This window comes from Microcoleus asticus IPMA8, from assembly GCF_013179805.1.
Classification (GTDB): Bacteria; Cyanobacteriota; Cyanobacteriia; order Cyanobacteriales; family Microcoleaceae; genus Microcoleus; species Microcoleus asticus.
Window position 1 is genome coordinate 1 of sequence record NZ_SRRZ01000053.1, and the last position, 46181, is coordinate 46181.

Here is a 46181-nt window from a genome sequence, read left to right on the forward strand (position 1 = left end):
TCACACTCTTATGTGCGTAGTAGCGCGGCAGATGCCTTAGGCAAAATCGGTGACGAAAAGGCGATTCCGGGATTACTTAAACTCCTTGAAGATTCACACTCTTATGTGCGTAGTAGCGCGGCAGATGCCTTAGGCAAAATCGGTGACGAAAAGGCGATTCCGGGATTACTTAAACTCCTTGAAGGTCTAGACTATTATGTGCGTAGTAGCGCGGCAGATGCCTTAGGCAAAATCGGTGACGTGAAGGCGATTCCCGGATTGCTTAAACTCGTTGAAGATTCAGACTCTGGTGTGCGTTGGAGTGCTGCAGATGCCTTAGGCAACATCGCTAAGCACCACACAGAGAAAGTCGCCCTCCATCTCCCCGAGCTCCTTAACTTAATTCCCTCCACATCCGGCAAAGAAGTTCACCGCGCCATCCTCGCCATCCAAGCCGCCTGCAAATACTACAACTATGAGATTCGTCAGTTGTCCCTAACACCGGAATCAAGCAAGACCAACAATTCGGCTGGGCAAACGATTAATATTGAGAAAGTTGGGAATCTCAACACTGGAACCGTCAATGTTAAAGGCGACCAAGTTGGCACACAGCAAAATATTCACCCCAAAAATTGATACAACAAAGGTAAGCGCTATCCCAACCGGAGGCTCATAGCATGATTCAAAACCCAGCATATCAGCAGATGGTGCTAGACACCTTTTGCACCGCCCTAGAGGATGCCAGCCCCGCCGTCAGGGCAAAAGCAGCAGAAGCAGTGGGAAAAATAGGAGATGTCGCGATCGCACCCATCTTAGTTAAAACCCTCAAAGACACCTCTCCTGAAGTCCGCCGCAGCGCCATCCAAGCCCTCGGACAACTCAAGGATGAAGCCTCCATTCCTCACCTGCTAGCAGCGGGGCAAGATTCAGATAACTTTGTGCGTCAAAGTGTGGCTGAAGCATTAGGCAATATCAGTTCCGATGCCGCAATTGAGGCCTTACTCAAACTTGTTGAAGATGCAAACTACGATGTGCGTAAAAGCGCGGCAGATGCCTTAGGCAAAATTGGTTCCGAGGTGGCAATTTCAGCCTTACTAAAACTCGTTGAAGATTCAAACTCTGCTGTGCGTTGGAGTGCGGCAGATGCGTTAGGCAAAATTGGTTCCGAGGCGGCAATTCCAGTTTTACTCAAACTCGTTGAAGATCCAGATGCCGAAATTCGTCAAGCAAGCGCGATCGCCCTGGGAAAACTGGGTAACGAAAATATAATTCCAGTCTTGATCCGGTTGCTAGAAGACTCAAACGCGCAAGTTAGGGAAAGTGCCGTCGATGCCTTGGGTAGCGTTGCCCAGTAACGGGTTGCTTAAAGACAACTGTGGCAATTACCCCAGAAAACCAACAGGTGATCTTCCAATTCTTTTGCAAACTCTTGCGAGATTCAGATCAGCCCAGCAGAATCCGTGCCCAAGCTGCCGTATCATTAGGAAAATTGGGCATAGAGTCAGCTATTCCTGAACTTTGCCAAGCCGCATCAGCAGATCCCGATATTCAAGTCCGCCTAAGCGCAATGGATGCCCTTGTTCTCATCGCCAAACCCGAATTAATAGCAATTATGACAGAACCATCAAAAAATCAACCCACTTTCCATATCCATCAAGCCGGCCAAATCAATACTGGCGATGTGAACGTTGAGCGTGATATGGTAGGGTTTCAATACAACTACACTTTTCCAGAACCCAAACAAACCGAAGCTGTCGGTCAAGTTTCAGAAGTGATTCAAGATATTCGCCAACAAAATCCCCAAGCTTCAGACGCAGAAATTTCAGACATCATCGATGGTGAGTTGGCCACCATGCACCAGAACGATCCGCAAAAATGGCGACGTTGGGTAGATATTTTGAGCATAGTATTTGCAGGCGGCGTAGAAGCCATCAAAATCGTGGCTCCAGCGTTAGGAATTCCGATCGAAATTGCTAAGCAACTCTATGAAATATACGATCGCAACCGCAAACAACTCCCCGGTAACTAAAATATCTTATACCAACCAAAGAAACCGGGTTTTTTACCGAATCTGTGGGCTGCAACCTGTGTATTTTCGTAAAAAAACCCGGTTTCTGAACCCCCTTGCTAAGTCCTATTTCATACATTCAACCATCTGCTGTTCGAGCTTAGCCAACAATGTATCAACATCTGTTGCGGCTTCCTCAAAACAAACAGGAGGTTCAGGCTTAGGTTCAAAAAGAATCAACTTGATTTGACCTTCGCCGATCGCCAAAATCGCCACTTCCTTCTCAGGCTTGTGAGCGTTCAACACACCTACAACTTCCTGAATATGACTTCTCACTTGACGGTTCAACTCCTCAACCGCCTCTTTCTTACAATACACAAAACGCGCAGTTTCTGCAATATCAATTGCCAAAATCTCCTCGCTTTCCTCTCCCCTTTCCAGAAATAGTCCCCAAGCCAAAGCGGCCAATTCATGTTGATTAGCTTTCACGAATTTATCTAATTTGCGGCTCCAGCTATTTTCGTTGGGTTTGGACTCAGGGCTATCAAATAGAAACATTTTCTCTTCTTGTTTGTATAAACTAATATTTTACAGTCAGCAGTCATTTGTCAGTTGGCAGTTGTCATTAGTTAGAATTTAAATTACCAATTATATCATGTCTGGTTGATTCGCGAAAGGATAATTTTCGATCTCGTAAGGGCGGGTTTTACCAACAATCTACGTGTCAAACTAATTATCTCATAAACCCGCCCCACCGATATAGTTATGATGCGACCAGACATGATATTAGCAATTACTAATTACCAATTCCCAATTACCCAAAACCGCTGCGTTTCTATCTTATACCAGATTGCACGCGCCAGAGCGCCGCATAAACTCCGTCCTGTTCGATCAGTTGTTCGTGCTGCCCCGATTCTACCACCAGCCCCTCTTCCATGACACAAATGCAATCGGCATTGCGGACAGTAGAAAGACGGTGGGCGATCGCAATTGTAGTGCGATTTTTGGTAATTCGTTCGAGCGATCGCTGAATTGCCGCCTCCGTCTCGTTATCCACCGCTGAAGTAGCTTCGTCAAGGATCAAAATCGGCGGATTCTTCAAGACAGCCCGTGCAATTGCTATTCGCTGCCGCTGCCCCCCCGACAATTTTTGACCGCGTTCCCCTACAATAGTGTTGTAACCGTCGGGCAATTGCGAAATAAACTCGTGAGCCTCCGCAATTTTAGCAGCATTTACTATCTCTCGATTGCTTGCCTCAAAACTGCCGTAAGCAATATTTTCGGCTACCGTACCGTGAAACAAAAACACATCTTGACTCACCAATCCGATCGCTCTGCGCAAATCTTTTAAATTCAGGTTATTTAATTCTATACCGTCGAGATAAATATTGCCGTACTGTACCTCGTACAGCCTCAAGATGAGTTTCACCAGCGTACTTTTTCCCGAACCAGTAGCGCCAACAATCGCAGTAGTTTTTCCTGCCGGTAGAGTCAGGGAAAAATACTGCAAAATCGGCTTTCTTTGATTGTAAGAAAAAGTAACATTTTTAAATTCCAACTCACCCTTAATCGAACTAACAGGCCGCCGAATATCACCCGTGTGAATTGCGATCGGAGTATCCAACAAATTCATCACCCGATTAGTAGAAGCCATTGCGCGCTGGTATTGATCCAGAGTATCTCCCAGGCGAGTCAGCGGCCACAGCAACCGCTGGGTCAAAAACACCAAAACGCTGTAAGTTCCCACAGACAACCGGCCCGCCACAACCTCCAAACCGCCCAGAAATAGCGTTGCAATAAACCCCAAGAAAATCACCACCCGAATCAGCGGGATAAAAGCAGCCGAAAGTGCGATCGCCCGTCGGTTGCTTTGGCGGTAAGCTTGGCTTTGTGTTTCGATGCGCTGAATTTCATAATCTTCGGAAGTAAAACTTTTAATAGTAGTAATTCCCATCAAATTATTCGACAGTTGCCCGTTCAGAAAACTCACCTTTTCCCGAACATCAGCATAGAGAGGAGCGAGGCGATCTTGAAAGGCGATCGAACCCCAAATAATAAAAGGTATCGGCAGCATTGACAGCCCAGCAACACCAGGAGAGGCAGCAAAAAAAGCCGCGCCAATCACAACAACCGTTGTCATTACCTGAATCACCTCATTAGCGCCGTCGTCCAAAAAACGTTCCAGTTGATTGATATCATCATTGAGAATAGAAATCAAACCGCCCGTGCTGCGTTCTTCAAAATAAGCTAATTCTAATTCCTGCAAATGGCTGTAAGCTTCCAGACGCAAATCGTGTTCGATATCCTGAGCCAAATTGCGCCACAAATAATCATAGGCATATTCAAAAACAGATTCCAACGTCCAAACAATCGCGCTCAAAAGAGTGATAATTGCCAGTTGCCAAAAGACATCTTTGATGCCCCACTGAGCGAGGACAGAATCTTGCTGTTTCACCACCACATCAACGGCAATACCGATTAATGCTGGTGGCGCTAAATCGAAGAATTTATTCAGCAGCGAACAGATACTTGCCAGCCAAGCTTTCAGGCGGTAGCGACGCCCGTACTTCAGCAGCCGCTTTAGGGGATGGACAGGTTTTGATGGATTTGGTGATGCTTGAAAATCATTCATAGGGCATGGGGCATCAGAAATAGGGCAGAGAATTAAAAATTAGTAGGGTGATCCGCGCGCACCTTACCCTTGTTTAATTTTTAATTCTCAAAAACCCCGTTCCTAGGCTTTAAACGTTAACACTGGCTTCATTTTAGCGACTACACCAACTATTTGCGCCTCAACCTGAACGTCAATTACTGGTTGAATTGGCTTGTAAGCTGCCGGTGCTTCTTCGATTCTGCGTTCTTCGCGCAAAGTAATGCAATCTACGCCGGTTAATCCCAAAGCGGAGTCAGTTTTGTCAACACCTTCGCGGCTCATATCGAAGCGCGATCGCGCCCTTCCTGCACCGTGAGAAGCCGATCGCAAAAATCGATCGTTCCCCTTCCCAACCAGCAAATAAGACGGCGCGCCCATCGAACCCGGTACAATTACAGGCTGGCCCAAATGTGCGGGACAAGCGCCTTTGCGCGTTACCCAGCCGGCACCTTCAGCTAAAGTGATATTGTGAGGCACATCGTATACTAAGGGAGCTTCGACATCGCCGAAAACTTGCCGCAAACGCAACCGCAGAAATTCTGCTAGCAGCAAACGGTTGATAAAACCGTAGTTAGCGGCTGTTGCTTCCGCTTGCAGGTAGCTGCTTACAAGTTCGGGATTTGCTGCGACAGACAGCGGAAAAAGCCTGGATTCAGGATGTTTCAGAGTTTTCGGCCAGGCTTCGCAAGCTCGATCGCGCCACATTCCGCCGATGTATTTGCCGACATTCCGCGAACCCGAGTGAATCATGAAAGCGATTTGTCCCGATCGCACACCCCAAGTATAAGCCGTAGCTCGATCGATAACTTCCTCAACCACTTGAATTTCCACAAAGTGATTGCCGCCGCCGATAGTACCTAAGCCGCCATCCCTGACTAAGCCGTCATTTGGGACTAATTCTTCGGGAGCCCATTTGACACCGCCATTCATGGAACCGCCGAGGAAAGTGCGATCGCACTCTGACGCCAACTGCTCGAAATCCGAATTAGCCGCGCTGCCGGTGGGCTTGTCCCGCAAAGCATCCAGCCATCCGGGAATCCCGTGTTGGAACATCGCGCCAGCAGTTGTTGCAGTCATGCTGACATCGCGAGTACCGAAGAAATAATCGCCTTTGAGCAATTCTACAAATCGATCGCGCTGACTGAGGAATTGTTCGATCGACAAATCCCCAACGTGTAACCGCATCCCGCAGTTAATATCGGAACCGACAGCCGCCGGAATCACCATTCCTGCTGTTTCTACAATAGAGCCGATCGCCACCCCCGAATCCCCCGGATGGAAATCAGGAGTAGCGCAAGCGCGGCAAACGCAGCCGCCTTGAGGGTGACGAACATTCGCCAAACTTGCTAACTGTTTGAGCGCCTTTGCTTCCACCGGAAAACCCTCTGGGAGCAAAACTTCTGCTGTTTGAGCATCGGCATCTTGCCAATTTTCTTTCAGAGAACTATTGAGACAAATCGAGTAGACTTTATTGTCGTAACTAACATCAAGACCTTGCCGAGACAAAGCTCGCAAAAGCCTGTTCAAGTTTTTTGGCTGCTGCATAAATAGTCTGTTGCGGGTTGCATAGCAACCCCCAAGAGTTGAAGAGCTTTTTTAGGGAACAAAAGACTTGGGTTCAGCAGCCGCAATCTTTTTCAAGATAAGTTGAAAGGCAACTTGTCTGATGACTAAGTTTATGACATATCAAAAATGATATGTCAACCCTTTCATTGAATTTTTAATAAATATATATGATTTACCAAGCGGTGTCAGAAACTAGGTTTCTGCCTAGATAAATCGCATCCAAACCAAAGATTTTGCAAAGAAACCCGGTTTCCTTTGTCACCGCCTCATCGAGCATTCCAGCCTTCATTGCCAGGAAGTAGGGGCAATCCCGCGCCGTTGCCCATCCCCCCTTAAAGAAAATACCTAACCGTCGTCACCACCCGACTTTTTTTAGCCCGCAAAGCCGCTTTCAAAAAGAAAGCAGTTTGATTGTGCAGCAGTCCCTCCCACCAATTTCGCGTCACAAAAGCCGGAATGATCAGGGTTAAATATACTCCCGGTCGCTGCTCTTCAAACAAAGTCAAAAAGTGCGTCAAAGCCGAACCAACAGAACGGTAAGGCGAGTCCAGAATTTCCAAAGGAATGTCTGACTGCAAATCTTGCCAAGCCGCTTGTAATTTTTCTCGATCGGTCAAACCAATATCTACGTGAACTGCCACAACTTCATCAGCAATTAAACGAGCGTAATCGAGGGCCTCGAAAGTTCCTCGGTGCAACTGCCCGATTAACACCACTGCCGGATGTGTCACAGTCTTAACTCTAGGTCTGCGAAGATAAGACCTCGGTTCTATTCCCTGAATGCTCAAGCGAGCCGCTACATACCGATAGTGCCGGTGAATAGCTAAAAATAGAGTGACTACGATCGGAATAGTTACTACGACAACCCAAGCTCCCAAAAGGAATTTTGTAGCGAGAATTACAGCCAAAACTCCCGTTGTTGCCACTGCACCAATACCGTTCATCACAGCACTAACTTGCCAACCTTTACCTCGCTCCTTAAACCAGTGAATTACCATTCCCGATTGGGAGAGAGTAAAAGAAGTGAAAACTCCAACCGCATACAGGGGAAGCACCGCGCTTGTATTGCCTTGAAAGATGATAATTAAAAGAGCAGCGCAGAAGCTGAGCAGATTAATGCCATTAGAATAAACCAGTCGATCGCCCAACAGCGACAACTGCCGAGGCAAGTATCCGTCCCGCGCCAAAAAATAACAAAGTCGCGGAAAATCTGCATAACTCGTATTCGCCGCCAACAGCAAAATTAACAGAGTTGCTGCCTGCAAATAGTAATAAAATATACCGACACCAAAAATCTGTTTTCCCAATACAGAAAGGAGCGTTTCATGTTCTGTAGGAATCACCTGATAAATATGAGCCAAGTAACTAATCCCCAAAAACATCGCTCCCAGAATTCCCCCCATATAGCTCAAAGTCAGGCGCGCATTCTTCCATTCAGGAGGCTTAAAAGCCAACACCCCGTCTGATATGGCTTCAACTCCAGTCAGGGCTGTACAGCCCGCCGCAAAGGCCCGCGCCAGCAGAAATAATCCCAAAGGTTCCTTAGCAGGAATATTTTCTAAGGTCGGAAAAACATGACCTGTTGCCTGTTGGAATAAACCGCAGCCAATCAAAACAAAAATGCCAACGAGAAACCCATAGGTGGGAACCATAAATATATTGCCCGATTCCCGCACGCCCCTGAGATTGGCAAACATGACTAAGACAATAAAAAATAAGCACACTTCCACTCTATACGGTTCCAGTCCGGGAAATGCTGAAGTCAAGGCCGCAACGCCAGCCGAAATACTCACTGTTACGGTGAGGATGTAATCAATCATCAGCGAAGCTGCTGCGATCAAACCGGGATAAATACCCAAGTTTTCTCGCGCTACAATGTAAGCGCCACCGCCATTGGGGTACGCTTTAATTGTCTGTCGGTAAGACAGCGCCACGATCGCCAACAGTAAAATAATAATTCCAGAAATAGGCAGCGATAAACTCAAACTGCTACTCCCCGCTAGTAATAGCACGAGCAGAGTTTCTTGAGTAGCGTAGGCAACAGATGAAAGTGCATCGGAAGCCAGAACAGCTAGTCCAGCAGCGTTGCTTAGCCGTTCGTGAACAGATGCACTGGTGGGGAGAGATTCACCCAGTAAAAATCTCTTGAGTCGAGAATAAGTGTACATTGAAACTCAATATATAGGCGTCCACAAATCATAATCGAGACGGGGACCGTTTTAAGTATTTTTTGGCCTATAAGTTGTAATTTTGTCTGGCTTGTTGAGTCAGCTTCAGCTTGTGTTCGAGAGCTTGCCAATTTTCTGCTTTGATATCGCTGATGAACTCATCGAGACTGTCGCGGTAAATAGAGAGCGATCGCAACAATTCTTCTCGATTGTATTTCGCCACCATCACTCCCAGTTCGGGATTGCCGCCGCCAACGCGGCTCGTGTCCCGAAAACCCGAACTCGCCAAATGTTGGGCTAAATTAACAATATCCCGATCGCCCTCTCGATCGCAGGCAGCAACCAGCGTCGCGCTCGCCATGAGCGGCAAATGAGAAATCCAAGCCACAGCTCGATCGTGTTCTTCCGGCTCACATCGGTAAACTTTAGCACCCAGCGATCGTGCAATCTCCTCAACCTTATCCACCGCAAGCGCCGGCGTTTGAGCCTGCGGCGTCACCACATAAGGCCGGCCCACAAACAAATCCTTTACCGCCGCCTCAATCCCGCTTTCAGTATTCCCCGCCATCGGGTGTCCCCCCACAAAATTCTGCCACAGAGAAGACACAGCCTGCACTATGGGTGTTTTTACGGAACCGACATCCGTTACAATAGTATCAGGGGAAAGATAGGGCACCAACTCTCGGACGATCTGCTCGATCGACCCCAGCGGCGTGCAAATAAAAACCACATCGGCTGCTGCCATCAGAGACAGGTTGATGCTGGCTTCATTGACAACACCGCGAGCTTGCGCCCGATCGCAAGTCTGCTGCCGGCTCGAAACCCCAAAAACATTAAACCCGCGCGATCGCAAATCCAGCCCGATCGAGCCACCAATTAAACCCAGTCCTACAATACCGATATTCATAGCAATAAAATGGGGATATTTGATACGGTGCCGCCCCCATGACAGTCGAGGAACTCCTGAAAAAATATGCTGCCGGAGAAAGAAACTTTGCCGGAATCAACCTGACTGAGGCCAACCTCAGCGGTGTCAACTTGAGCGGAGCCAACCTCAAGGGTGCGAATCTGAGTGTAGCAAACCTGAGCGGTGCCAACCTCACCGGTGCCAATCTCACCGGTGCCAAACTCAACATCGCCAGACTCAGCGGCGCCCATCTCGGTGGCGCCGACCTCACCGACGCCGACCTCAACGTCGCCTACCTAGTGCGAGTTGACCTCAAAAAAGCCACACTCACAGGAGCCAAACTGATCAGAGCCGAGCTAATTCGAGCCGAGCTCAGCGGAGCCAACCTCAGCGAAGCCAACCTCAGCGGCGCCACCCTCACCGAAGCCACCCTCCGAGGAGCCAACCTCGCTCAAGCCAACCTTCGAGGCGCTCACCTCAGCGGCGCGTGCTTGACAGAAGCCAACCTCGAACAAGCCAACCTGCAAGGCGCCGACCTCAGCCGAGCCGACCTCAGCGGCGCCGACTTGCGAGGCACAGAACTGCGGCAAGCCAACCTCACTCAAGCCGTACTCAGCGGCGCCGACCTCAGCGGCGTCAATTTGCGCTGGGCCATCCTCAGCGGCTGCAATCTCCGCTGGGCCGACCTCAGCGAAGCCAAATTGAGCGGTGCCGACCTCAGCCGAGCCGACCTCTGCCACGCCAACTTGCTGAATGCCAGTTTAGTTCACGCCGACCTGTCAAATGCCTATCTGATCCGCGCCGACTGGATTGGAGCCGACTTAACCGGAGCCACCTTAACCGGAGCCAAACTCCACGCCGTTTCGCGGCTCGGCATCAAAACCGAAGGCATGACCTGCAAGTGGGTGGATCTCAGCCCCAACGGCGACCACAGCCAAATTTACTGGTTAAACTCCGGAGGAACCCACGAATTTTTTCACGAAACCTTGCCCACAGTTCGGATTGTGATTGACTCGCCCTTAGATCAAGGCGCTCATTTTGCCCTAGCTGCAACTTATTACCAAATTGCCCAACAATACCCGAGTTTAAGTCAGCCACCCACGATCGAAGTCAGCTCCAGGCGCACCGTACTCGCCTTTAAAATGGACAGCGACGATAAATTATTTGCCACCGCTTACGTTGCCATCATTCCTTTTAACGACGCCGCCACAACTCAAAAAAACCTGATCGCTTTGATGAAAATGATTCAATCTCACGATGCAGGCAAACTTAACGTCAAAGAGTCCAAACACGTCCAATTATGCAGCAAAGCTCTCAACCAAGCTATTAGCAAAGTAGACCAAATCAAAATTTCAAGTTCTTTTCCAAAAATCGGCGAAAGCATCAATTTTTTTCAGATTCCAACACAGATGATCTTAATTAATTCCCGCGACCAAAGACTCAGCGTATATCACCACCCAGCCTTCGGCAAGCGCTTGATTAAAAAATATGACCCGAACAACTCAACCTCTGGCAAGTTAGCCGAAAGCACAAAATTGGCTCAAGCTAATATAAATACCATTTTGGATTTTATAAAAGGCTTCCACAATATAGATGTTTAGGCATATTGCATCAAGTTACAAAAAATGCTTATTCTAGTTTAAAGGTTGGCACAACAAAGCTTTGTTCTAGCTAACACATCAGGGAAATTGAAAAGCATGGATGCCGAAGAACTAATCACCAAATATGCAGCAGGAGAAAGAGACTTTACTGCCATCCTCCTTTGCGAGGCAAATCTCAGCAGGATCGATCTCAGCGGGGCTAATTTCAGTGAGGCAATCTTGAGCCTCACCAACATGAGCGGCACCAATCTATCAAACGCCAACATGAGAAAAGCCAAACTCAATGTTGCCAGACTCAGCGGTGCCAATCTCAACAAAGCCAACCTCAGCGGCGCTATCCTCAACGTGGCTAACTTGATTCGAGCCGACCTCCGCGAAGCCCAACTCGTCGAAGCTACAATGATCAGAGCCGAACTGATCCGAGCCGAACTCAGCAGTGCAAACTTGAGCGGTGCAAACCTCAGCGAAGCAGATTTGAGAGAAGCAACCCTCAGAGAAGCCAATCTAGAGCAAGCCGACCTCAGCGGAGCTCACCTCAGAGGCGCTTCTCTAACAGCGGCCAACTTGGAACGGGCCAACTTGCACAGAGCCGACCTCAGCAGGGCAGACTTGCGAGGAGTCAACCTCTGCAATGCCGAACTCAGACAAGCTAATCTTTCTCAGGCAAACCTCAGCGGCGCTGACTTGCGAGGCGCTAATCTCCGGTGGGCTGACCTCAGCGGGGCGAACCTGACCGGCGCTGACCTCGACGAAGCGAGATTGAGCGGGGCCAACTTGTACGGGGCAAATTTGAGCAATGTCAACCTGTTGAACGCTACTCTGGTACACGCGGATTTGACCCAAGCGAATTTGATTCACGCTGATTGGGTGGGCGCAGATTTGACGGGGGCGGCTCTGACGGGGGCAAAAATTTACGCGGTGTCCAGGTTTGGTGTGAAAGCAGATGACATTACCTGCGATTGGGTTGACCTCAGTCCTAACGGCGATCGCAGCCACATTCAGCGCTTTACTTCAGAAGAATCTCAAAGGTTTTTCAATGCTACACCCCCGACAGTTCAAATTATTGTCGATCGACCCCTAGACCCTGACGCTAACTTTATCCTCGCAGCTACCTACCGTCAGATTGCCCGTCAATACTCAGGTTTGAGCAATCCTCCCAGCATAGAAGTTAATTCCCGACGCACAATCATCTCATTTAGAATAGACCAAGACGAGCAACTATTTCCCACAGCTTTCGTTGCCATTATTCCTTTTAGCGACGCGGCATTTACGCAGAAAAATCTCATTACTCTGATCAAGATGATTCAACCCCAACAAAGTGGTAATAACCTGGGCGTCAGAGTCTCAAATATGGTAGTGCAATTAAACGTAGCCTTGACCAAAACAATCAGAAAAATAGGGGAAATGAAAATTCAGCCGGTTCGCCTCGATCGCGAACCTGTGTCTAATTTTTTCCAATCGCCTACCCAAACTGTACTGTCTAACTCCAGCGCCGAAAATTTGATGGTTCACTATCACCCAGACTTTGGCAGAAACTTGACCAATTTGCCGGGAGTCAACAAAATCTCTATCAGCCCTGCAATTAAAGCCCAAAGATTCACAACCCCGCCGCTAAATACAGTCGTTGAATTTGTCAAAAGCTTTTATCAGCTCGGCGATTAAATACTATAAATTAATTTGAGAGAATTTATATTCATGGTCTATAAAAGTTAGCGGATTGCCCTTTCAGTCAGGTAAAAAAATGGAAGCTGATGAACTTCTCAAACGATTTGCAATCGTCAAAAGATACAAAGAAGGTGACAGAGATTTCACAGGAATCAACCTGAATGAAGCTAATCTCAGCCGCATCAACCTCAGCCAATCAATTTTAACGCGGGCTAGCTTATTTGTCACCAACATCAGCGGCGCTAACTTGAGCGAAGCTAACTTGAGCGAAGCTAACCTGAATGTGGCTAGACTAAGCAGCACCAATCTCTCGCGGGCAATCTTAAACGGGGCTAGTCTCAACGTAGCAAACTTAGTGAGAGCCGATTTAAGTGCAGCTCAATTAATCGGAGCATCCCTGATTAGAAGCGAATTAGTCCGCTGCGAACTCAGCCAAACTAACTTCACCGGTGCCAACCTGACTGAAGCAGATTTAAGAGAGGTAAAATTGACGCAGGCTAACCTGTGCGGTGCTAATCTTTCCGGTGCAAATCTCAGAGGTGCTTCGGCTTCTTCAGCTAACTTTCAAGGAGCTAACTTGCACGGGGCGGATTTGACGAAAGCAGAACTTAGCGGCGTCAATTTGAGCAATGCCGATATGAGACAAGCTTCTTTGCAGCAGGTGAATCTGTGCGGTGCCGATTTGAGCGGAGCTAATCTCAAATGGGCTGATTTGAGCGGAGCTAACCTCAACGGTGCAGATCTGAGCGATTCTAAATTCAGCGGAGCCAACCTCAACGGAGCAGATTTAAGAAATACTAATTTAGCAAATGCTAGTTTGGTTCACGCTGATTTGACAGAAATTAATTTGATTAATGCAGATTGGGTGGGCGCTGATTTGAGAGGAGCAAATTTAACTGGGGCCAAACTGTATTTGGTTCCCCGGTTTGGTATCATCGCAGATGATATTACTTGCCAGTGGGTTGATCTCAGCTCTGCCGGCGATCGCACTCAGATTCAAAAATTTAATTCGCCCTCAGAATCGAGAAAATTTTTAAATCGCACGCCCGGGTTAGTGCGAATTGTGGTAGATGCACTTTTAGACCACTCAGCCAACATCTTTTTAGCAACCGCTTACGGGGAAATAGCTCAACATTACCCGGCAATGAGCTGTCCTCCCAATATTGAAGTCGGCTACCGCCGGACAATTCTTACTTTTAGATTTGAGAGCGACGAGCATTTATTTGCAGCAGCTTTTTTAGCGGTTATTCCTTTTAAAGATGCTGTACAAACTCAGGAAAATATTGTGGCAATTGGCAAAAATATAGAAAGTCAAAACTTGGATAAAAAACGGATAGTGCAGTTGTGTAAAGCATTGAGTGCAGCGAGGGATAATTTAAATAAATTGATATATTTGCTTTCTACTATCGCAATCGTCGATCGGACAACTAAGTTTTTTGAGTCACCTACACAAACTATTTTAATTAGTTCGGGAGAGGAGAGCTTGACGGTGAATTGTCACGGGAATTTTGGGAAAGGAGGCGCAACTCATCAGGAGAGTATATTCAGTGTGCCTCTCGGTCAAAAAGTAGTTGATTTTCTGGCAAGTTTTGATTATGTTGAGTGAGGAATGTTAACAGTACAATCGATTGATTGAGGTAGAAGTCCACAACTCGCTGCTCCGCTTCCTGCGATCGAACTCCGAGCCGCACTGGCCGCATCATTTAACGATGGCGCGACTTGTGGCGCGGGCTTTGCGCTTGGGGCGCAGCGCTCTGATCCAAACGGGGCTTCCCGCTGGAGCTTACCGACAGCGGTATCGAGTCAGCTATTTGATGCCGATTTTGATGTGGCCGGAGCCTGTGATTTTAGTCGCGCCGAAACCGCTGCTGGAACATTTGCAGGCGGTGGAAATTCCGCGTTTGCAAGAGTGGTTGGAAACTGATAAGTCGATCGAGACTTATTCCGATAATCCCACTGGACGAGGATTGATGCTAGCAGAACCCGAGTCTTGGCTGGCGGCTCGCTTGGCTGTGGATTCGCCACTTCAGAGCAATATTCCGACAATTATCGACGGTGTGGATGACTTGGAAGTTTGGACGCGCGAGCAATTGACGGCGTGTTTGCAACCGGCTGACTGGAACGATTTAATGCAATCTCAGCCTTTGGAAGCCGATGCAATCCTCCAAGGGCGGGTACTGCTAACGCGGGCTTTCTTTCAGCATCCGGCGAAACCAGAGGAGTGCTATTTGCTGGAAACGGCAGAGCAAAATATTTTGGAGGGGCTGTTTGAAAGCATCGAGCCGAATTCGCTGATTCCGGCTGCTTGGAGGAATTTTTGGCAGCGGTGGGAAGCAAACGGAAAACTGCGGTGGGCGCAAATTCATCGGGAGGCTGGCTCATTTTCTCTGTTCTGCGCGCCGGTTCAGGTGGCTGAGGTTTTGAGCAAAATTTGGGATTGTCAGCCTGTAGTGTTGATTGGGGGGGCGGTGGATGTGGAACCGAAGGCTCCGATCTTCCGGCAAATGCTGGGACTGCCAGAATTGACGAGCGTTAAGTTTTCGCCCGATCGACAAAGCGAATTAATTCAACTGTACATTCCCAACTGGCTGCCGCTGCCGAATACGCCGGAATTTCAGGGTGTTTTAATTGAAGAAATTCGGACTTTGCTGTTTATGAGCGCGTCGGTGGCGGGTTTAACGGTACTGATTGTTGGTGATGTACCGCTGAAGGCAAGGCTGGCTGCAATTTTGGCGGCTGAATTCGGTTCTCGGGTGCAGGTAGAAAAAACAGATGTGGGGGAGAATGCGATTTTGGTCACTGGGTGGGAGTTTTGGCGGGAACATCAGGGGGAATTGAGCGCGCCTCACTTGCTGGCGATCGCAACTTTGCCATTGCCTTCTTTGGAGAATCCTTTGGTGACGGCGCGTGTGGCTTATTATAAGGAGCAGCGCAGGGATTGGTTTAGGTTGTATTTGCTGCCGGCGGCGCTGAATGAGTTGCAACGGGCGATCGCGCCTGTGCGAGAACGTCAAGGGGTGGTGGCGATTTTCGACAGCAGGGTGATTCACCGCAGTTACGGACAGCAGGTTTTAGCGGCTTTGAGTCCTTTTGCGAGGATTGATTATTTGGATACGACTTGGCTGACGCAGGCTTGAGATCACCTGTTGGCGTATAATTTGGTTAGGTATCCAGTTGAAATCTAATTTAGCAGACAAAGATTATGGGTGAAGCTAAGCGTCGCAAAGAGTCGATCGGCGACGAATACGGTAAACAAGAACGCATCCTTCCCTGGCTGCCAATCACGAAAACCCAAAGCGAAGATTTTGTGAAGTGGACAAGTCGCGGAAGCTGGATGGGGATTAGCCTTTTGGTGGCTTGGTGGGTGGTAGTGCGATTCGTCGGCCCAGCGGCGGGTTGGTGGGAGGTTAACTGATGCCAGACTCGACAAATGCCTGTATTCTTGGCATTGTGTCGAGTTTAACTCCGAAACAAGCGGCTGATTTTTTAGGAAAATTTTAGTTGCGAATTTGGACTTGGTATGGTATCTTAATTATCTGCGGGCAATTAGCACAGTGGTAGCGCACTTCCTTCACACGGAAGGGGTCACTGGTTCAAATCCAGTATTGCCCATTCAAAATTTATGGTGACTCATTAGACATTTCCCAAAAATAAAATATCCTGTCGGAGTGCGATCGCGCGATCCAGGTTGGAGGGTGAAGCATTTGGGGATAAAATTACAGGTTTTCAACACAAATTGTCGCCCAAATACTTCACCCCTACATATCTCAAACGGCTTGAGATTATTTAGAGAGGTAACTTTATGATCCAAATAATTCTGAACTCAGAACAAGAAAATTTACTGCAACAACAGTTAGAGACAGGGAAATATACAACTCCCGATCAGGTAATTACTGATGCTTTAAAAGCTTTGTCAGAAAAACAGCATCTTAATCAACCTCGGCAAGTAGTAACGATTATTTCAGGAAAACCTGCACAAGATTTACTCGCAGAAAAAATTAAAATGAGCCGGGAACTTAAGAATAGTTATCAGCCCGATCCGCACCGACAAGCTTTAGCTGAAGATTTTAGCAACTTATGTGAAGAAACCCAGGCTTTACACGCCGATCGTCCTTTAACTGATGAAGAAATTGCCGAAGAAATTGGAGCTTATCGGAGAGGAGAATGAGAGTTGTTATAGATACTAATATTTTAGTATCTGCGGCGATCGCTGGAAGAAAATCAGCAACTATTATTACCTGGGTGATCGATCAACCTGATTATGAATGGGTAGTTTCAGAAGAAATTTTAGCAGAGTATCAGGAGGTATTAAGCAGACGAAAACTAAAATTAACAGATGTTCAGAAAGAAAGATGGTTGAATTTGATTCAAGGTTCAACCAAACTCATTGATGTATCTATAGAAATTGATTTTCCTAGAGATCAAAAATATGCTAAGTTTATTGCTTGTGCACTCTCTGCTAATGCTGATTTTTTAATTACAGGCGATCGCGATTTTACGGAAGTTCAGAGTTTAGGAAATACGTTAATTATTTCTGTTTCTCTTTTTGCAGAATCGATCGTGAATTAGCCTCTGTTCAACAATGCCAAATCCCCGATCGCCCAAAACTTACCTTGTATAATACACGTATGCTACACTAATATCGTAGCTCGTGTCCCCGCAGGAGGTTCGCTAATGGCAAATGCCAATATTTCCCAAAATTTCAACTTAATCATCCCCGCAGGAACCCAAATTGTCACCAAAATTGAGGTCAAAAACCCCGCAGGCGACCAATCTTGGAAACCGGGATTAGTAGGTGTCATCGTTCAATCGCCTACGGACAATTCCCACGCATATTTAGTCAAACTCCCAGACGGAACACAAGTTAGTCTGCGGCGGCACGAACTCAGCATCCGCAAGCAGTTTCAGAGCGAAGGATTGCAGTCAGGAGGAGATTTTCTTGCAGAATACAACCTCTATGATTCTGTAATTTACCGCTGCATTGTTGGTTCTAGAGCCTACGGTCTTGATAACGAGCAATCCGATACAGACAGACGCGGGATTTACCTGCCGCCGGCAATACTTCATTGGTCGCTTTACGGCATCCCAGAACAATTGGAAAACAAGGAAAATCAGGAATGCTATTGGGAACTGCAAAAGTTTCTAGTTTTGGCACTAAAAGCTAATCCAAATGTGCTAGAATGTTTGTACACGCCTTTAGTAGAAACGGTTTCTCCTGTAGCACAAGAATTGCTCGAAATTCGGGAAATCTTTCTTTCTCAATTGGTTTATCAAACTTACAATAGCTACGTTTTGTCTCAATTTAAAAAAATGGAGCAAGACCTCCGCAATACCGGGGAAATTCGTTGGAAGCACGCGATGCACTTAATTCGCTTGTTGCTGTCAGGAATTACTGTGCTCAAGGAGGGGTTTGTACCCGTTCGGGTGCAGGATTATCGATCGCAACTTTTATCTATCCGCAACCAAGAAATATCCTGGGAAGAGGTGAATCGCTGGCGGTTGAGTTTGCACGGTGAGTTCGATCGCGCTTTTGCTGCAACTAAGCTGCCAGAACGTCCTAATTACGAGAAAGCTAATCTGTTTTTGATTGAAGCGCGTAGAGGTGCGATCGAAATCGGATCTTGAAATCGCTTCTATACAAACAAAGCCCGCCTGCACGGACTGGAATAAATGACAGAATACATTTCCGATTTAGCCCAAATTATCTCCGTTCGACCTTATCCGCTGCTGTTTGCCACTGTCAGCGGTTCGCACTTATACGGCTTTCCTTCCGCAGATTCTGACTTCGACTTGCGGGGAGTACACATCTTACCGCTACCGAAAGTAATTGGACTGATTACTGGAGAAGAAACAATCGAAGTTTCTGAGGTGCGGGAGGGAATGGAACTAGATTTAGTAACTCACGACATTAAGAAATTTTTTGAGTTGCTGTTGAAGCGCAACGGCTACGTGCTAGAACAACTGTATTCGCCGCTCATAGTTTACAGTACAAAGGAACACGAGGAATTAAAGGATATCGCCTCGAACTGCATTACCAAGCACCACAGCCACCACTATCTCGGTTTTGCTCAAACTCAATGGAAATTGTTTGAGAAAGAACGCCCGCGTCGGGTTAAGCCGCTGCTGTACGTTTACCGGGTGTTGCTGGCTGGGATTCACTTGATGCAAACCGGGGAAATCGAGGCTAATTTGGTGAAACTTAACGAGAAATTCCAATTGTCGTATATTCCTGATTTGATCGATCGCAAGCTGGCTGGGGAGGAAAAATCTGTGCTGGAAGATACAGATATAGAATTTTATCAGCAAGAGCGCGATCGGCTAATCAATATATTAGAAGAGGCAAGTTTTACAAGTCATTTGCCGTCAAATCCTAATGCAAAGGTTGCTCTTAGCGATTTTCTGGTAAAGGTGAGGATCTCCTCTCAAGGCTCTTCCACCTCTAATTAGCCATTTGGTGGAGCAAGCAGCCTATATATTAGTCGTTTGGTGCGCCGAAGAGCGCAGAACCTCCAGTCCAAAACGCATCAGTACCAAATAAACCGGGCTTTTAATCGCCACTAAAAGCCCGAATGCAGTATATTCGTCTATCAAACCCGGTTTCAAAAGATTTACTTTTATAGGTTTCTGTTTGCTGGTTCGCTAAGGGCAGGTATGCTGAAATTTTGATACTCGGTAGCTTGTGGGTTTTTTCCTGGTATGTAAATATTCCAATTAACCCCGCCTAAATAGGTCTTGATATATGAAATCAAGGCGTGGATAAATACAACGATGCCCACCATTTCAAATGACTCTTCAAGGGTCGTTAACATCACGTAGGATAGATTCCCCGGGCCCGCTGTATAAACTATGTATCCCGCTAGCATTTCCACTCCGATGGCTCCTCCAATATAAAGAGCGCTTGCTGCAACAAACAATTTTCTTGTAGAAACCGGAAGGTGGAACAGAAACTTACTGTAGGATAAGAGAAATATCGCTACTAGAAAACCTATCGGCACAACCCAACTAAAGTAAAGAAATCCTGTAGCATTTATCAGGCTTCGCATCGGGTTAACAAGCTTTTCGTGCAATTGACTCAGTTCGTCTAAAGATAGATATAAAAAGATGAACGATAAAATTTTCCAGTGATGCTTGTAGCGACAACTATCCAAATTTTTCGCATAGGCGATCACACCCAGCAAGACAGAACTAAACAGCAATGCCAAAAATGAGTAGAAGGTTGGAATGTTCCCCTCGTAATCAACGTTGAATCCGTTTGCCAAGAAATCTCTAGACGGGTAATCCGGCAAGAAATACAAAGTCATCTGACTTAAGAAAGATAGTACAGCTAGACAGACCACCACTCGAAGCAGCAACTGGGTTACAGCTCCTGGATTTAGAGGAATTTGGAATTTCATGTTCTCTTAACCGTTCTCTTAACCTTGGGTTAAATGTATGTTATCAATAAAAATCTTTTTCCCGTATATCTACAGACATAGAAGACTCATTCTGGTGAAAGCGCTCTTTTGTTACCGTAAGATTACTGTAAGATTAAGGAATTTAGCAGACATCGATCGCCTTTAATTTTATTGTTGTTATAGAAAAATCTTTTATTTCCAGAGGACTAAATTGGATCTATCCGAAGATGAAGCTAAAATCCTTACTAAGGTAGAGTAGATATCTAAATTAGATCGATATCTGCCAGAAAAACTCGGCTTCAGGAAGCCGAGATCCCTCAGTACGGAGGATTGCTGTAATCAAAGGCGATCGCTCATTAATCGAGAGTGAAAACCATGAGATGAAATAAGAGACCGATCGAGTGATTCGCCGCCATTTGTTAACCTAGACTCCTCCCAGCGAGAGTAAAATATTTCCTTGTCAAAGTCAATTAGCTTTGAGTCAATTGCTTATTTCCCAAGTTTTTGCTGCTTTACTTATTTTTCGTACCTGCGCGGCGTGTAAACCCAAACATCTCCATATTTGCGGGGAATAATCCGAGTTTGACTGGAACCGACAATCACTAAAGTTCTCATATCGGCGTCTTGCGGCTGGAATTCGCCGAGGGTGCAAACCCGCACAGATTGACCGGGCCGACCGAGGTTTCGCCCCAGTACGACGGGGGTTTTAGGATCGCGACTTTGCAACAAAATCTCGATCGCCCTAGAGAGTTGCCAAATCCGCTGTTTCGAGATCGGATTGTAAAATGCGATCGCGAAATCTGCGATCGCAGCGGCGGAAATCCGCTGTTCTATGACCTCCCAAGGCTTGAGAATATCCGAAAGCGAAATCACGCAAAAATCGTGTCCGAGGGGTGCTCCGATCGCAGCAGCGGCCGCCTGCATGGCTGAAATGCCCGGTGCTACCCGAATATCGATGCCCTGCCATTCGGGTTTTGCATCAAAGTCGATCGCCTCAAACACCGCCGCAGCCATCGCAAAAATACCCGGATCTCCCGACGAAACCACGGCTACAGATTTGCCGGATGCTGCTAAATCTAGGGCAAAACGCGCGCGATCGATCTCTTCGCGGTTGTCGGAATCGTGCCGCTTTTGTCCTTCCCGCAGGGTTCCGGCTAAGTCGAGATAGAACTTGTAACCCACCCAATCCGTGGCTTCGCGCAGGATTTCTTTAACTTCCGGCGACATCCAGGACGCGCCGCCTGGGCCGGTACCGACGATCGCCAGTTTGCCGCGGCTAATTCCGATCGCCCTAGCATCAAAGGGTTGGGCGGCTAGGGCGATCGCGCAATTCAGGGCTAAAGTGCGATCGCATTCGATTAACTGACTGTTTGCACCGGCTGCTGTCAGGGCAATTTGTGCGGCATGATTTTCGATGAATTCAATAGAGTTAAATTCGACAAGTTCCGATTGATTGAAAAAACGGACGGGAACTTGAAAATATGCTGAAACTGCTTGTAATGCCGGATTTCCCATCTCATCTTTTAAGGCAAAAAATCCTGCAATTGCAGCGGCAGCTAAATTTGTTTTTGCCAGTAATTCCCGCACGCAAGCTACGGCTATTTCTGGCTGAATATTCGATAGGTTCGCGAGGGCAACTGCCGCAATTTTCGGATGGTAAACCAAACAATCTGGCGCAGGCAAAACTGCTTTTTCGGTGACGCGGATGGTCGATCGGGCATCGGGGGCGATCGGCAAATTGCTCTCGGAAAGCCAGCTTGCAGCGCCTTCTAGGCGTACTTTTGCCCCGGCGAGCAAATTTGAAATAAAAGTTTTCGCGTCCTCTGGATTCGCCAAATAATAGCCCTGGGGAGGGCTTAGCAGCGCGGTGCGAAACCGAATATCTCCGGTGGTGGTAATTGCAGGTTGTACGCCCAGGGCTGCTGCAATCTCTCTGGCCAAATCATTAACGCCGTGCAAACCGCCCAGCAGAGGTACTACGGCGCTTCCGTCTTCTGCGACGGCTAAAACTGGCGGTTCGGCGCGTTTGTCTGACAGCAGCGGGGCAAGGGTGCGGATGATTATTCCGGCGGCGCAGATGCCGATGATTGGGGTTTCTGTTGCAAATAATTCCCGCAATGTTTCGCCGAAGTTGCTAAAGTTGATGTCTGTGTTGGAAGTGCGATCGATTAAACCGTAAATCTGGGAACCGGGGAAATGTGCGGAGATTTTTTGGGCGATCGGCAGGCTGTTTTGACCTAAGATAACTATGGCGGGAGAAATTCGATTCACTGTTGTAAATATGGCTGTGTTTGGATTGGTTTGATTATTTTAATTGGTTCTTACATTAATAAGACATATTTGATGAACCGCGAAGGAAGAAGAAGTGAAGCAAGTAGTTTTTATGTTTTATTAGGGGCACAGGCATCTTGCCTGTGATTTTCTGCAATTAGTCTATCATTAAAAGAAGCAAATATTTCGAGGTATGGCTGTGAAACGCATTGTTTTAATTGCAGGGTTTGAATCTTTTAATGCTGATTTGTACCGCAAAGCTGCCGAGTTGGCTGTTTCTGGGTGTCAGGGATTGGAAGTGCGGGTTTTTAGCGATCGCGCCCTCGCAGATGAACCCGATGCTGTAGCAGCCGCCCTCTCGAATGCTGATGTGTTTTTCGGGAGTTTGCTGTTTGATTACGATGCGGTAATGTGGCTGCGAGAAAGGGTGCAACATATCCCGATTCGTCTGGTTTTTGAGTCTGCTTTGGAATTGATGAGTCTTACTCAAATCGGCGCTTTTAAAATTGGCGACAAGCCGAAGGGAATGCCGAAACCGGTTAAGTTTATTCTGGATAAGTTCAGCAACGGACGAGAAGAAGATAAGCTGGCTGGTTATATCAGTTTTTTGAAGGTTGGGCCGAAGTTATTGAAATACGTGCCAGTGCAAAAAGTGCAAGATTTGCGCAACTGGCTGATTATTTACGGTTACTGGAATGCGGGCGGTGCGGATAATGTTGTGTCGATGTTTTGGATTATTTCCGAAAAGTATTTGGGGCTGAAGGTTGCAGAAATTCCGCCGCCTGTAGAAACTCCCAATATGGGTTTGCTGCATCCCAATTATAATGGTTATTTTGAATCGCCTCGGCAATATTTGGATTGGTATCTCGGTAATCAAAGTGCTAGGGGCGGGCAAGATACCCGTTCCACAAAAGAGGCTAGACATCTTGATAGAAAGGGTTATAACGGGCAAGATGCCCGTTCCACAAAATTTGAGACTAATTGGTCTGAAAATTTAGACCGGGTTTCTAACGGGCAAGATGCCCGTTCCACAGAATTTGGAACGAATTGGTTCCCAAATTCATATCCAGTAAAATCCCCTGTTGTGGGCATCTTGCTTTACCGCAAGCACGTTATCACCAAACAGCCTTATATTCCTCAATTAATCCGATATTTTGAAGATGCGGGAATTGTGCCTTTGCCGATTTTTATCAATGGCGTTGAAGGCCATGTTGCGGTGCGGGATTGGATGACGACTGCTGATGAAACTGCGCGGCGAAAACAAGGCAATATTGAAACTCTTTCGCTTTCTAAAGATGCTGTGGAAGTTGATGCGATTGTTTCTACTATTGGCTTTCCTTTGGTTGGCGGGCCCGCTGGTTCGATGGAGGGTGGAAGGCAGGTGGAAGTTGCTAAGCGGATTTTAACTGCTAAAAATGTACCTTATTTTGTGTCCGCACCTCTGCTGATTCAGGATATCCATTCTTGGACTCGTCAGGGGATTGGAGGTTTGCAAAGTGTGGTATTGTATGCTTTGCCGGAGTTGGATGGCGCGATCGATCCTGTTCCCCTGGGCGGTTTGGTGGGTGAGGATATTTATCTGGTGCCCGATCGCGCGAAACGCCTGACAAGTAGAATTAACAATTGGGTGAAATTAGGTCGAACTCCCCCATCTGAAAGGAAAATTGCGATTATTCTCTACGGATTTCCTCCCGGTTACGGTGCGGCAGGTACGGCGGCTTTATTAAATGTACCGAAATCGCTGCTAAATTTCCTGCACAAACTTCAAGCAGCAGGTTATACAGTTGGAGAAATTCCGGCTGACGGTGAGGAGTTAATTCGCAGGGTGAAAGAGGCGGATGAAGCTACTTGTGACGGGCAAGATGCCCTTATTAAACAAGAGACTGTTAATGTCAAAACTTTAGAAAAATGGCTTGGCTACCTGTTAACAAGTCGTATCGAAAAACAGTGGAAATCTTTAACTGGTACGGGCATTAAGACAGACGGGGACGATTTCCAAATCGGTGGCATTCAACTGGGGAATGTTTGGATCGGTTTGCAGCCGCCGCTGGGAATTTCGGGCGATCCGATGCGCTTAATGTTCGATCGCGATTTGACACCTCACCCTCAATACGCTGCTTTTTACAAGTGGCTGCAAAATGATTATCAAGCTGATGCTGTGGTTCACTTCGGAATGCACGGCACTGTGGAATGGTTGCCGGGATCTCCTCTGGGAAATACTGGCTATTCTTGGTCGGATATTCTGTTGGGAAGTTTGCCGAATCTTTATATCTACGCCGCCAACAATCCCTCGGAATCGATGTTAGCCAAACGGCGCGGTTACGGTGTTTTGATTTCTCACAACGTGCCGCCCTACGGTCGCGCTGGCTTGTACAAGGAATTAATGGCTTTGCGGGATTTGATTGCGGAATATCGGGAAGATACGGCTAAGAATTATGTGCTGAAAGAGGCGATTTGTAAGAAGATTTTAGATAGCGGTTTGGAGGCAGACTGTCCGTTTGAGGATGCTCAGAAATTGGGAATTGCTTTTAGTTTTGAGAATGTGGGAATGTTCAGTGCTGATGCTTTTAACCGCTATTTGGTGAAGCTGTACGAGTATTTGCAAGTGGTGGAATGTCGCTTGTTTTCTTCGGGTTTGCACGTTCTCGGGGAACCGCCTAATTCTGAGGAAATGCGGGCTTATCTTGAGGCTTATTTTGGGGATAGGTTATCACCGGAACAGGTGCAAGAACTGGTTTTTGAAGAAAATGAACCGCAGAGACGCAGAGGGCGCAGAGAAGAAGAGAAAGAGGGCTTTGATGGGGTTTTTGAAGAGGGTTTGTTGGTGCTGGATTTGTTGTTGCAAACGACGGATGAGTTGACTAATCTTTTGCGGGGTTTGAATGGGGAATATATTCTGCCAGCACCGGGTGGGGATTTGTTGCGGGATGGGGCTGGGGTGTTGCCAACTGGCAGGAATATTCACGCTTTAGACCCTTATCGGATGCCTTCTCCTGCTGCTTATGAAAGGGGCCGCGAAATTGCTCGGAAAATTATTGAGAAGCACCTTAAAGAACAGGGAAATTATCCTGAGACTGTGGCAGTGATGCTGTGGGGTTTGGATGCGATTAAAACGCGGGGCGAATCTATTGGAATTCTGCTGGAATTGGTGGGGGCTGAACCTCTTAAGGAGGGAACTGGACGCATTGTTCGCTATGAATTAAAACCGTTAGCTGATGTCGGTCATCCCCGGATTGATGTGTTGGGAAATCTTTCGGGTATTTTCCGAGATAGCTTTGTGAATATTATTGAATTGTTGGATGATTTGTTCGTGCGAGCGGCGGAGGCTGATGAACCGGAATCGGAGAATTTTATTCGCAAACACGCTTTAATTTTGCAGGCACAAGGTGTGCAGAATTATTCGGCAAGGTTGTTTTCTAATCCGGCTGGGGATTTTGGTTCTTTGGTTAATGATAGGGTTGTGGATGGCAGTTGGGAATCGGGGGATGAGTTGGGGAAAACTTGGGAAAGCCGCAATGTTTTTAGTTACGGGAGAAAGGATAAGGGGGAAGCGAGGCCGGAGGTTTTGACTCAGTTGTTGCAAGGGTGCGATCGCATAATTCAAGAAATTGATTCTGTTGAATACGGTTTGACTGATATTCAAGAGTATTATGCGAATACTGGCGGTTTGAAGAAAGCCGCAGAAAAGCAGCGCGGCAAAAAAGTCAATACCAGTTTTGTCGAAAGTTTTTCTAAGGATACAACTCCTCGCAATTTAGAAGATTTGCTGCGCTTGGAATATCGAACTAAGTTGCTCAATCCTAAGTGGGCTAACGCGATGGTCAATCAAGGTTCGGGCGGCGCTTATGAAATTTCGCAGCGGATGACGGCGTTAATTGGTTGGGGCGGAACGGCTGATTTTACTGATAGTTGGGTTTACGATCAGGCGGCTGATACTTATGCTTTCGATGAAGAGATGGCGAAGAAGTTGCGGGAGGCAAATCCTGAAGCTTTTCGCAATATTGTAGGGCGAATGTTGGAGGCTAACGGGCGTGGTTTTTGGCTGCCGGAGGCGGATAAGTTACAGCAGTTGCGAGAGTTGTACGAGTTAACTGATGAGAGGATTGAAGGGGTGACAGTGTAGTGTTTTTAATATAAATATTTAGGGTGGGCTAGAAGCCCAACCCACAATAGTTTCAAAATTTTTCAGGTGCAAGCATTGGGATTAATATTACCCACAGCCAGGACACGGCACTGCCGTGTCCCTACCGCGATTAATGGTAGGGACACGGCACTGCCGTGTCCTCTATGTCATGTCTGAATGCAACCGGGAACGATATTAGAGGCGCGACTATTAAATACCCCGATCGCCCTGCGGTTTTGCTACAGGAACTGACGGTTTCTTATTGGGAGAATTAAAAGCTCGATCGACCATATCTCCAAAGGGAACAAACTGCGGTGCCGACGATTGAGTTCCTGTTCTAAACGTTGTAACTGGCCCACCGCCGTCTTGGGCAAAATTAATCAATCTCGTTAAAGCATCACCGGGATTTTTAGCATTTCGCTTGTCTAGGGTGAACAGCAGATTTTGAGAATTGCAGCGCCCCCGCCCGTTCACGTAACAAACTACGGGCAAGTTATTAACAATTCCTGTTGTTAACTGCAAGTTGCTCAATCTTCCGCCATTCTGGGCAACAGCTTTGGTCAATCTATTGGAAACAATTTGACAGCGCTGCCAAGGTGTATATTCGCGGCCGAACTCGGTAGATTTCCAAAGAATCATCGGATCTGTCGTGACATTTCCCCGCCGCGCAATTGTCACAAAATTGCGACCGGAAGTAACGCACTGAAATGTTGTTTTAGTGTTATTCAAAGAGTGGCTGGCTGGAGCTGCTTGCACTTGGCTTGCAAAGGCGACAGTACCGGCGAAAACTAAAGCGGATGCTAATAAGGGTGCACTCAATTTCATAATAACTCCTGCCGCTAAGGCAGCTAAATTTATGTAGGAAGTCATAGTTGTAGGGACAGGGCAGTGTCCTGTGCCTGCCTATTCACATTCTGCAGGTTGGCTGTCGCACCCGGATATTTTTCAAATATTAATATTAGGTTATTGCACCTCATATCTGTAGGTACAGGGCACTGCCGTGTCCTTGCTTCAAAACTTGGGAACGCGGCTTTAGGGAGACGGCAGTCCCGTGTCCTTGTTTCAAAACTTCGCGGCCACGGCGGCACAAGTTTCCTAGATAGTCTTTTTAGCTACATTCTGCAAAGCCAGGAGAGTCAACAATGGTAAGTAAAACTACAAGGACAGCTCCGAAATTGGCTGGCAAATAACTTTTTATGAAACCTCGAATCATTGTTTGCGGGTTGGGCCACACGGGACACAAGATTTTTTGTTTGTTGAGACAGCAAGGAGCGATTGTGGTTGGTATTAGCGATCGCCCAATTCGCGGCGAAACTTCTGATGTGGTTGTCGGCAATTTGCAAGCAGCTTCTACCTTGTTGGCGGCGGGCATTCAAAACGCTCACACTTTAGTAATTGCAGCAGACGATGATGCTGTGAATTTGGCAATTTTGATGCAGGCGAGGATACTCAATCCTCAGATTCGCATCATCAACAGATTGTTCAATACTAGCTTGGGCGACCGAATTGACCACACTTTGCCCGATCACACTTCCATGAGCGTTTCATCATTGGCGGCTCCGGTTTTTGCCTTTGCGGCTCTCGGAAATCAGGCGATCGGACAGTTGCGTTTGTTCGATCGCACTTGGCCGATTCACGAAGAATATATCGATGAAACACATCCTTGGAAAAATCGCAAACTGAGCGATTTGTGGGAGGATCGATCGCGAATGTTGATTTATTATCTCCCGGCTGCTAACAAAACTGATTTAGTATCGGCGGTGCTTGCAGATCGGCAGTGTCAGCAGGGCGATCGGCTAATTGTTGCCACTCAGCCGACTATCCACAGCCCCCAAAAAACTTTAACTCAAAAACTGCTCAAAACATTAACTAGCCTGCGCCGATTTCAGCAGCACAGCCAAGCAGCAGTAATTGTTGTACTGACACTGCTGTCAATGATCGCCGTTGCTACTGCTACCTATATTTGTGTTGACGATAATATCTCAATTGTTGATTCTCTCTATTTTTCCGTAGGGATGATTACCGGAGCCGGAGGCCATGAAAAAGTAGCCGAACAAGCTCCCGAAAGCATTAAACTATTTACAATTGTCATGATGTTAGTTGGAGCCGGCATCGTCGGCATCTGCTACGCACTGCTCAACGATTATGTATTGGGAACTCGCTTTACCGAATATTGGGATGTGGCGCGAGTGCCGCAGCGCAATCATTACATTATCTGCGGACTCGGAGGAATGGGTATCCAAATTGCTAAAGAACTGTACACTAACGGTTACGATATTGTGGCGATCGAGCAAGATCCGAACAGCCGATTTCTGAGCACGGCTCGCTCAATGAAAATTCCGGTAATTCAGGGAAGTGCCAGTTTGGCCGCCACTCTGGAAGCTGCTAATGTTAAGGAAGCGGCAGCACTTTTAGCTGTTACTAGCAGCGATATGTCTAATGTCGAAATTGCCTTGAGCGCTAAAGGATTGGCGCCCAAACTATCAGTTATTGTCCGCAATCAAGACCCACATTTTGCTTTGATGGTGCAGCAAGTTTTTGAGTTTGAAGGAGTTTTGAACCCGACGGAATTGGCTGCCCCTGCTTTCGCAGCGGCGGCGATTGGAGGCAGAATTTTAGGGAACGGAGTGACGGCAGACAGTCTATGGGTTTGCTTGGGCACATTGATTACCCCAAAACATCCTTTCTGCGGTCACCGCATTCAAGATGCCGCTAAGTCTGCTGATTTTGTGCCTCTGTATGTGGAAACTAATTGTCAAACTATTCACGGCTGGGATTTACTGAATTTTTGTTTGAGTACGGGGGATGTTTTGTATTTGACGATGCCGGCGAATCGGTTGGAGCAACTGTGGAGAACGACCTCGGAATTAATTAAAACTTAATGGTTTGACGCGGGGATTTATCTGGCAGCTCGCTCAATTGCAACTACAAACCTGATAAAATGGGTTCTGTCTAGTAAATAAGACTTAGGACTAATCCTCAGAAATCCGGTTTCTTAGGGAAAGTTCTAGTATAAATAATCAACAGACTCTCAATTAGTTGCGATTTAGAATGAGAAAATTTTTAGGATTAGTTGTGTTTGGGATGATCGTGGCGATCGCCTCTGTAGCTGTCGCCGCTCAACCTTTGTTTCTCGCTTATCCTCCCGCCAACCACAAAACTACATCAGATCGCATCTTTTTAATCGGTACAGCGCCCGCACCGGGACAAGTGTTAGTAAATGGCAACCAAATTTCGCGCACCGCAGTCGGGCATTTCGCCCCGACTTTTCCGCTGCAACTGGGCGAAAATCTCTTTACCTTGCGTTACGAAAATCAGGAAGTCAAAATTAAGGTGACGCGCCAGTCGAATCAGCCGGAAGCCCCTGTAGGATTGGCTTTTGCTAAAGATTCCCTGACGCCGAAAGTCGATGTGGCGAGTTTGCCGGGGGAATATATTTGCTTTGGGGCGATCGCACCTGCGAATGCTCGAGTTGCGGTAAAATTGGCGGGCATTACTATTCCTTTAAAAGCGCGATCGCAAGTCGAACTACCCGACAACAAATCTGTACTGTTAGGTGAAAACTCCCCGATTAAAAAAGGCGGCAGCGAACAGTATCAAGGCTGCGGTAAAACCCCTGAGAACGCCCTCTCATCTAAGGGAGAAACAGTTGATTTAGGCGTGCCATCGTTTGAGCTAACAATGAACGATCGAACTATCAGCCAACAGGGTACTGGCAAGATTTCTATTCTTTCTCCGGCTGACTTAGAAATAGCCGAAGTAACAGCAGATCCTGGTGTCGCCAGAACCGGAGCGAGTACAGATTTTTCTCGGATGACACCGCTGCCGAAGGGAACGCGAGCAACAATTATCGGGCGCGAGGGAGAATGGCTCAGACTCGATTACGGTGCTTGGATTAAAGCCTCGGAAGTGCGAATTGTCCAGGATTCAGTGCCTCCGCGATCGATTATTCGCAGCGCCAGCTCGCGTCAAGTTTCCGGCTGGACAGAAGTCTTATTCCCCTTAGAAACACCAGTCCCAGTCACTGTGCAGGAAGGAGAAGGCACTTTTACTTTAACGCTATACAATACTACCGCTCAAACTGACATTATTCGCGTCTCTGATGACCCGGTAATTTCACGTTTGGTATGGCAACAAATCTCGCCGCTGCAAGTACAATACACTTTTAATCTCAAATCTGCCCAGCAGTGGGGCTATAAGCTGAGATACGACGGCACAACTTTAGTGCTGTCTTTAAAACACCCGCCCGCGAATACAAGCATGATGCCGAATTCGCAAGCAAAACCCTTATCGGGAATTAAGATTCTCATCGATCCGGGACACGGCGGGCCGGAGGATGGAGGTGCGGTGAGTCCAGTGGGAATTAGGGAAAAAACAGTAGCTTTAACAGTGTCGAAATTGGTGCAACAGGAATTGGTAAATCGGGGCGCGAATGTGCTCATGACGCGGGTAGAAGATGTCGATTTGGATTTGCCGCCGAGGGTGGAAATGATTCAAAAAGAAGAACCTGCGATCGCACTTTCGATTCACTACAATGCTTTGCCGGATAACGGCGACGCGATTAAGACTAAAGGTGTCGGTGCTTTCTGGTTTCACCCGCAAGCGCACAGTTTGGCAATGTTTTTGCACAATTATTTAGTTGCCAAGTTGAACCGTCCGAGCTATGGTGTATTCTGGAACAACTTAGCCATGACCCGTCCTGCCGTTGCTCCATCTGTTTTAATGGAATTGGGATTTATGATCAATCCCGAAGAGATTGAATGGATTGTGAATCCGACAGAACAGAAGAAATTAGCCGAGGCGATCGCCCAAGGTGTTACCGAATGGTTTGCCTCTGTCAAATAATAGTTAGTAGTAAGGACTGAAGTCATTCTCAAAAAGTTCATAGTCAGGACTTCAGTTCGGCCAATCCAAGGAAATGAAATAATGCTAATTTTTACTCAATCAAAAGCCTTTTTTATTGCAGCCGTCGTTGCAAGTTTTAGCTTCTCACTTTACAGCTTTCCTGTTTTCGGCAAGCAGCAAAGCCTTGCTCCGGCAAAAGCAGAAGCTTTAAAAAAGCAAACTCATTGCTCGTTTATTACAGGTGAAGGTGGCGCTGTTAACATTCGCAAAGGCCCAGGCAATAAGTACCCGGTTGTAGCTAAACTCAAAAGAGGAGACGGAGTTAGGGCTGTCAGCAGACAAGGTAATTGGGTGAAAATTGCGGCCAGATTTTCAGGAAATCCTCCTAATGAAACTTTTACAATCCTTGACGGTTGGGTGAACAATCAATTTATTAATGGTTGTTCCGAAGACCAATTTGACAGGTGGCGGCAATAGGGGATTTGGTTTGTAGTAAGGACTTCATTCCTGAGTTTAAATGATGACTAAAGTCCTCACTACAAACCCAACTGGTAGAGTTTTAAAATTGGTACAAAAAAGACGATCGCCCTGATTCATTGTTGCATTTTCAACCAACTAAACACCTGTTCGGCGGTGATATTCAGGGGAATCATTTCTGGCACAGGAACGACATCGCTACCTTCGCAGAATTGAGGTTGTTGGTTGGGCAAAAACGCTAAAATTGATCGATCGTCTGGATCGATTAGCCACCCCAACTGACAATTATGTTGAAGACAGTGAATAATTTTTGGCGTTGCTTAATCAGGGTATGAAAAAAATAAGTTGAAAATCCAGAAGCTTTGTGGATACTGGTTTCTATGACTGGCATATTTAGCCTTTCCTACCCTAAATCAGCAACGCCAGATTCTCTAAAATACTCTAATATCATATTTGCATCGTCACGAATTAGTTCTTCAGAGGATTGAGTTGCCTCTTTGATAATCATTATTGCTTCAGGAGTTTCGAGTTCTGCTAATGCCCAAAGAGACTTTCTTGGCACAATGAACCATATATCATATGACCAGCGGTAGGTCAATGCTTTAGATAATGCAGAGACTGCTCTTTCATCCCGCAATACCTCCAAAATTTCAATAATGGATTCGTGGAGACCATTATGGCTCTCATTATTGAGGAGTTGACAAAGTATAGGAGTGTAATCCTTTGATAGGTTACTCCAGGCTGCGATCATTGCAAATGAAGCACCAGGATAATCAGGATTTGAAACATATTTTTCAAACTCTTGAATCACTTCACTGATTGTAGGGGGCGATGCTTCAAATTCTTTATTCATTTCCTTCAAAATTCTTAATGATTCTTCGCCATTTGAAGCCTCTTTGAATAATTGCAGATATTTCTCAATCGTATCAGTTAACATTACTTTAGCCTCTCAATCTTAATTATGTTTTTGTTGAAAAAGGCGACTCCATCAGGGCTTTTACCGAGAAGAGTACTCACAAGGTCACCTCTTTCAAGTTTCAATTGAGGGGTTGTCGAGCTTTTTCCAAAAGAAGGACGGTCAGGAAATATTCCTGCGGCTGATGAGTGTGTTTCACCCATTTCAGTCAACCCATCGAATGTACCATCATTTACGCGTTGCTTAATCAGGGTTGGATAATTTCCCCCTCAATGTATCCGCTAGCAGGTTTAGTTTCTGCCAGTTTCAGAAATTCTTCCAGGGTGAAGCGCCCAGTTGCGATTGCCATAAATAAATTCCTCGATTCTACCTATCTTCAGGGTAATTTAAAAATTATTTATCTTGCCTGAAAATGGTGTTAGATAGCCTAATTTTGCGGAACAATCTGCTGTTTAAATTCAAACAAATTAGGATTTGTAGGGTCATAAAAAGCCCGCAACCAATGCACGTTTGGAGAACCAAAAGTTTCAACTCTCGTAAAATTTTTCATTCTCGGTAGTTGAGTCTCATCAGTAAAATAGGGTAAAGGTTTATCGATGCGGAAATAGTGAGTGTCGCCGTGGACGAATACAACCTGCCCTGGGAAATTGCCTGTTTCTATTTCCAGAGTTGCGATAAAATCGTTGTAGCCACTTCTTCTTTTGTCGGTCGGATCGAGTTCAAATCCCGGATTTGCCTGTGCAACTAACACAATTCCTTTGCTGTTGCTGCGTTTGGCTAAAGCAAAACATTCTTTGATCCAGGCTAAGTTAGCTGAATTGCGATCGGCATATTCTGCATCTGCTTCGGGAGTGCGGCCAAAATTGTTGTTGCTTCCCGGCATATTAATCGCAAAAAATACAATGCCATGATAAATCCAGCGAACATTTTCGCGGTATTTAGCAAACTGCGGGTTTTCGCTTTGACGGGTGAGACTTAAGGTGCGCTTTCCCAGACTTTGACTACCGTTGCTGAAGATTTCCCGCAGTTTAGCAAGTCTTTCTACTGGATCGTAACTGCCATTATTTGAACGGTGACAATCCGTCCATTCATTGTCACCATAAACAAGAATAAACGGTATCTCAAATTTGTCAAATAACTGCTTGCGGCTGACAAAAGTTGCATCATCGCAGACACTAGAACCGTTTTTAATGTCGCCGTCGTGGACGACAAACGCTGCGGGCGATCGATTGATATCTGCAATCAAACTCGGAAATTTTGCTTCCTGTTCCGCACTGTAGGGCAAATCGCCAATCAACGCAAATTCAAATGGTCTAGTGGCAGAAGTTTGAGCGTAAGTTAAAACACCAAAACTTGTAATTAATACAAAAACAATAAAGGCAATAATTAGATAGTTTTTTTTCATCTATTTAGCCGTAACTAATTTAGTTATGATACCATATAAGCCGAAAAATCACTCTCAAAAATCATGAATTTTAGTCGGTTGCTTTCGGTAATTGCCATGCTTTCGATCGCAGGCTGCAATATTCAAACGCCACAAACCAACACACAGCATACAGAAAGTCGATCGCCAATTGCAACCCCTGTTCCCGCCAAACCAAAGTCTGAGATCGAAGAAGCAAAACTAATTGCTGTCGGCGACATCATGATGCACAGTACCCAAACCCGATCGGGCTACGACGCAAAAAAGAAAACATACAATTTTGACACTTTCTTCGCACCAGTTAAAAGTATCCTATCAACAGGCGATTGGGTCATCGGAAATCTCGAAACACCTTTAGCGGGCGAAGATGCGGGCGGATATACCGGATATCCGCTATTTAACGCACCGGCTCAATTAGCGGATGCGGCTAAAAAAGCCGGATTTAATATCTTGACAACTGCAAACAATCATGCTTTAGACCGTGGAGAAAAAGGGGTAATTAGGACGATCGCCAATCTGAGCGATCGTAAAATTGCCTCAACAGGAACAGCCGAATCGAAAGCTGCGGACGATCGCACTTTAATCAGCACCAAAAACAACATTTCCCTAGCTATTCTCGCTTACACCTACGGCACAAACGGCATTCCCATACCCAAAGGCAAAGACTATTTAGTTTCCCTAATAGACGAAAAAAAGATAGTCAAAGACATTGCTAAAGCCCGAACCAAAGGAGCAGATATTATCGCAATTTCCCTGCATTTTGGGAATGAATATGAGCGACAGCCAAACGCGCAACAAAAACAATTAGTTCAAAACCTATTAAAAGCTGGTGCAGACATCATTCTCGGCAGCCATCCCCACGTCGTCCAACCTTACAAAATTTTTAACTTCCCCGGGAAAAATGGCAAAACCCGCAAAGCTGTAGCAATTTATTCAATGGGAAACTTCATTTCCGGTCAGAATAAAAATTATACAGACTTAGGCGTAATTTTGCAAGTAAATATTCGCAAAACCTTTCCCGAAAAAACTACAGAAATTACCAGCATCAAAACCATTCCGACTTGGGTACACCGCTATACTCAGAACAATAAAACGAACTATCGCGTTTTGCCATTAGAAACAACTGTCAGCCAGAAAAAAGATACACTGCTAGCAACTTCACAGTATCCTGTTTTAAAAACATACCTGCAAAAAATGAACAATCATCTTAACTCTTTGAATAGTCAAAAAAAATCAAAGTAATTTGGCATTGAGAATTGGGAATTGAGCATTAGTTATTGGAATTGGAGGCAGAGCCGAGCGATTTGTATTCGCAGGCAGTGCCCATTGCTAAGGTAACAGTTTAAGCTAGGGAAGCATTTGTCAATCAGCAATTATGCTCAGAATTTACTCAAGTTTTTGGTAGAAAACTTAGATTTGGGCGATCGAACAATCAGACCGAATCTTCAGCAAAAAAATTTACCCAAGCTTGGATATCCTTTCCAATTAGTGCGAAATGGGCAGCAAAGACCTGAGCAGCAGAATAGCGCATCAATTGATCCCTCCTAAGCTTTACAAGCAATCATGTATCCAACGGAAGAGGGTGTAGTGGAGTAGAGCGACTTTTATTTTTGTGATTATATTCTTCGCATACGCCAAGATAATCTGATGGTTGATATCTGCCGAATATCTCAGCGAAAATGTTAGGCAATTTTCGATAAGGAGAAACACCCAGATCTTTAAGCATGATGTCAATATATTGTTGAAAGCGAGTATTGACTGCACAGGATCGCGAAGGTTCAAATTGAATATTTGCGCGTTTCCACTGGCGGATACATTCAATACTTTTTTCCATATTTTCGCTGGAAGGTAACTCAAGTTCACCACGCAAGTAAGCACACAGCCATTGTGCGGCAATTTCGACAGCAGGCACGTGCATATATCCATGATTGAACCCGGCAAAGGCAATGCCAGGAATGCGAGGATGAAGCAAGTGGCGATATAACTGCACGCCATCGGGTTCGGTTTCCAAGATTTTTCGATATTTATCAGGCAAAAATGGAAAAATTGGCGCTTGCGAACCCAAAGATAGAATGACTAAATCGCATGGAATCTCGCAACCATTTTTCAACTTTACTGCTTCTGGCGAAAAACCAGATAATTCTGCACGGTGGGGCGAGATTTTTCCTTCTGCAATAAACGGATAGTAATCTTCAGGCGCAACCGCTGTGGCTGAACGTAAATCAGGCAATAGTTTGTGGTCTGGTTGTACAGCTTTGATGCGACTCTGGGCGGCTTGGTCTTTTCCAGAAACATTTCGCTGAACTTGAAAGCGGAAAATGGATGCAATCAAATCCCAAAAACCTGAAACAATGAAGCCAAGGCGATTGTGCAGGAAACGTTCAATGGCGGTTGGATGTGACCAACTTGTCATCATCACTGTTCCAAAACGGCTGAATAATGGGTAGGTAAAATGTACGCCCAAAATCCATTCTGGGATCAGCCAGCGCGGTGTACGAAATACATGATTTACTTGCGCGCCTTGTTTGGCTGCGAAAGTCGCCATGTCCAAAGCACTTTTTCCGAAGCCAACGATTACAACTCGTTGATTGTCGAATATATCAAGCGCGTGTACATCCCGTTCAGTGATGATTTTCCCGCCGAAATCTTCGATACCTGGGAATTCAGGTTGATACTTTCCTTCTGTATATTGCCCAACTGACATAACGACGTATCCAAATAATTCTTCGCGAACGCCATCCTGGTTTTTATATTTTAATAGCCAGCCATCTTCTGTTTCTTTGAGTTCGATAACTTCATGATTTAACCGCACATCCAGCTTTAAATGGTTGACCGCTTGTTCCAAATAATTCAGGATTTGTTCTCCGGTGGGATGTAAATCAGGCGTGAATGGCCAGGGAAAATCAGATAAATGATACTGTTCCCTGATATTTTGCAGGTGTACGTTTGGGTATGCAAGTGCCCATACTCCGCCCAGCTTTTCGGATTTCTCGAAAACAACTGCTTGGAAACCATTTTTCTTGAGAATATGGGCTGTCGTAATGCCTGATATTCCCGCGCCAATAATGGCAATTGGCATACCGTTTTTGTATTGCATATATTTGAGTCTCCTGATTGGGTAGGGTTATTAGAGTAATTCTCCTGACGCAGTGACAAAAAACCGGAAAGCCTTGCACTGAGAAGAGTTTAAATCGATCGCTCTCACACAGACAGAGGGGTTGTCACCCCGTCCAATCCGCGACCTTAACCCCAACTGCTGATAGTAGTCTAGGTATTTGTAGACTAAGGGGAGAGTAATTCTTGCCGTCTGGCTGCTACAAGCTCAGTTGAGGTGCGCTGGCACATTCCGATCGCCCCAAGGATGTAACTAATAACTCATAACTAATAGCTGCTTAATTAACCAAGCGATCGCTCGTTCAACATTATCAACCTGCTCAACATCGGGAATCTGCGGCCGCTGCACCATTACAACCGAAATTCCCAGTTCCCTAGCCGCAGCAATTTTAGCATAAGTAGCACCGCCCCCGCTGTTTTTACTAACAATTGTATCAATCTGATATTCTAACAGCAATTCTCGCTCGTCTTCTAATGTAAAAGGCCCCCTTGCTAATAACAATTTACCGTTAGGAACAGGAGTATTTAGTGCAGGAGGATCGATCGCCCGCATCAAAAACCAAATAGCATCCAAACCCGCAAACGCAGCCAATTCCTGCCTGCCAATGGTGAGAAACACCCGCTGAGACTGCCCTAATAAAGCCTTTGCAGCCTCCGAGTGGCTGGTAACTTCAATCCAGCGATCGTCCTCCACCATCTCCCAAGCTGGACGCACCAGCATCAAATAGGGCACATTGCATTCAGCAGCAGCAACAGCAGCATTGGCAGAAATCTGAGCCGCAAACGGATGAGTAGCATCAATTAACAAGTCGATCGGGCGATCGAGCAAAAACGCTGCCAGCCCAGCCGCCCCACCAAACCCCCCAATTCGCACCGTACCCGTTTTTGGGGTAAAAGGCTGCTGAGTGCGTCCTGCTAGCGAAGATACCACCTCTATTTCAGCGATTTGAGACACTCTTGCCGCCAGTTCAGCAGCATCCCCCGTCCCGCCCAAAATTAGCAACCGTTTTTTCACCAAATTATCCTTAGTTGCGACTACACAAACTGGCGGTTAAAACCGCAACTACACAACCAAAGTCCGCCTGCGCGGACTAAAGAAAATCCAGGGTTTTAGAACCTGCGGAGACAGGTTTTGTCTGTGTAGCTGCGACTTAAGTCGCCGAGACTTTTCAAACATCTTCTAACCAACGCCCGCAAATTCGGTTAATAATATGTTTAGTAAAGTTTAAACTACCAACAACGATGATTCGCTCACTTTTCACATTTTTTACAGTATTAATTGTAACCGGGTTAGTGTGGTTGGGAAATATCGCGCCCGTTGCCGCACAAGTACAACCAACAGATATCGCCGAACCCCAACAGGAATTGGGAGAACTCGTTCAAAAAGCTTTTCAAGCTACAAATGAAGGTCAATTTCCCGCCGCTGAAAGTTTTTGGACTCAAATTATTGACAAATTTCCCTCGCAAGCAGCCGCTTGGAGCAACCGAGGCAATTCTAGAGTCAGCCAAAACAAGCTGCAAGCAGCTATTTCCGACTACGAAAAAGCGATCGAACTAGCTCCCGATGCCCCCGATCCCTACCTAAACCGCGGCACGGCTTTAGAAGGTTTAGGACGCTGGGAAGAAGCGATCGCCGACTACAATCATGTACTAGAATTAGACCCCAAAGATCCAGCCGCCTACAACAACCGAGGCAACGCCGAAGCCGGTTTAGGAAAATGGGAACCAGCAATTGCCGACTACAGCAAAGCCTTTGAATTAGCCCCCGAATACGCCTTTGCCCGCGCCAACCACGCCCTCGCACTTTATCAAAACGGGCAAACCAAAGAAGCAATTCGCAACATGAAAAACATCGTCCGCAGATACCCCCAATTTGCCGACATGAGAGCCGCCCTCAGCGCCTGTCTTTGGGAAGCAGGACAGCGCGGCGAAGCAGAGAGCAATTGGGTAGCCGCAGTCGGCCTCGATCCCCGCTACAAAGACATCGATTGGGTTGCCAATAACCGCCGCTGGCCGCCAGTTGCAGTCAGCGCATTAGACAAGTTCTTGCACTTGAAATAATTTCCAAGGCAAAGTTGGCGGTTGTCATTGGTTATTGGTTATTGGTTATTTCGATAACTGACAACTAACAACTGACAACTGACAACTGACAACTGACAACTGACAACTAACAATTAACTAATTCTCGAATCCGCGCAGCCGTCAACTCTTCTACATTCCTGAAAACCGCTGCTGCACCAGCAGTTTTCAGCGCCGCAGTATAAGCCTCGCAGCGCTCAGAATCATCCAAAACATGAGGTGGCAAAATTCCAGTCCCCAGCCAAATCCGGTTTGGTTGCACTTCCAGCGCCTTCACAACCGTGTAAATATCGGCAACAGTATCTCCTGCGTAAATTACAGGCAAATTTTTTTCTAAACCGTGCAGGTTTTCCAACTGTTCAATTGCGGAGAAAAGTCCAGCCGGATCGGGTTTTCCCGGTGCATCTTCCATCGCCACCAACACGGGGGAATTTAAACTCAGTTTTCCTTCCAGAACATAAGCAGCTTCATCCCGCATCGCCCCGCTAAAAAAGCCCCAAACAATGCCCTCAACTGTTAAATTTTCCAGGTAAGCCGGACTTAACAGCAGCGGTTCGGCACAAATGTAACCAGTCCAATTTTTCTCATCAGCCCCGCGATAGCGATTTTGGAAGAAAGCCACTAATTCGTCATAGTTGAGAGCGAGTTGGTTTCTCGATCGCCCAATCCCCTCAAAATAACGGCAAACTAACTCGAAAGACGCCTGCCAGTCATTATTCCACACTCCCTCCGACTTCAGAGAGTCGATATCGAGAGAATTCGGGCGAAAAGCACCCGCCGTGAAATGTTCCACCGCATCCGCGATCGCCCGCCGGTAGGAACCGGACACATCCCGCACCACACCGTCAATGTCGAAGACTAAAATAACTTTGTTCACAACTTAACCATCCTTGTACCTAGGGCGGGTGAAAACCCAAATTTTATCGGTTTCAAGCCAATTTCCGGCACGAAACCCAGCCCCAGACAAAACTTTTAATCACTGATGACTCATTATTGAACAGAATGTGCTACGCTTAGCGATTGTAGAAATTTTTAACAAGTTCGATCGGAACCCTGGAGGTTTGCTTGTCCAAGTTCATCTTAAAAGTTCTCTGGCTAGAAGAGAATGTTGCCCTCGCCGTTGACCAAGTTGTCGGCAAAGGAACTAGCCCGCTGACATCCTACTTTTTCTGGCCTCGCAAAGATGCGTGGGAAGACCTCAAAAACGAACTCGAAGCCAAACACTGGATTGCTGATAACGATCGCGTCGAAATCCTCAACCAAGCCACAGAAGTAATTAACTACTGGCAAGAGGAAGGCAGACGGCGCCCTATGACTGAAGCTCAGTCAAGGTTCCCGCAAGTGACTTTTACCGGCAGCAACTAAGCCCAGCTTTAATTTGCTACCCATATAAATTGCCTGTTATGGCTGACGAGGGGAAGGAGAGAGGGGAGAAGGCGAGAGGATTTGACGCTTTTTCCACCTCGCCGTGAAACATACAATTTAAATGCGCTACAGCTTATCTTGATACTAACTCCGATTTTCAGAGCTACTCGGGTTTTGGGCTTGGTCGATTTGAGATTTGAGATTGGAAATTTATGCAAAATAAAGCTCTAAAATCGCCTTTTCTAAAATCTAAAAATACTCAGCAACGAAACCAAAGAAATCTAATATCGGCTTTTTTATACTTTTAAATTGTACAGTCAGCTCTCAACGGACTTCCCCCGAACCTCCAACCTCAAGCCTCAAAATCCATCGGTTAAATCCGTTAAATCTTGTACACGGCTTCCTTCTTCCTTCTTCCTTCTTCCTTCTTCCTTCTTCCTTCTTCGCGGAATTTATGGGCGCCGAAAGTACGATCGACCAAACCGAACAGCTACCGCTGGTAGTAAATCCCGACATTCTCCAGCAAGCTATCCTCTACAAAATTAATACTCGCATCATCGCTCGCGGAGAATTAGTTTTCCCCTGTGTACCGGGAATGGTAAGCCACTATCTCAAGGCGATAGAACAGCTATTTCGCACTCTCGACAGACCCCTGCCGGAAGAACGCAGAGACGAACTCAGCAAGCTTTTAGTCAACAAGTTAGAACAAGGCTACCGCACCTCCACAGCATCGATGCTGATCCTGCAATACGAATCAGTACAGCCACCGCAAACCGGTTTAGCCTGCAAAGTGATTGTTACTACCTCAACAATGGGAGAACAGTACAAAAGCTGGATAGACACCAGAGAACCTCCGCTTTTCGGCTCTCATCCAGACGCAAAATTGATGGCAACGGCTGCTAAATTGGGCACACCCGATCGAGTGCGGATTTTGGACGTGGGGGCTGGTACCGGCCGCAATACCTTGCCGCTGGCGAGATTGGGCTATTCTGTGGATGCGATCGAACTAACTCCTGCTTTTGCAGAACAATTGAAAGCGGCAGTAACAGCCGAAAACCTTCCCGTGACAGTGACTGAAGGCGATGTTCTCGACCCCTTAATGCGGATGAAACCGGCCCGCTATCAGCTTGCAGTTGCCGCCGAAGTCATTTCACATTTTCGAGACAGCGATCAAGTACGGCTTTTCCTCGCTAAAATGTGCGATTCCCTGTGTCCTGGGGGTCTGTTGCTGTTCAGCACGTTTTTAACAGTCGGCGACTACCAGCCTGATGCCCTGGTGCGACAAGTTGCCCAACTCTCTTGGTCTACTTTATTTACCCCCCAAGAACTCGCCACCGCAATGGAAGGGTTGCCCTTAGTCCAAATATCCGACGAATTGGTGTTTGAGTACGAACGCCACCACCTGCCGGAAGGAGCCTGGCCGCCGACACCCTGGTTTCCCACTTGGGCCACCGGTCGAGATGTCTTCCCGATGGCAAACGGACGCCCGCCAATGGAATTGCGCTGGATTTTGTGCCGCCGAAGTTAAAAAAATCAGTCATTTCTAGACGGACACAGCAATCACAACCTTTGAACGGCGGTAACAGTTGCATCAGCTCTTTTTTTTTCCAAGTCATAAAGCCGGCTCGCTGTCAAATGTTACGACGCCGTTACACAAAAATTTACAAAAATATATATTAAAATGTAAAGATAGCGAAATTCGATCGCCCCTGGGTGAGAAACCCCGTGTCTGATTAGATCCAACGCTTGCAAACCTTTTATTTCTTGCGAAAAATAGGGTTGCTAACGGCAATCGGGTTTGAATAAAAGTCGATCGCCCTCTCAATCGGTGCAACTAGAGTTAAGATGAGTCCAACAAACCTATTCCTCCAGATAGATGACGTTTTAAGGAATAGGATTAACCAATAGATTAGCTCGCTAGTTAGCGATGATCCTGAGAAACAAATATGCTTTTAACACGTCCACTACAAGCGTTTGGAGCAATCTTCGAGCACAAACCTTCAACAAATACATCATTGAGCGAACAAAAAAGCAGTAAAAATTCTTGGGAGGGGAATATTGATCCCGCTGTAAACGAACAAATTGACTGGTATATCCAAATGGAAATGCTAATGAGTAACGCTAAATCTTCCTGCACCGATGAAGAGATTACTGCTTGGCTGCGCGGATTGCTGACAATTGCTTGGGCAGACGGCAACTTTGACGAAGACGAGCAAGAAATGATTGCCAATCTAACTCAGGATGAACTACATCCGGTATCTTTTGAAGCAAGTTTTGAACCTATTGCCTCAGAGGAACTAGCTGCTGTTTTAGGGAAAAGCACAGCCAACGGCGAGAATTTTTTGAGGACAGCAGTAATGGTAGCCTTGGCAGACGGTACATACTCGCTCAGCGAAGACGAGGTAATTCACAACTTTTGCACAGCTTTGGGTCACAAGGTCGAGGCGATAGAAGCTCTCCGACAAACGATACAACAGAGCAAGTCCGATCCCCAGGGGCCCAGCAGCCAAATAGTCTTTGATGCGAATGTCGCCCCCGTCGCCGGAACACCGCTTTCATCTCGACTACCTCAACCTCACCAAAAAAATGTTCTGCAACCCGTCAAAGACTGGCTTGACGCCTGGGAAGTTCACGACCCCAGAGTCGCACACTTTGTCTGCAAAATGATTCCGCCGCAGTGTCCGTTTGAGCGAGATGTCGTGTTATTCGGACGCAAAATCGTGCACATTCCGGCGATGTGCAAGATTAACCCGCTTTACGAACAGTTGGTGGGGATGCGCTTTCGAGCTCTCTGCTATTTGGCAGATGAATGTAAGGAAGATGTATCGATATATTGTTAGTAGTCAGTGGTCAGTAGTCAGTAGTCATTAGTCATTAGTCATTCTTGTGAAATCTTGGATTAATGACTGTAACTATTAACCAATGATTACTAATTAGTCCAAGACGCAAAAACCTAGTTTTTCTACAAAAAAACATCGTTACAGCGATCCGCCCCAGTAGAAAAACCAGGTTTATTCAGTTTTTGTGGGTAAGTCCTGCTAATATTAAATCCGCTTTGATAATACCAATTCAAAAAAGTTTTGCTACAATCCTCAATCTTATACAAATTATTAAAAGTCGCAAACCCAAGAGCCGGACACGGCACTGCCGTTTCCCTACAGATGCTCGGGTAAAATCTCTCGGTATGCACTACTTTTCAGAATTGGTATAACTATATTTTTCCGGCGACTATAAGTCGCGACTACACTTGCTTGGAGTCAGCCTCTGCACACTCAAGGAAAAGAGGAATATTGTACTTGGATCTGGTATCATAGCTAATGACTAATGATTACTGACTACTGACTACTGACTATTGACTACTGACTAAATTATGCAATTTATCGATCGAGCAGATATTCAAGTCGCAGCCGGCAAAGGCGGCGACGGTATGGTAGCTTTTCGCAGAGAAAAGTATGTACCGGCGGGCGGGCCGAGCGGCGGCACGGGCGGGCGGGGCGGTTCTGTGTTTATGGTAGCGGTGGAAAGCCTGCAAACGCTGCTAGATTTTCAGTACAACCGAATTTTTAAAGCCGATGACGGGAAGCGCGGCGCGCCGAAGAATATGACGGGGGCTTCTGGGGACGATCGCACGATCGAAGTTCCCTGCGGTACAGTAGTTTACGACGCGGAAACTCAGGCAATCTTAGCAGATTTAGTGACGCCCGGACAGACTTTTTGCGTTGCCAAAGGTGGCAAAGGCGGTTTGGGAAACAAGTGTTTTCTGACCAATTCCAACCGCGCTCCCGATTATGCGATGCCGGGAAAAGAAGGAGAACACAAATTTTTGCGTTTGGAATTGAAGCTATTAGCTGAAGTGGGAATTCTGGGGATGCCGAATGCTGGCAAATCCACCTTAATTTCAGCTTTGTCTGCAGCTCGCCCCAAAATAGCAGATTATCCGTTTACAACTTTAGTCCCGAATTTAGGTGTAGTCAGAAAACCCACCGGCGACGGTACTGTTTTTGCTGATATCCCGGGATTAATTGAGGGGGCTCACGAAGGTGCGGGTTTGGGTTACGAGTTTTTGCGGCACATTGAGCGGACTCGGTTGTTGCTGCACTTGATTGATGTTACGGATGAAGATCCGATCGCCAATTACGTCACAATTCAGGAAGAATTAAAGGCTTACAGGCGTGGTTTAGCCGATAAACCGCAGATTTTGGCTTTTAATAAGGTAGATGCGATCGACCTTGAAAGCGAAGAAATCGGTAATTTAATCAGCAGACTTAAAGAAATGAGTGGTGCTCCTGTTTTGTTGATTTCCGCTGTGAGTCGAGTTGGTTTGGATGAATTGATGCAGCAAGTTTGGCAAAAACTCGACGAGATGAACGAAAAAGAGGTGGCGGAACAGTTAGCAGTCGCGAGTGTTTAATCGCTTTCCCGTTTCTGGAATTTCCGTGAATGGGTAGGTGTTTTTTTGAGGGGGTCAAATCTTTCGGCTGTATGGCTTGTGCGGCAAGGGTTTGAGCCTCTGTACCTTGAAAATTAGGTTCACGGAAACGCTGGAATTCTTGCTGAGTATGGCTTTCATGGTTGTTGAAGTTTCTGTCTCTTGACAGGGCGGTGGCTGAAATGATATTTTGTAGATCGTTCACGGAACAGTACCTTGAAAACTAAATACTGTAAGGCTTCTGACACGAGCGGCCGCAATTAACCTAATTCCCTATCAGGGATTGAAACGTTTGGGTTTGCTTTCGATGTAGACAATCACCCAGGCCGCAATTAACCTAATTCCCTATCAGGGATTGAAACTCAGGCACTGCCTGGGATTCTTGGGGCATTATAGCCGCAATTAACCTAATTCCCTATCAGGGATTGAAACTTAGCAGATTGCGATATGCGACCTAGTGCATCATCGCCGCAATTAACCTAATTCCCTATCAGGGATTGAAACAAAGGCCGTCGCCCTGCATGGCGATGAATCAAAAGCCGCAATTAACCTAATTCCCTATCAGGGATTGAAACGAAACGGAATCTGAGACGCCAAGCCAACAACCAAAGGTAGTTGAGAGGTTAGCCGCAATTAACCTAATTCCCTATCAGGGATTGAAACTTGACTAACATTAGTCTCTCTTCTGATGCCGAGGGCCGCAATTAACCTAATTCCCTATCAGGGATTGAAACAAACCTCAAGTTATACCAAAAGCAAAGCGAGAAGGACGAGCCGCAATTAACCTAATTCCCTATCAGGGATTGAAACGTTAACACAATTTCTTGTATGAAGAATAATCCTAGATACAGCCGCAATTAACCTAATTCCCTATCAGGGATTGAAACGGCATTCTCCTGGCAACATCTCTGCCAAAGCCGACGAGCCGCAATTAACCTAATTCCCTATCAGGGATTGAAACGCAGCAATCCGTTCTCGAACCAATTTAAGTTGGTTGCCGCAATTAACCTAATTCCCTATCAGGGATTGAAACGCCTGCCACACGTCTATGCACTTTTTGGAATCAAACACGCAAGCCGCAATTAACCTAATTCCCTATCAGGGATTGAAACGAGCAACTTTCGATCAAGTCGAAAGGAAGTACGAAAGCCGCTATAATCAAAAAAACTAAGCGGGCAGGGGACGGAACGCTGGGGCG

At 46.4% G+C, this 46181-nt stretch carries 36 protein-coding genes, 1 tRNA gene and 1 CRISPR repeat array; of the genes, 23 read left to right on the forward strand and 14 right to left on the reverse strand.

Features of this window, described 5'->3' with window-relative positions; translation table 11 throughout:
* The 3 genes from E5S67_RS15390 to E5S67_RS15400 form a co-directional block, all read left to right on the forward strand.
* Positions 1-615: HEAT repeat domain-containing protein (locus E5S67_RS15390; RefSeq protein WP_172188668.1), on the forward strand; the 615-nt coding region annotated here is incomplete at its 5' end.
* Between the two features lie 41 nt (positions 616-656).
* Complete coding sequence (locus E5S67_RS15395) at positions 657-1334, forward strand: HEAT repeat domain-containing protein (RefSeq protein ID WP_172188670.1); 678 nt, start codon at positions 657-659, stop codon at positions 1332-1334.
* A gap of 74 nt (positions 1335-1408) precedes the next feature.
* Positions 1409-2008 (forward strand): HEAT repeat domain-containing protein, encoded by a 600-nt coding sequence (locus E5S67_RS15400; protein WP_172188672.1) that lies wholly within the window; start codon positions 1409-1411, stop codon positions 2006-2008.
* 105 nt (positions 2009-2113) lie between these two features.
* Here E5S67_RS15400 and ccmS read toward each other — a convergent pair whose 3' ends face one another.
* From ccmS to E5S67_RS15425, 5 genes are all read right to left on the reverse strand, one after another.
* Complete coding sequence (gene ccmS / locus E5S67_RS15405) at positions 2114-2545, reverse strand: beta-carboxysome assembly chaperone CcmS (protein WP_172188674.1); 432 nt, start codon at positions 2543-2545, stop codon at positions 2114-2116.
* Between the two features lie 277 nt (positions 2546-2822).
* Entirely contained in the window at positions 2823-4619 is a 1797-nt protein-coding gene (locus E5S67_RS15410) for an ABC transporter ATP-binding protein (RefSeq protein ID WP_172188676.1), read from the reverse strand.
* A 102-nt stretch (positions 4620-4721) separates the two neighbouring features.
* A complete protein-coding gene (locus tag E5S67_RS15415; protein WP_172188678.1) occupies positions 4722-6185 on the reverse strand; it encodes an RtcB family protein in 1464 nt (487 codons plus the stop codon).
* A gap of 353 nt (positions 6186-6538) precedes the next feature.
* Positions 6539-8374, reverse strand: coding sequence for an APC family permease (locus E5S67_RS15420; protein ID WP_172188680.1), 1836 nt, complete (start codon positions 8372-8374; stop codon positions 6539-6541).
* 67 nt (positions 8375-8441) lie between these two features.
* Positions 8442-9281: a prephenate/arogenate dehydrogenase gene (locus tag E5S67_RS15425; protein ID WP_172188682.1), complete on the reverse strand. Its 840-nt coding sequence runs from the start codon at positions 9279-9281 to the stop codon at positions 8442-8444.
* Between the two features lie 38 nt (positions 9282-9319).
* Between E5S67_RS15425 and E5S67_RS15430 the strand changes: the two genes are divergently transcribed.
* The 10 genes from E5S67_RS15430 (at position 9320) to E5S67_RS15475 (ending at position 18994) form a co-directional block, all read left to right on the forward strand.
* Positions 9320-10882 carry a pentapeptide repeat-containing protein gene (locus E5S67_RS15430; RefSeq protein ID WP_172188684.1) on the forward strand — a complete coding sequence of 521 codons (1563 nt, stop codon included), beginning with the start codon at positions 9320-9322 and terminating at the stop codon, positions 10880-10882.
* 96 nt (positions 10883-10978) lie between these two features.
* Complete coding sequence (locus tag E5S67_RS15435) at positions 10979-12544, forward strand: pentapeptide repeat-containing protein (protein WP_172188686.1); 1566 nt, start codon at positions 10979-10981, stop codon at positions 12542-12544.
* A 79-nt stretch (positions 12545-12623) separates the two neighbouring features.
* Positions 12624-14153 (forward strand): pentapeptide repeat-containing protein, encoded by a 1530-nt coding sequence (locus E5S67_RS15440; RefSeq protein ID WP_172188688.1) that lies wholly within the window; start codon positions 12624-12626, stop codon positions 14151-14153.
* 22 nt (positions 14154-14175) lie between these two features.
* Complete coding sequence (locus E5S67_RS15445) at positions 14176-15684, forward strand: helicase C-terminal domain-containing protein (protein WP_172188690.1); 1509 nt, start codon at positions 14176-14178, stop codon at positions 15682-15684.
* A 65-nt stretch (positions 15685-15749) separates the two neighbouring features.
* A complete protein-coding gene (locus E5S67_RS15450) occupies positions 15750-15962 on the forward strand; it encodes a DUF2839 domain-containing protein (protein WP_172188692.1) in 213 nt (70 codons plus the stop codon).
* 125 nt (positions 15963-16087) lie between these two features.
* Positions 16088-16159: transfer RNA gene (locus tag E5S67_RS15455), tRNA-Val, on the forward strand.
* A gap of 190 nt (positions 16160-16349) precedes the next feature.
* Positions 16350-16715, forward strand: coding sequence for a hypothetical protein (locus tag E5S67_RS15460; RefSeq protein WP_172188694.1), 366 nt, complete (start codon positions 16350-16352; stop codon positions 16713-16715).
* Complete coding sequence (locus tag E5S67_RS15465) at positions 16712-17116, forward strand: putative toxin-antitoxin system toxin component, PIN family (RefSeq protein WP_172188696.1); 405 nt, start codon at positions 16712-16714, stop codon at positions 17114-17116. The genes E5S67_RS15460 and E5S67_RS15465 overlap by 4 nt, the downstream gene beginning before the upstream one ends.
* Positions 17117-17221: 105 nt before the next feature.
* Positions 17222-18172 (forward strand): nucleotidyltransferase domain-containing protein, encoded by a 951-nt coding sequence (locus E5S67_RS15470; RefSeq protein ID WP_172188698.1) that lies wholly within the window; start codon positions 17222-17224, stop codon positions 18170-18172.
* A gap of 45 nt (positions 18173-18217) precedes the next feature.
* Positions 18218-18994, forward strand: coding sequence for a nucleotidyltransferase domain-containing protein (locus E5S67_RS15475; RefSeq protein WP_172188700.1), 777 nt, complete (start codon positions 18218-18220; stop codon positions 18992-18994).
* A 167-nt stretch (positions 18995-19161) separates the two neighbouring features.
* Here E5S67_RS15475 and E5S67_RS15480 read toward each other — a convergent pair whose 3' ends face one another.
* A complete protein-coding gene (locus E5S67_RS15480; RefSeq protein ID WP_172188702.1) occupies positions 19162-19941 on the reverse strand; it encodes a hypothetical protein in 780 nt (259 codons plus the stop codon).
* Positions 19942-20457: 516 nt separating this feature from the next.
* Positions 20458-22212 carry a precorrin-3B C(17)-methyltransferase gene (gene cobJ, locus E5S67_RS15485; protein ID WP_172188704.1) on the reverse strand — a complete coding sequence of 585 codons (1755 nt, stop codon included), beginning with the start codon at positions 22210-22212 and terminating at the stop codon, positions 20458-20460.
* A gap of 199 nt (positions 22213-22411) precedes the next feature.
* Here cobJ and E5S67_RS15490 point away from each other — a divergent pair, with 199 nt between their 5' ends.
* Entirely contained in the window at positions 22412-26335 is a 3924-nt protein-coding gene (locus tag E5S67_RS15490) for a cobaltochelatase subunit CobN (RefSeq protein ID WP_172188706.1), read from the forward strand.
* Positions 26336-26545: 210 nt separating this feature from the next.
* On the opposite strand, the gene E5S67_RS15495 is transcribed toward E5S67_RS15490, so the two are convergent.
* Complete coding sequence (locus tag E5S67_RS15495; protein ID WP_172188708.1) at positions 26546-27205, reverse strand: COP23 domain-containing protein; 660 nt, start codon at positions 27203-27205, stop codon at positions 26546-26548.
* Between the two features lie 326 nt (positions 27206-27531).
* Between E5S67_RS15495 and E5S67_RS15500 the strand changes: the two genes are divergently transcribed.
* The 3 genes from E5S67_RS15500 (at position 27532) to E5S67_RS15510 (ending at position 31657) form a co-directional block, all read left to right on the forward strand.
* Positions 27532-29217 (forward strand): potassium channel family protein, encoded by a 1686-nt coding sequence (locus E5S67_RS15500; protein ID WP_172188710.1) that lies wholly within the window; start codon positions 27532-27534, stop codon positions 29215-29217.
* A 169-nt stretch (positions 29218-29386) separates the two neighbouring features.
* Positions 29387-31180: an N-acetylmuramoyl-L-alanine amidase family protein gene (locus E5S67_RS15505; RefSeq protein ID WP_172188712.1), complete on the forward strand. Its 1794-nt coding sequence runs from the start codon at positions 29387-29389 to the stop codon at positions 31178-31180.
* A gap of 81 nt (positions 31181-31261) precedes the next feature.
* Complete coding sequence (locus E5S67_RS15510) at positions 31262-31657, forward strand: SH3 domain-containing protein (protein WP_172188714.1); 396 nt, start codon at positions 31262-31264, stop codon at positions 31655-31657.
* A gap of 116 nt (positions 31658-31773) precedes the next feature.
* On the opposite strand, the gene E5S67_RS15515 is transcribed toward E5S67_RS15510, so the two are convergent.
* From E5S67_RS15515 to E5S67_RS15525, 3 genes are all read right to left on the reverse strand, one after another.
* A complete protein-coding gene (locus E5S67_RS15515; protein WP_246276804.1) occupies positions 31774-31935 on the reverse strand; it encodes a Uma2 family endonuclease in 162 nt (53 codons plus the stop codon).
* Positions 31936-32060: 125 nt separating this feature from the next.
* Entirely contained in the window at positions 32061-32594 is a 534-nt protein-coding gene (locus E5S67_RS15520; RefSeq protein ID WP_172188716.1) for a HEAT repeat domain-containing protein, read from the reverse strand.
* Between the two features lie 406 nt (positions 32595-33000).
* Positions 33001-33978: a hypothetical protein gene (locus tag E5S67_RS15525; protein ID WP_172188718.1), complete on the reverse strand. Its 978-nt coding sequence runs from the start codon at positions 33976-33978 to the stop codon at positions 33001-33003.
* A 63-nt stretch (positions 33979-34041) separates the two neighbouring features.
* Between E5S67_RS15525 and E5S67_RS15530 the strand changes: the two genes are divergently transcribed.
* Positions 34042-35238 carry a CapA family protein gene (locus E5S67_RS15530; protein ID WP_172188720.1) on the forward strand — a complete coding sequence of 399 codons (1197 nt, stop codon included), beginning with the start codon at positions 34042-34044 and terminating at the stop codon, positions 35236-35238.
* Between the two features lie 319 nt (positions 35239-35557).
* On the opposite strand, the gene E5S67_RS15535 is transcribed toward E5S67_RS15530, so the two are convergent.
* Both E5S67_RS15535 and E5S67_RS15540 read right to left on the reverse strand, forming a co-directional pair.
* On the reverse strand, positions 35558-37093 hold the full coding sequence (locus tag E5S67_RS15535) for a flavin-containing monooxygenase (protein ID WP_172188722.1): 1536 nt from the start codon (positions 37091-37093) through the stop codon (positions 35558-35560).
* 270 nt (positions 37094-37363) lie between these two features.
* Positions 37364-38125 (reverse strand): cobalt-precorrin-6A reductase, encoded by a 762-nt coding sequence (locus tag E5S67_RS15540; RefSeq protein ID WP_172188724.1) that lies wholly within the window; start codon positions 38123-38125, stop codon positions 37364-37366.
* A gap of 227 nt (positions 38126-38352) precedes the next feature.
* Here E5S67_RS15540 and E5S67_RS15545 point away from each other — a divergent pair, with 227 nt between their 5' ends.
* Positions 38353-39171 (forward strand): tetratricopeptide repeat protein, encoded by an 819-nt coding sequence (locus tag E5S67_RS15545; RefSeq protein WP_172188726.1) that lies wholly within the window; start codon positions 38353-38355, stop codon positions 39169-39171.
* 106 nt (positions 39172-39277) lie between these two features.
* On the opposite strand, the gene E5S67_RS15550 is transcribed toward E5S67_RS15545, so the two are convergent.
* Positions 39278-40066, reverse strand: a complete 789-nt coding sequence (locus E5S67_RS15550; RefSeq protein WP_172188728.1) for a TIGR01548 family HAD-type hydrolase — start codon at positions 40064-40066, stop codon at positions 39278-39280.
* A gap of 176 nt (positions 40067-40242) precedes the next feature.
* Here E5S67_RS15550 and E5S67_RS15555 point away from each other — a divergent pair, with 176 nt between their 5' ends.
* The 4 genes from E5S67_RS15555 (at position 40243) to obgE (ending at position 44965) form a co-directional block, all read left to right on the forward strand.
* Positions 40243-40554 carry a 30S ribosomal protein PSRP-3 gene (locus E5S67_RS15555; RefSeq protein ID WP_278187374.1) on the forward strand — a complete coding sequence of 104 codons (312 nt, stop codon included), beginning with the start codon at positions 40243-40245 and terminating at the stop codon, positions 40552-40554.
* A gap of 454 nt (positions 40555-41008) precedes the next feature.
* Positions 41009-42082 (forward strand): class I SAM-dependent methyltransferase, encoded by a 1074-nt coding sequence (locus tag E5S67_RS15560; RefSeq protein WP_172188730.1) that lies wholly within the window; start codon positions 41009-41011, stop codon positions 42080-42082.
* A gap of 418 nt (positions 42083-42500) precedes the next feature.
* Complete coding sequence (locus E5S67_RS15565; RefSeq protein WP_172188732.1) at positions 42501-43394, forward strand: Mo-dependent nitrogenase C-terminal domain-containing protein; 894 nt, start codon at positions 42501-42503, stop codon at positions 43392-43394.
* 530 nt (positions 43395-43924) lie between these two features.
* A complete protein-coding gene (gene obgE / locus E5S67_RS15570; RefSeq protein WP_172188734.1) occupies positions 43925-44965 on the forward strand; it encodes a GTPase ObgE in 1041 nt (346 codons plus the stop codon).
* Between the two features lie 271 nt (positions 44966-45236).
* Positions 45237-46095: direct repeats of the CRISPR family, unit length 37 nt; unit sequence GCCGCAATTAACCTAATTCCCTATCAGGGATTGAAAC.
* Positions 46096-46181 lie beyond the last annotated feature (86 nt).

What these genes read in the sequence shown, in the direction of transcription:
- E5S67_RS15510 (WP_172188714.1), top strand. Translation starts at nt 31,262, where the DNA reads ATGCTAATTTTTACTCAATCAAAAGCCTTTTTTATTGCAGCCGTCGTT.
- E5S67_RS15420 (WP_172188680.1), bottom strand. Translation starts at nt 8,374, where the DNA reads ATGTACACTTATTCTCGACTCAAGAGATTTTTACTGGGTGAATCTCTC.
- ccmS (WP_172188674.1), bottom strand. Translation starts at nt 2,545, where the DNA reads ATGTTTCTATTTGATAGCCCTGAGTCCAAACCCAACGAAAATAGCTGG.
- E5S67_RS15545 (WP_172188726.1), top strand. Translation starts at nt 38,353, where the DNA reads ATGATTCGCTCACTTTTCACATTTTTTACAGTATTAATTGTAACCGGG.
- E5S67_RS15425 (WP_172188682.1), bottom strand. Translation starts at nt 9,281, where the DNA reads ATGAATATCGGTATTGTAGGACTGGGTTTAATTGGTGGCTCGATCGGG.
- E5S67_RS15495 (WP_172188708.1), bottom strand. Translation starts at nt 27,205, where the DNA reads ATGACTTCCTACATAAATTTAGCTGCCTTAGCGGCAGGAGTTATTATG.
- E5S67_RS15395 (WP_172188670.1), top strand. Translation starts at nt 657, where the DNA reads ATGATTCAAAACCCAGCATATCAGCAGATGGTGCTAGACACCTTTTGC.
- E5S67_RS15520 (WP_172188716.1), bottom strand. Translation starts at nt 32,594, where the DNA reads ATGTTAACTGATACGATTGAGAAATATCTGCAATTATTCAAAGAGGCT.
- E5S67_RS15415 (WP_172188678.1), bottom strand. Translation starts at nt 6,185, where the DNA reads ATGCAGCAGCCAAAAAACTTGAACAGGCTTTTGCGAGCTTTGTCTCGG.
- E5S67_RS15565 (WP_172188732.1), top strand. Translation starts at nt 42,501, where the DNA reads ATGCTTTTAACACGTCCACTACAAGCGTTTGGAGCAATCTTCGAGCAC.
- E5S67_RS15535 (WP_172188722.1), bottom strand. Translation starts at nt 37,093, where the DNA reads ATGCAATACAAAAACGGTATGCCAATTGCCATTATTGGCGCGGGAATA.
- E5S67_RS15460 (WP_172188694.1), top strand. Translation starts at nt 16,350, where the DNA reads ATGATCCAAATAATTCTGAACTCAGAACAAGAAAATTTACTGCAACAA.
- E5S67_RS15530 (WP_172188720.1), top strand. Translation starts at nt 34,042, where the DNA reads ATGAATTTTAGTCGGTTGCTTTCGGTAATTGCCATGCTTTCGATCGCA.
- E5S67_RS15500 (WP_172188710.1), top strand. Translation starts at nt 27,532, where the DNA reads ATGAAACCTCGAATCATTGTTTGCGGGTTGGGCCACACGGGACACAAG.
- E5S67_RS15435 (WP_172188686.1), top strand. Translation starts at nt 10,979, where the DNA reads ATGGATGCCGAAGAACTAATCACCAAATATGCAGCAGGAGAAAGAGAC.
- E5S67_RS15475 (WP_172188700.1), top strand. Translation starts at nt 18,218, where the DNA reads ATGACAGAATACATTTCCGATTTAGCCCAAATTATCTCCGTTCGACCT.
- E5S67_RS15525 (WP_172188718.1), bottom strand. Translation starts at nt 33,978, where the DNA reads ATGAAAAAAAACTATCTAATTATTGCCTTTATTGTTTTTGTATTAATT.
- E5S67_RS15465 (WP_172188696.1), top strand. Translation starts at nt 16,712, where the DNA reads ATGAGAGTTGTTATAGATACTAATATTTTAGTATCTGCGGCGATCGCT.
- E5S67_RS15480 (WP_172188702.1), bottom strand. Translation starts at nt 19,941, where the DNA reads ATGAAATTCCAAATTCCTCTAAATCCAGGAGCTGTAACCCAGTTGCTG.
- E5S67_RS15450 (WP_172188692.1), top strand. Translation starts at nt 15,750, where the DNA reads ATGGGTGAAGCTAAGCGTCGCAAAGAGTCGATCGGCGACGAATACGGT.
- E5S67_RS15440 (WP_172188688.1), top strand. Translation starts at nt 12,624, where the DNA reads ATGGAAGCTGATGAACTTCTCAAACGATTTGCAATCGTCAAAAGATAC.
- E5S67_RS15430 (WP_172188684.1), top strand. Translation starts at nt 9,320, where the DNA reads ATGACAGTCGAGGAACTCCTGAAAAAATATGCTGCCGGAGAAAGAAAC.
- E5S67_RS15560 (WP_172188730.1), top strand. Translation starts at nt 41,009, where the DNA reads ATGGGCGCCGAAAGTACGATCGACCAAACCGAACAGCTACCGCTGGTA.
- E5S67_RS15505 (WP_172188712.1), top strand. Translation starts at nt 29,387, where the DNA reads ATGAGAAAATTTTTAGGATTAGTTGTGTTTGGGATGATCGTGGCGATC.
- E5S67_RS15410 (WP_172188676.1), bottom strand. Translation starts at nt 4,619, where the DNA reads ATGAATGATTTTCAAGCATCACCAAATCCATCAAAACCTGTCCATCCC.
- E5S67_RS15470 (WP_172188698.1), top strand. Translation starts at nt 17,222, where the DNA reads ATGGCAAATGCCAATATTTCCCAAAATTTCAACTTAATCATCCCCGCA.
- obgE (WP_172188734.1), top strand. Translation starts at nt 43,925, where the DNA reads ATGCAATTTATCGATCGAGCAGATATTCAAGTCGCAGCCGGCAAAGGC.